Origin of the sequence: Olleya aquimaris, from assembly GCF_003259525.1 — a bacterium.
GTDB classification, from domain to species: domain Bacteria; phylum Bacteroidota; class Bacteroidia; order Flavobacteriales; family Flavobacteriaceae; genus Olleya; species Olleya aquimaris.
The window spans coordinates 1-57,671 of record NZ_QLLO01000011.1 but is presented as its reverse complement, the minus strand read 5'-3'; the positions used below and the strand labels follow the sequence as shown (position 1 = coordinate 57,671).

Annotated in this window: 51 protein-coding genes (1 of these 51 running past the window's edge); 21 read left to right on the top strand and 30 right to left on the bottom strand. The window is 32.4% G+C overall.

What is annotated here, in order from left to right:
• Together LY08_RS12875 and LY08_RS12870 are read left to right on the top strand one after the other, a co-directional pair.
• Positions 1–907 carry the end of a TonB-dependent receptor plug domain-containing protein gene (locus LY08_RS12875; RefSeq protein ID WP_111660861.1) on the top strand. The gene continues 1,325 nt to the left of window position 1, outside the view, so only the last 907 of its 2,232 coding nucleotides appear in the window; its start codon lies off the left edge, out of view; its stop codon occupies positions 905–907.
• Positions 908–918: 11 nt separating this feature from the next.
• Positions 919–1,275, top strand: a complete 357-nt coding sequence (locus LY08_RS12870) for a heavy-metal-associated domain-containing protein (RefSeq protein WP_111660860.1) — start codon at positions 919–921, stop codon at positions 1,273–1,275.
• 69 nt (positions 1,276–1,344) lie between these two features.
• Here the strand turns inward: LY08_RS12870 and LY08_RS12865 are convergent, their stop codons facing one another.
• Positions 1,345–2,772 carry a hypothetical protein gene (locus tag LY08_RS12865; protein WP_111660859.1) on the bottom strand — a complete coding sequence of 476 codons (1,428 nt, stop codon included), beginning with the start codon at positions 2,770–2,772 and terminating at the stop codon, positions 1,345–1,347.
• Positions 2,773–2,925: 153 nt separating this feature from the next.
• On the opposite strand from LY08_RS12865, the gene LY08_RS12860 reads away from it, so the two are divergent.
• Positions 2,926–4,548: an ABC-F family ATP-binding cassette domain-containing protein gene (locus LY08_RS12860; RefSeq protein WP_111660858.1), complete on the top strand. Its 1,623-nt coding sequence runs from the start codon at positions 2,926–2,928 to the stop codon at positions 4,546–4,548.
• A gap of 122 nt (positions 4,549–4,670) precedes the next feature.
• On the opposite strand, the gene LY08_RS12855 is transcribed toward LY08_RS12860, so the two are convergent.
• From LY08_RS12855 to pheT, 4 genes are all read right to left on the bottom strand, one after another.
• Positions 4,671–4,904, bottom strand: coding sequence for a putative signal transducing protein (locus tag LY08_RS12855; protein WP_111660857.1), 234 nt, complete (start codon positions 4,902–4,904; stop codon positions 4,671–4,673).
• Between the two features lie 50 nt (positions 4,905–4,954).
• Positions 4,955–5,671, bottom strand: a complete 717-nt coding sequence (locus LY08_RS12850; protein ID WP_111660856.1) for a hypothetical protein — start codon at positions 5,669–5,671, stop codon at positions 4,955–4,957.
• Between the two features lie 215 nt (positions 5,672–5,886).
• Positions 5,887–6,084: a hypothetical protein gene (locus LY08_RS12845; protein WP_111660855.1), complete on the bottom strand. Its 198-nt coding sequence runs from the start codon at positions 6,082–6,084 to the stop codon at positions 5,887–5,889.
• 2 nt (positions 6,085–6,086) lie between these two features.
• Entirely contained in the window at positions 6,087–8,516 is a 2,430-nt protein-coding gene (gene pheT, locus LY08_RS12840) for a phenylalanine--tRNA ligase subunit beta (protein WP_111660854.1), read from the bottom strand.
• Between the two features lie 117 nt (positions 8,517–8,633).
• On the opposite strand from pheT, the gene LY08_RS12835 reads away from it, so the two are divergent.
• Positions 8,634–9,839 (top strand): peroxiredoxin family protein, encoded by a 1,206-nt coding sequence (locus LY08_RS12835; protein WP_111660853.1) that lies wholly within the window; start codon positions 8,634–8,636, stop codon positions 9,837–9,839.
• A 41-nt stretch (positions 9,840–9,880) separates the two neighbouring features.
• Here the strand turns inward: LY08_RS12835 and LY08_RS12830 are convergent, their stop codons facing one another.
• The 5 genes from LY08_RS12830 to recG all read right to left on the bottom strand — a co-directional run bounded on the left by LY08_RS12830 (position 9,881) and on the right by recG (position 15,795).
• Entirely contained in the window at positions 9,881–10,291 is a 411-nt protein-coding gene (locus tag LY08_RS12830) for a hypothetical protein (protein ID WP_111660852.1), read from the bottom strand.
• Positions 10,292–10,524: 233 nt separating this feature from the next.
• On the bottom strand, positions 10,525–11,223 hold the full coding sequence (locus LY08_RS12825) for a M50 family metallopeptidase (RefSeq protein WP_111660851.1): 699 nt from the start codon (positions 11,221–11,223) through the stop codon (positions 10,525–10,527).
• A 24-nt stretch (positions 11,224–11,247) separates the two neighbouring features.
• Complete coding sequence (locus LY08_RS12820) at positions 11,248–12,993, bottom strand: FAD/NAD(P)-binding protein (protein ID WP_111660850.1); 1,746 nt, start codon at positions 12,991–12,993, stop codon at positions 11,248–11,250.
• Positions 12,994–13,019: 26 nt separating this feature from the next.
• Entirely contained in the window at positions 13,020–13,601 is a 582-nt protein-coding gene (miaE, locus tag LY08_RS12815; protein WP_111660849.1) for a tRNA-(ms[2]io[6]A)-hydroxylase, read from the bottom strand.
• Between the two features lie 91 nt (positions 13,602–13,692).
• Positions 13,693–15,795 (bottom strand): ATP-dependent DNA helicase RecG, encoded by a 2,103-nt coding sequence (recG, locus tag LY08_RS12810; protein WP_111660848.1) that lies wholly within the window; start codon positions 15,793–15,795, stop codon positions 13,693–13,695.
• Between the two features lie 83 nt (positions 15,796–15,878).
• Here recG and LY08_RS12805 point away from each other — a divergent pair, with 83 nt between their 5' ends.
• The 3 genes from LY08_RS12805 (at position 15,879) to LY08_RS12795 (ending at position 19,411) form a co-directional block, all read left to right on the top strand.
• Positions 15,879–17,927 (top strand): M1 family metallopeptidase, encoded by a 2,049-nt coding sequence (locus LY08_RS12805; protein WP_111660847.1) that lies wholly within the window; start codon positions 15,879–15,881, stop codon positions 17,925–17,927.
• A 35-nt stretch (positions 17,928–17,962) separates the two neighbouring features.
• Complete coding sequence (locus tag LY08_RS12800; protein ID WP_111660846.1) at positions 17,963–18,880, top strand: patatin-like phospholipase family protein; 918 nt, start codon at positions 17,963–17,965, stop codon at positions 18,878–18,880.
• 99 nt (positions 18,881–18,979) lie between these two features.
• Positions 18,980–19,411: a hypothetical protein gene (locus LY08_RS12795; RefSeq protein ID WP_111660845.1), complete on the top strand. Its 432-nt coding sequence runs from the start codon at positions 18,980–18,982 to the stop codon at positions 19,409–19,411.
• A 68-nt stretch (positions 19,412–19,479) separates the two neighbouring features.
• Here the strand turns inward: LY08_RS12795 and LY08_RS12790 are convergent, their stop codons facing one another.
• Entirely contained in the window at positions 19,480–19,998 is a 519-nt protein-coding gene (locus tag LY08_RS12790) for a DUF7935 family protein (protein ID WP_111660844.1), read from the bottom strand.
• Positions 19,999–20,051: 53 nt separating this feature from the next.
• Complete coding sequence (locus LY08_RS12785) at positions 20,052–21,605, bottom strand: FMN-binding glutamate synthase family protein (RefSeq protein ID WP_111660843.1); 1,554 nt, start codon at positions 21,603–21,605, stop codon at positions 20,052–20,054.
• Positions 21,606–21,793: 188 nt separating this feature from the next.
• On the opposite strand from LY08_RS12785, the gene LY08_RS12780 reads away from it, so the two are divergent.
• Genes LY08_RS12780 through LY08_RS12770 form a run of 3 tightly spaced genes read left to right on the top strand, consistent with a single transcriptional unit; the run spans position 21,794 to position 25,168 of the window.
• Positions 21,794–24,127, top strand: a complete 2,334-nt coding sequence (locus LY08_RS12780) for an ATP-dependent helicase (RefSeq protein WP_111660882.1) — start codon at positions 21,794–21,796, stop codon at positions 24,125–24,127.
• A 21-nt stretch (positions 24,128–24,148) separates the two neighbouring features.
• Positions 24,149–24,769: an L-threonylcarbamoyladenylate synthase gene (locus tag LY08_RS12775; protein ID WP_111660842.1), complete on the top strand. Its 621-nt coding sequence runs from the start codon at positions 24,149–24,151 to the stop codon at positions 24,767–24,769.
• Between the two features lie 48 nt (positions 24,770–24,817).
• Entirely contained in the window at positions 24,818–25,168 is a 351-nt protein-coding gene (locus LY08_RS12770; protein ID WP_111660841.1) for a VOC family protein, read from the top strand.
• Between the two features lie 198 nt (positions 25,169–25,366).
• Here the strand turns inward: LY08_RS12770 and LY08_RS12760 are convergent, their stop codons facing one another.
• The 3 genes from LY08_RS12760 to LY08_RS12750 form a co-directional block, all read right to left on the bottom strand.
• Complete coding sequence (locus LY08_RS12760; RefSeq protein ID WP_111660839.1) at positions 25,367–26,224, bottom strand: OmpA/MotB family protein; 858 nt, start codon at positions 26,222–26,224, stop codon at positions 25,367–25,369.
• Between the two features lie 93 nt (positions 26,225–26,317).
• Positions 26,318–27,304 carry a glycosyltransferase family 2 protein gene (locus tag LY08_RS12755; RefSeq protein WP_111660838.1) on the bottom strand — a complete coding sequence of 329 codons (987 nt, stop codon included), beginning with the start codon at positions 27,302–27,304 and terminating at the stop codon, positions 26,318–26,320.
• Positions 27,305–27,382: 78 nt separating this feature from the next.
• Complete coding sequence (locus LY08_RS12750) at positions 27,383–27,826, bottom strand: type I restriction enzyme HsdR N-terminal domain-containing protein (protein WP_111660837.1); 444 nt, start codon at positions 27,824–27,826, stop codon at positions 27,383–27,385.
• A gap of 133 nt (positions 27,827–27,959) precedes the next feature.
• Here LY08_RS12750 and holA point away from each other — a divergent pair, with 133 nt between their 5' ends.
• From holA to LY08_RS12730, 4 genes are all read left to right on the top strand, one after another.
• On the top strand, positions 27,960–28,964 hold the full coding sequence (holA, locus tag LY08_RS12745) for a DNA polymerase III subunit delta (RefSeq protein ID WP_111660836.1): 1,005 nt from the start codon (positions 27,960–27,962) through the stop codon (positions 28,962–28,964).
• Positions 28,965–28,976: 12 nt separating this feature from the next.
• The gene (locus LY08_RS12740; protein ID WP_111660835.1) at positions 28,977–29,438 is read left to right on the top strand and encodes a DinB family protein; all 462 of its coding nucleotides are present in this window, start codon (positions 28,977–28,979) and stop codon (positions 29,436–29,438) included.
• Between the two features lie 6 nt (positions 29,439–29,444).
• The gene (locus LY08_RS12735) at positions 29,445–29,816 is read left to right on the top strand and encodes a cupin domain-containing protein (RefSeq protein ID WP_111660834.1); all 372 of its coding nucleotides are present in this window, start codon (positions 29,445–29,447) and stop codon (positions 29,814–29,816) included.
• Between the two features lie 164 nt (positions 29,817–29,980).
• Positions 29,981–30,541, top strand: coding sequence for a type 1 glutamine amidotransferase domain-containing protein (locus LY08_RS12730; protein WP_111660833.1), 561 nt, complete (start codon positions 29,981–29,983; stop codon positions 30,539–30,541).
• Between the two features lie 174 nt (positions 30,542–30,715).
• Here LY08_RS12730 and LY08_RS12725 read toward each other — a convergent pair whose 3' ends face one another.
• The 3 genes from LY08_RS12725 to LY08_RS12715 form a co-directional block, all read right to left on the bottom strand.
• Positions 30,716–31,189: a hypothetical protein gene (locus LY08_RS12725; RefSeq protein WP_111660832.1), complete on the bottom strand. Its 474-nt coding sequence runs from the start codon at positions 31,187–31,189 to the stop codon at positions 30,716–30,718.
• A 108-nt stretch (positions 31,190–31,297) separates the two neighbouring features.
• Positions 31,298–31,558 (bottom strand): DUF202 domain-containing protein, encoded by a 261-nt coding sequence (locus LY08_RS12720; RefSeq protein WP_111660831.1) that lies wholly within the window; start codon positions 31,556–31,558, stop codon positions 31,298–31,300.
• Positions 31,558–34,257, bottom strand: a complete 2,700-nt coding sequence (locus LY08_RS12715; protein ID WP_146603228.1) for a T9SS type B sorting domain-containing protein — start codon at positions 34,255–34,257, stop codon at positions 31,558–31,560. Before LY08_RS12715 ends, LY08_RS12720 begins: the two co-directional genes overlap by 1 nt.
• A gap of 267 nt (positions 34,258–34,524) precedes the next feature.
• Between LY08_RS12715 and LY08_RS12710 the strand changes: the two genes are divergently transcribed.
• Positions 34,525–35,355 (top strand): alpha/beta fold hydrolase, encoded by an 831-nt coding sequence (locus LY08_RS12710; RefSeq protein ID WP_111660829.1) that lies wholly within the window; start codon positions 34,525–34,527, stop codon positions 35,353–35,355.
• Positions 35,356–35,427: 72 nt separating this feature from the next.
• Here LY08_RS12710 and LY08_RS12705 read toward each other — a convergent pair whose 3' ends face one another.
• The 6 genes from LY08_RS12705 to uvrA form a co-directional block, all read right to left on the bottom strand.
• Positions 35,428–37,839 (bottom strand): alpha-ketoacid dehydrogenase subunit alpha/beta, encoded by a 2,412-nt coding sequence (locus LY08_RS12705; RefSeq protein WP_111660828.1) that lies wholly within the window; start codon positions 37,837–37,839, stop codon positions 35,428–35,430.
• Positions 37,840–37,992: 153 nt separating this feature from the next.
• Positions 37,993–40,824, bottom strand: coding sequence for a gluzincin family metallopeptidase (locus LY08_RS12700; RefSeq protein WP_111660827.1), 2,832 nt, complete (start codon positions 40,822–40,824; stop codon positions 37,993–37,995).
• Complete coding sequence (locus LY08_RS12695; protein ID WP_111660826.1) at positions 40,821–42,086, bottom strand: T9SS type A sorting domain-containing protein; 1,266 nt, start codon at positions 42,084–42,086, stop codon at positions 40,821–40,823. Before LY08_RS12695 ends, LY08_RS12700 begins: the two co-directional genes overlap by 4 nt.
• A gap of 8 nt (positions 42,087–42,094) precedes the next feature.
• Positions 42,095–42,784, bottom strand: coding sequence for an LOG family protein (locus tag LY08_RS12690; protein ID WP_111660825.1), 690 nt, complete (start codon positions 42,782–42,784; stop codon positions 42,095–42,097).
• A 146-nt stretch (positions 42,785–42,930) separates the two neighbouring features.
• A complete protein-coding gene (locus LY08_RS12685) occupies positions 42,931–43,098 on the bottom strand; it encodes a lmo0937 family membrane protein (RefSeq protein ID WP_111660824.1) in 168 nt (55 codons plus the stop codon).
• A gap of 68 nt (positions 43,099–43,166) precedes the next feature.
• Positions 43,167–46,013 (bottom strand): excinuclease ABC subunit UvrA, encoded by a 2,847-nt coding sequence (gene uvrA / locus LY08_RS12680; protein ID WP_111660823.1) that lies wholly within the window; start codon positions 46,011–46,013, stop codon positions 43,167–43,169.
• 131 nt (positions 46,014–46,144) lie between these two features.
• On the opposite strand from uvrA, the gene LY08_RS12675 reads away from it, so the two are divergent.
• The gene (locus tag LY08_RS12675) at positions 46,145–46,669 is read left to right on the top strand and encodes a hypothetical protein (protein WP_111660822.1); all 525 of its coding nucleotides are present in this window, start codon (positions 46,145–46,147) and stop codon (positions 46,667–46,669) included.
• 38 nt (positions 46,670–46,707) lie between these two features.
• On the opposite strand, the gene LY08_RS12670 is transcribed toward LY08_RS12675, so the two are convergent.
• The 3 genes from LY08_RS12670 to LY08_RS12660 are packed head-to-tail and all read right to left on the bottom strand — an operon-like array spanning position 46,708 to position 49,745.
• A complete protein-coding gene (locus LY08_RS12670) occupies positions 46,708–47,421 on the bottom strand; it encodes a hypothetical protein (protein WP_111660821.1) in 714 nt (237 codons plus the stop codon).
• 51 nt (positions 47,422–47,472) lie between these two features.
• Positions 47,473–49,152 carry a gamma-glutamyltransferase gene (ggt, locus tag LY08_RS12665; RefSeq protein WP_111660820.1) on the bottom strand — a complete coding sequence of 560 codons (1,680 nt, stop codon included), beginning with the start codon at positions 49,150–49,152 and terminating at the stop codon, positions 47,473–47,475.
• The gene (locus tag LY08_RS12660; protein ID WP_111660819.1) at positions 49,149–49,745 is read right to left on the bottom strand and encodes an acyl carrier protein phosphodiesterase; all 597 of its coding nucleotides are present in this window, start codon (positions 49,743–49,745) and stop codon (positions 49,149–49,151) included. Before LY08_RS12660 ends, ggt begins: the two co-directional genes overlap by 4 nt.
• 40 nt (positions 49,746–49,785) lie before the next feature.
• Between LY08_RS12660 and LY08_RS12655 the strand changes: the two genes are divergently transcribed.
• Genes LY08_RS12655 through LY08_RS12645 form a run of 3 tightly spaced genes read left to right on the top strand, consistent with a single transcriptional unit; the run spans position 49,786 to position 53,768 of the window.
• On the top strand, positions 49,786–50,856 hold the full coding sequence (locus LY08_RS12655; RefSeq protein ID WP_158526741.1) for an acyltransferase family protein: 1,071 nt from the start codon (positions 49,786–49,788) through the stop codon (positions 50,854–50,856).
• The gene (glmM, locus tag LY08_RS12650; protein ID WP_111660817.1) at positions 50,853–52,241 is read left to right on the top strand and encodes a phosphoglucosamine mutase; all 1,389 of its coding nucleotides are present in this window, start codon (positions 50,853–50,855) and stop codon (positions 52,239–52,241) included. Before LY08_RS12655 ends, glmM begins: the two co-directional genes overlap by 4 nt.
• 27 nt (positions 52,242–52,268) lie before the next feature.
• Positions 52,269–53,768, top strand: a complete 1,500-nt coding sequence (locus LY08_RS12645) for an aminotransferase class V-fold PLP-dependent enzyme (RefSeq protein WP_111660816.1) — start codon at positions 52,269–52,271, stop codon at positions 53,766–53,768.
• A 7-nt stretch (positions 53,769–53,775) separates the two neighbouring features.
• On the opposite strand, the gene LY08_RS12640 is transcribed toward LY08_RS12645, so the two are convergent.
• Complete coding sequence (locus LY08_RS12640) at positions 53,776–54,666, bottom strand: lysophospholipid acyltransferase family protein (RefSeq protein WP_111660815.1); 891 nt, start codon at positions 54,664–54,666, stop codon at positions 53,776–53,778.
• A gap of 63 nt (positions 54,667–54,729) precedes the next feature.
• Between LY08_RS12640 and LY08_RS12635 the strand changes: the two genes are divergently transcribed.
• A complete protein-coding gene (locus LY08_RS12635; protein WP_111660814.1) occupies positions 54,730–55,365 on the top strand; it encodes a rhomboid family intramembrane serine protease in 636 nt (211 codons plus the stop codon).
• On the opposite strand, the gene LY08_RS12630 is transcribed toward LY08_RS12635, so the two are convergent.
• On the bottom strand, positions 55,362–55,874 hold the full coding sequence (locus LY08_RS12630; RefSeq protein ID WP_111660813.1) for a peroxiredoxin family protein: 513 nt from the start codon (positions 55,872–55,874) through the stop codon (positions 55,362–55,364). The genes LY08_RS12635 and LY08_RS12630 overlap by 4 nt on opposite strands.
• A 65-nt stretch (positions 55,875–55,939) precedes the next feature.
• Here LY08_RS12630 and mnmE point away from each other — a divergent pair, with 65 nt between their 5' ends.
• Positions 55,940–57,331, top strand: coding sequence for a tRNA uridine-5-carboxymethylaminomethyl(34) synthesis GTPase MnmE (gene mnmE, locus LY08_RS12625; protein WP_111660812.1), 1,392 nt, complete (start codon positions 55,940–55,942; stop codon positions 57,329–57,331).
• A gap of 90 nt (positions 57,332–57,421) precedes the next feature.
• Here the strand turns inward: mnmE and LY08_RS13525 are convergent.
• The coding region (locus LY08_RS13525; RefSeq protein ID WP_158526740.1) for a hypothetical protein at positions 57,422–57,671 on the bottom strand (250 nt) is incomplete at its 5' end.

Here is a 57,671-nt window from a genome sequence, read left to right as displayed (position 1 = left end):
TTCTTTTGATAATCTTGAAGCTTTAACATTAACTGCAGGTTTACGTGCAGATATTCATAATTTGTTAGGCGAGTTTATTACACCACGATTACATGTACGCTATTCTCCTTGGGGAAAATCTGCGTTAAGAGCCTCTATTGGACGTGGAAAACGTAGTGCTAATATTTTTGCTGAAAATCAGAATTTATTTGCATCCTCTAGAGACTTTTCCATTTTAAACACCAATGGTAATATTTATGGTTTAGACCCAGAAATTGCATGGAATTATGGTGTGTCTTATTTACAAGGGTTTAACCTTTTTGGAAGAGGTGCAGATATTACATTAGATTTTTATCGTACCGATTTTCAGAATCAAGTGGTCGTAGATTTAGAAAATGCTCAAGAAGTCAATTTTTATAATTTAGAAGGAGATAGTTATGCTAATAGCTTTCAGGCAGAATTTAATTATAATCCCTTTAATAATTTTGATATTCGTACAGCTTACAAATATTATGATATTAAAACGCAATATAAGTCTGGTAAATTAATAAAACCATTAACACCTAAACACCGTTTATTTGCTAATGTGGCTTATGAGACAGAAGTTAAAAATAATAGCAATTGGAAGTTTGATGTAACTTATAATTGGCTAAGTGAACAACGTTTTGCGTCAACATTAAATAATCCTATTCAATATAGATTAAGTGACTATTCACAATCTGTTGGCACATTAAACGCACAAGTCACTAAAGTGTTTTCTCCAAAATTTGAAGTATATTTAGGTGGAGAAAATGTTACCGATGTTAAACAAAATAATCCAATAGTTAGTGCAGACAACCCGTTTGGCTCAAGTTTTGATACTAACTTTGTGTATGGTCCAATTTTTGGAAGCATGTACTATGCAGGATTAAGATATAAATTAAATTAAAACCTTATAAAATGAAAAAATTAGTATTAGTATTATTAATGATGGCAACTACAATAACCTTTGCTCAAGATAAAAACAAAAGAGCAAGTATAGAGGTTGACGGAGTTTGTATGATGTGTAAATCAAGAATAGAAAAAGCTTGTTTTAAAACCAAAGGTGTTAAAAGCGCAGTTTGGGATGTAGAAACACACGAATTAAAATTAATCTTTGACGAAAATAAAACCGACTTAAAAACAATTGAAGCTAATATAGCAGCAGTTGGACATGATACCAAAGATTTAAAAGCTCCAGATGAAGCTTATGATAGTATTCATGCTTGTTGTAAATACAGAGACGAAGACGTTAAAGAAGACCACAAAAAAGAATAATATTTTAAAAAGTATTGTATCAAAAAAAGCCTGCAAATTGCAGGCTTTTTTAATTTATAATGTATTGTGTTATTGATTTATTAGTGCTAGCAATTCATGCTCTATAGTAATGTCAAACATATTAGCTTTAGGGTTTACTATTCTTGCCTTTTTATCTAATATAAATACTTTGTTTACAGGTTTTATAGATAACAATTCTATTGCTTTATCCACGTTTTCAAATCGATACTCGTTATTAAGGTTTAAGTTGTTACGTTGTAAAATATCTGCTTGCTCTCGACTACTAATAGCATTTATGTTAATAGCCATAATATCAAACTCTGGATACTTTTTTTGTAGCTCCTTAGCACGATCATGAGATACTTTTAAATGATATCTGTCTTTAACATCCCAAAAGTACACTATGGTAGGTCTTTTTATAAGTTGTCTTAGTGACGATATTTTCTCATTCTTATCAACCACTTTTAAATCCGGAATGACTTGACCTGGTTTTAATCGTTTGTAAGAGTTTACTAATTTACTGGCTTTATTTTTATGTTCGGTATTGGTGCTTTTTTCATTAAAAGAAGTTAAAAGCGTATCGTAATCATCAACACTTTTAGAAGCATTTATAAACTTAATCATGTTATAATATAACAGTCTGTTTTTTATAAATGTATCAGTTACTTTTTGGTCTATTAACGTTAATTTATCTAAGTTATAGTCTAACGATTGGTTATTGTAAATACTATCTTTAGAGTGTTTAAAGTGCTCTTGCAAAGCAATGTTATTAAAATGAAATCTTAAAAAAGAGACATAAGGTCTGTAGTCTTTTAAGGTTTCGTTATTGTAATCAATTTCTTTTCTAAAGTCAAAAAAGTCTTCTGGTAAACCATTAAAAATTTCATGTTCACTTTTACTGTAGTTTATAAAGGGATAAGCTTCCTTACTATAATAGTAATTGTAGTCTATATTAGCTTTAGCAAAGGTTGTAAATAGCTCTGAAGCTTTATGTTTAGAAGTAAATTGTTTTAATTTTTTTAATTTTTGTTGCCTTATATTGGATAGTTGTTCTTCAAAAGCTTCAGGTTCTAATTGGCTAATTTTTAAAACTTCTTGTTCTTGTCTTTCGGTTTCAAGAAAAAGATCAATAAGGTAAGTGTTTTCTTTTTCTCCAATACCGTTAAAGGTTAACGACTCATCAAATTCAACCGTATTAACACGTATCATGATACTATCATTAGGATGAATTAAAAACGATTGCGATTCTTTTCCGTCATAAAAATGATATAAACCAGAGTCAAAATCTTTAAAAGTGTATTTAAATCGGTTATTGGCATCTAGATATACGGTGTCAATAATATCTGAAGATTTATAAATAATAATATAGTTGCTACTAGGGTTGATAATTTCTCCACCAAAAAAAGCAGAAACCTCTTCTGGTGCACTTGTATCCTTCTTACAAGACAAAAAAGCACTACATAAAATAACTATATATAAAAAGGGTCTTAAAGACATATATTAGTGTGTAAGGGCAATCATATTATAAACAAAAATATGTTTTGCATTATTGTTCTCGTGTTAAGGCGTTGTTAAAACTTATTAAAGACCAATGTATAGTTTCTGTTTCGGCTTAATTTTCTACTTTTGCACAAAATTAAAATATAAGATATGTTATCAGTATCAAATTTATCAGTTCAATTCGGTAAGCGTGTGCTTTTTGATGAGGTAAGTACCACATTTAATAACGGAAATTGTTATGGGATTATTGGAGCCAATGGAGCTGGAAAATCAACGTTTTTAAAAATAATATCAGGTCAAATAGAGCCTACATCTGGACATGTACATTTAGAGCCAGGTAAACGTATGTCGGTTTTAACTCAAGACCACAACAAACATGATGCAGATACCGTTTTAGAAACGGTGTTAAAAGGTAATAAACCACTATACGATATCAAGTCAGAAATAGATGCATTATACGCCGATTATACAGATGAAAATGCTGAAAAAATTGGCGAACTCCAAGTGCAGTTTGAAGAAATGAATGGTTGGAATGCAGATAGCGATGCTGCTGCGATGCTGTCTAATTTAGGTATTAAAGAAGATTTGCATTATACCTTAATGGGCGATTTAGATGGTAAGCAAAAAGTACGTGTGCTTTTAGCACAAGCACTTTTTGGAAATCCAGATGTACTAATCATGGATGAGCCTACCAACGACTTGGATTACGAAACCATTTCTTGGTTAGAAAATTTTTTAGCTAACTATGATAATTGTGTTATAGTTGTTTCTCACGATAGACACTTTTTAGATGCAGTGTGTACGCATATTAGCGATATTGACTTTGGAAAAATCAACCATTATTCTGGTAATTATACCTTTTGGTACGAGTCGTCGCAATTAGCAGCAAGACAACATGCACAACAAAACAAAAAAGCTGAAGAGAAAAAGAAAGAATTAGAAGAATTTATTCGTCGTTTTTCTGCTAACGTCGCAAAAAGTAAACAAGCTACCAGTAGAAAAAAGATGATTGATAAACTTAATATCGAAGATATTAGACGTACTAGTCGTCGTTATCCTGCTATTATTTTTGAACGCGATAGAGAAGCAGGTGACCAAATTTTAAATGTTGAAGGTCTTTCTGCTAGTTTAGATGGAGAGGTGTTGTTTAAAGATATAGATTTAAACCTTCAAAAAGGGGATAAAGTTGTCTTGTTTTCTAGAGACTCAAGAGCGACAACTGCTTTTTACGAAATTTTAAATAACAACCTAAAAGCAGATTCTGGAACTTTTTCTTGGGGAGTAACAACCACACAATCTTACTTACCTTTAGATAATAGTAAGTTTTTTGAAAGTAACGACATGACTTTAGTGGATTGGTTACGTCAATGGGCTAAAACAGAAGAAGAAAGAGAAGAAGTGCATATTAGAGGCTTTTTAGGGAAAATGATTTTTAGTGGTGAAGAAGCACTTAAAAAATGTAATGTTTTATCTGGAGGAGAAAAAGTACGTTGTATGTTATCTAGAATGATGATGACTAGAGCAAACGTTTTACAATTAGACGAACCAACAAACCATTTAGACTTAGAGAGTATCACAGCGTTTAATAATTCGCTTAAAAACTTTAAAGGTACCGTATTGTTTACAACACATGACCACGAGTTTGCACAAACTGTGGCTAATAGAGTAGTAGAGTTAACTCCTAATGGAGTAATTGACAGATACACTACGTTTGACGAGTATATGCAAGATCCTAAAATTAAAGAATTACGTGAAAAGATGTATGCTAATTAGTATAGTGTCTAGCATAAAATAATAGGTATAAAAAACTCTAAATTTAATTTAGAGTTTTTTTTATTTTCACTAATTACTAATTACTAATTACTAATCACTAATCACTAATTACTTAATACTAATCAAGCTTCGGTCTCTGCTTTAACTTGATTAACAATAGTCATTGCTTTTTTTAGTTCTGATTCATGTACAAAAACTTCTGGGACTCTTGGTGTGTCATATACAAAGCCACCTAATCGTCCAGATTCGTTACCATCTTTAATTACTGGGTTAATACCAATCTCTTCAAGACGTGTTTTTACAAGTTGAACTATAATAAAGTTACCTTGAAATATTTTAATATATTCTGATTCCATATTATATCTGTTTAGGGTTTACTTAAAGATACAAAATAGTTTTTAAATAATTACTTACTATACTTACTGTTCCAAATAGCTGTATTTACATTTTTACCTTGCGAAATAGCATAAAAAATAACAATACCTACCACAGATTTAAACATAAACAAAAACAGTAGAAGCATTTTACCAATATAATGTTGGTCTTGTGTTAGATTGAAGTTAAATAATACTGTAATAATAACACTTGTTAATAAGGCGAAAATCAGCAGGTTTTCAAAATTTTTAAAGGGTAATACTAACCATTTTCTAAACGGATTTAAATCGTTTCCCCATTTATGGATTAAGTAATAATAACCGTTTCCGATTGGTGCAAATAATAATGGATCATCTGGATTTTCTAATTTGAAGAGCTTAGAAGGTGCCATTATTTTAAACCCTTTTAAGGATGTATTATGTGTTTTTTCTAAATGTTTAATTCTAGAAATCGCCTCTCGAGGAAACTGGTTTTTAAAATATTTAGTATCTAAAAAACGTAATCGGTAATCGATGCATGTTTTTTTAATGCTATCAATATGAAAAATACGGTCGGCTTCTAGCTTATCAATATCAAATAAATTGGAATTACCTTGTTGTCCAGATTGCAATGTGTTTACTATTCTGTTTTCAAGGTCGTCATTAGCTTTTAAAATTGAATAGACTTGATCTAAAATGGTATGGCTATCTAAATCACGTAATTGTTGTTTTCGTAATTTACTTTCAATGTTGGTAGGATTAAATATCATTATTTTTCTTTTTCTTCAACATAAAAATACAATATAGTATGCTTAAAAACAAAGCTTTAACAGTCTTGATCTGAAATTTGAATATTTTGTTTAAGGTAAAAAAAAGAGGTGAAAATCCTAATCCTATTGAAATAAAAAGGCTTTCATTTTTTTTTGATAAAAAAAACAAATTTAAGGTTAAACAAAAGCCTTCAATAATTTGAAGGCTTTGTAAGTTATTTGTTATTCTTTATTTGAAAGTATTGGTATAAGCTAAAGATACCGTAACCCACAAAAGCAAAAGATAATATCAACCTTAGGTTGCTATAAGTTGTCATTCCAGAAAAATGCTGATACAGTCTAAAGCTACCAAATAGGGTTAAGATTAATCCTGTAAATAAATTCCAGTTATTATTTTTTCTTAATGGTTCCATAATTATCTTAATTCTGCTCCAAGTTCGCGTTCAAAATTGTTTTGAAGCTTGTTCATTATTTTGTCCACCACTTTATCTGTAAGGGTTTGACGATCGTCTAAAAACGTAAAGCTTACCGCATAACTTTTTTTACCATTAGGTAAGTTTTTACCTTGATAGACATCAAAAAGATTAACGTTTTTAAGTAGTTGTTTTTCTGTTTTTTTAGCAATACTTTGAATAGAATCAAAAGTTACAGCATCATCTAATAATAACGCAAAATCACGTCTTACCTCTGGGTATTTTGGGATTGCACTAAACTTTATTTTGTTGCGTTTAGCGACCTCTAAAATAGTATCCCAATTAAAATCTGCATAAAACACCTCTTGACTAATGTCAAAATGCTTGGTGATTTTAGATTTTATAATTCCAAAATCAACTAAAACATCACGTCCAATACTTAGTTGTAAGCCTTCAGTAAACACATCGTTTTTAGTCGTGTTTTCTTGGTAGCGGTTTATACCTAAACGGTTTAAGATACTAGCAATACTTCCTTTTAAAAAGAAAAAATCTGTTTTAGGTTGAGGCGACTGTGACCAGCTTTCTTCAGTTTTATGACCTGTAACAAATAAAGACAAACGTTTAAACTCCTCACGTTTATTTCCAAAATCGTGATAAGTTTTACCAAATTCAAAAAACTTTAAATTGTGTTGTCTTCTGTTAATATTATGACTTACAGCTTCTAAGCCAGAAAACAGTAAACTTTGACGCATCACACCTAAATCCTGACTTAACGGATTTAGCATTTCTACATTATGTTCTGCTTTTAATTGCTCGGATAAAGCTATGTAATTTGCGCTAGTTAACGAGTTAGCCATAATCTCAAACCACCCTTGAGCAGCTAATTGATTACCTACCACATTTTGTAGTTTGTAATCTTCAAATTTTGAAGCGTTAGAGATGGACGCATTTAATTTAGAGCTAGTGTGTACATTGTTATAACCATAAACACGTAATATTTCTTCAATAACATCTGCTTCTCTGGTAACATCATTTCTAAACGCAGGAATAGTCAATCCTAAACCTGTTTCGGTTACACTATTAACTTTAATATCCAAAGAGGTTAATATAGATTTAATCGTTTCTCTAGGTATGTCTTGACCAATTAATTTGGTCACCTTTTCAAAACTTAAACGTACTTGAAAATCTTCAATTTTGTTAGGATAAATATCTACAATTTCGCTTGTAATTTCTCCTCCAGCAATATCCTGAATCATTAAAGCAGCTCGCTTTAAAGCATATTCTGTGATGTTTGGATCGATACCTCGTTCAAATCTAAAAGACGCATCTGTATTTAAACCATGACGTTTAGCGGTTTTACGCACGCTAACCGGATTAAAGTAGGCGCTTTCTAAGAAAATACTTGTGGTACTTTCTGTTACGCCACTATCTATACCACCAAAAACTCCAGCTATACACATTGGTTTTTCAGCGTTGCAAATCATTAAATCATCCTCATGTAATTCGCGCTCTATACCATCTAATGTGGTAAATTTTGTTCCAGCAGGAAGTGTTTTAACTAATACTTTGTTGCCTGTAATTTTATTAGCATCAAACGCATGAAGCGGTTGTCCCAAATCATGTAACACATAGTTTGTTACATCTACAATATTATTTATTGGTGATAAGCCAATTGCTTTTAATCTGTTTTGTAACCATTCTGGCGAGTCTTGGACTTTTAAACCACTAATGGTTACACCACAATATCTTGGTGCTAAGTCTTTATTAATGACGTCAACATCCATTTTAAGCGTTCTGTTTTCTACATGAAAAGCACTTACACTTGGTGTAATTAACTCAACATTAATACCTTTTTGTAGTAATCCAGCTTTTAGATCTCTTGCAGTTCCAAAATGGCTCATAGCATCAGCACGATTTGGAGTTAAACCAATTTCAAACACCAGATCATTTTCTACATCAAACAACTCTGCACAAGGTGTGCCAACAACAGTATCTTCTGGAAGAACTAAAATACCATCATGAGATTTACCTAAGCCTAACTCGTCTTCTGCACATATCATTCCGTGACTTTCTTCACCTCTAATTTTTCCTTTTTTAATGGTCCAAGCATCACCAGTGTCTGTGTATAATGTTGTGCCAATTGTAGCAACAGGTACTTTTTGTCCTGCAGCAACATTTGGTGCTCCACAAACAATTTGTAGTGGCTCACCAGAACCAATAGTAACGGTTGTTACTTTTAGTTTATCGGCATTACTGTGTTGCTCACACGTTAAAACTTCACCTACAACAACACCTTCTAATCCACCTTTTACACTTTGGAATTTTTCTAATCCTTCAACTTCAAGTCCTAAATCAGTTAATAATTCACTGGTTTGTTCTGCAGACCAATCTGTGTTTATAAATTGTTTTATCCAGTTATAAGAAATCTTCATGTATAGAATAATTAAGGGGACAAATATAATAATAGTTAAGGGTTGATAAAATTGAAAGTTCTTTTATTTGTAAGTATTTTGTTGTTATTTCGAATAAATTTAGAAAACCTTTAAATTATGCGTTATTTTCTCTTTTTACTAGTAGCAATTACAATGTTGTCATGTGACAAAAATGAAACCGAATTTTTGACTGCAGGAACCTATCGTGCAGAATTACAAGTAAATGACTCGTTGCAGCTTCCTTTTGTTTTTAAAGTGAAAGATGCAAATGCATTAGAAATATATAATGCAGAAGAAGTGATTGAGGTAGATGAAATTGAATATAAAAACGATTCGGTTTATATCAAACTCCCAGTTTTTGAAGGTCTAATCATCGCTAAAATCCAAGATGAAACTCTAAATGGACGATTTGTAATAGAAGAAAAAAACAGACAGCAAATTTTTAAAGCCTCTAAAAATGACTCAAGATTTGCTGTAAATGAAAAAACAGAGATAGATATTTCTGGAGATTGGGAAACTGTTTTTAGTCCTAATACAAATGATAGTTATGTTGCTAAAGGCGTATTTAAACAGACTAATAATACAGTAACTGGTACTTTTTTAACAGAAACTGGAGATTACCGTTTTCTTGAAGGCGTAATAAATGGTAACCAATTGCAATTGTCAACCTTTGATGGTGCACATGCCTTTTTATTTACAGGAATGGTTACCGATTCTACCATAAACGGGATGTTTTATTCTGGAAACCATTGGAAAGAGCCATTTACTGCCAAACGTAATGATAATTACCAGTTAGCTAGTGCTAACGATTTAACGGTTTTAAAAGACGGTTATGATAGCTTAGCGTTTACTTTCCCTGATGTTAACGGAAAACAAGTGTCATTGTCTGATGACAGGTTTAAAGATAAAGTTGTTATAGTTCAAGTTATGGGAACTTGGTGTCCAAATTGTCTTGATGAAAGTAAATATTATGCAGACTATTATAAAAATAACAAGGATAGAGGATTAGAAATTGTTGCTTTAGCTTTTGAATACGCTAAAACAGAAGACAAAGCCTTTAGTTTTATAAAGCGTTTACAAGATAGAATCGGGATTACTTATCCCATTTTATTAGCACAAACTGGTACAACAAGCAAATCTAAAGCAAACGAAAAACTACCAATGCTTAACCATGTGTTAAGTTATCCAACGTCTATATTTATTGATAAATCAGGTAAAGTTCGCAAAATACATACAGGGTTTAATGGTCCTGCAACAGGTGAGAAGTTTACCGAGTTTAAAGCTGAATTTACGACGTTTGTTGATGCGTTGTTAGCTGAATAATCAGGAATAAAACTACAAATTAAAAAAGTCGATAATTAAAGTTAATCATCTATTGTATTTTCTTCTACTTCTTTAGTTGGTTCAGGTTTTATATTAGCGCGAGCATTATCGGTCTTTTTGGTTATTGTCATTTCTTTAAAAACTGCTTTACCAGCACCTCCTCCAGGTGTTGTAGCGCTTTTGATTTTTTCTTCTAAAAATGTGATGTAAGCTTTGTCTATGTCATCTTGAGTTTTTAAAGAAAGTTTTTTTTGTTTTTTTCTAAATTCCTGCTGAAGTTCTGCTAGTTTTAAATCAAGATACTCTTGTTCTAAACTAGTAATTTGTGCTGTAGCTTTAGGTCCACCTTGTTCTATAGTAATATCAATACCAGGAATTGGGTCACCATCAACTTGAGAAAACCCTAAGGTAGAAACCACCATTAATGCAAATAATACAACTGTTGTTTTCATAATACATGTTTTAAATTAATAGGTATAACTAAATAAATGCTGTACTATATTAGTTTTAAAAGAAGAGTTAAGTGGTATTGAAGGCTTTGTTTTTGTTAATAGTACACTTATCTAAAATAATACATTTATAAATATAAATTGTAGGCTACAGGAAAAGTTATAAACAATTGTATTTCAGTTGTTTACTGTTTATGTTTAATTGTAAAATGCTAAAATTAATACATGCCAACACACTATCTGGAAAATGCAATTTTAGAATGCCTATAGATATATCTAAGCACAAAAAACAAAGTAATTAAAGCAATAAGCAGCCAAATAACACCAACAAAAACACTTGGTAGACCTGTGATTTCGGCAATTTTATCTGCATCACTTCCTATTTTAGAATTATCAATTAAATCACCTTTAATATCTAAAATAACATAGGCGCAGCAAATGATACCAATAAATTTTAACCATAAATCATGAAATAAAGGACCAAAAAACCTGAAAGAAATTAACATCAAAACGCCTAGTCCAGCTGTCATTAAAGTACCAAACCACACACCAGATTGTAATACAAAGTAGGAGAGGATTAATAATAAAATACCTATTACTAAAGTGATGTATTTATCTTTTACAGATTTTACTGCAAGAATTAAAATTAACGATCCCCAAAATAGGCTTCCTAAATAACCAGCACTACTAGTCATGAAACTTCCCCAAAAACTAGGTCTCATAGTATACATACAGTAACCACCAATGCGTCTATCTATATGGATTTCTATTATTTCTCCTCCAAAGAGCATAGCCATTAGACCATGACTCATTTCATGAAGCATCACTACAAATAATTTGATTGGGTATACAAGTAAAGTATTCCAAAACACAACTGTTGCAATTAATAGGATAACTAAGTAGAGTATTTGTTGTTTTCCTGCAGTTAATTTCATGAATAAACTATGTTATTAGCTTGTTTAATTTTGCTTAATTCTATTACAAACTCCATCTGACCAATCTTTAATTCTAGGTCCAAAACACTCTAATATGGCATCAACACCAACAACACTTCCTTTTGCTAATCGTCCTAATAAAGCTATATTGTTATTTTGAGTTTTGTTTTTAGAAACTACTAAACCGTTAGGTAAAGTTTCTATGCCAAGATTACCATAAACAGGTTGTATGATTTCATTTTTTAATAAGTTAGAAATTATTGGTGTGTTTACTTTTTTAATATCTGGACTGTCTAAAACAGAATTGACCATAATATCGCAAATAATGGTTGATTTGTTTTTTTCTAATAGCCAACCGTCTTTTACTAATTTAATTTTAGGGTCATTTACAAAACTTAAATCTAACGTACCTTCTTTTGCTAGTGCTAATAATTGCTGTAAGCTTTCTATTGGTGGGCCAAAAGCATAGCGTTTCATACGCTCGTCTATTGCTATAACTTCATTAATAACCTCATCTTTTAAATTGCAATGCGACATGGTTTTATAAAGAATAGGCTCGCAATGTCTCCAAACCTGACCTAAGCAATAATCTAAACTTATTGGTTTAGTTGCTGAAGCCATATGGACATACGATTGAATAATGTCTTGAGCAGGTTGAGTCGTTGGGACAATTAAGTTATGCTTAAAAGCATCCTCAGATAGGTATTTGAGTATTATGGCTTGTAATTGATTTTCAGAATAACTATGTGGATAGGCCTTATTGTTCAGTTTAATAAATTGTTTTGAAGCTATATTGCTAATAGCATCTAATACAAACTGATTTCCGTTATCATAAGATTTATCTTTACTAACTCTGGATAACACAGTTTCTAAGTGTTGTAAGTCTGCTTTTGAAGGCATAAAAAGACTGTCTACTTCAGAGTTTAAAGGTTTGCAAGCCATAGGTAATCCGTCAAGAGAGAAAGGAATTAACTTAAGTTTAGAGGGTCCACTTGTATAACTCATTTGATGAGTCATTTCGTTAATAATTTTAAAAACGCCACCATTGGCATTAACTAATGCTCTTGTCACATCCATCATGGCTAGGCCAAATCCTCTAATACCAACATGATGTGGTTTATGCTTATAATCAATTGCAAGTACGTTTTTTATAGGGTAAGTCTCTTCAAACGCAAAGCAATTAGGGTTTATTGAGGTATGTAGTTTCCAGGCTTTTAGCTGGTCTGATAGTACAGTGTCCTGATGGCCAATAGTTAACACGACTTCGTGTGCTTTGTATGTAGATTGGTTTATGGTTAAAATTTCTAATCCATCAGTAATATGTCTAACCTCAATAACTTTTTGGTTAATAATTTTTAATAGATTTTCTTGCTCTAATACTTTGGCTATAGATTGGTAACGTTCTCTTAAGTAATCCCCAAAAAAAGACCGTTTAGGAAACACTTCATGTCGGTTGTTTAATATCTCTTGTTTAGGTTTTTTTGTCCACTGGTGGTAAGAGGGAAAAGCAGCAACAGTACTATTGTTAATTTTAATTTTGGGTCTTGCTTCAATAGTTAAAGCACGTTCTGATATATTTAACCAATTACTGTCTGGTTGATTGTTTCTGTAGATGGGACCAGAGCCTAAGTGTTTTGTTTTTTCAAAAATTATAACATTTATTTTACAATTTGTTGAGGTGTTTTGTAGAGATATAAACAGGTTTTCTAAAGCCGATAAGCCTCTTGGTCCACAACCAATAACAGCAATGGTAAATGTGTTGTTTTTCATGTGATTTATGACTCTGTAATTAAAATTTATCCATGAATACTCTCGTTTTTACCATAACTTTTAATGAGTTCTCCTTCAAACTCAACAAGTTCTTTCCAACGTTGGTCAACATCTACATCTTGTCCGTATTGACGTGCAAAGGTGATAAATGTGGTGTAATGTCCAGCTTCGCTGACCATTAAATCATAATAAAATTTCGACAATTCTTTGTCTTTAATGCGCTCTGACAACAATTTAAAACGTTCACAGCTTCGGGCTTCAATCATTGCAGAAAACAGTAGTCTGTCCACCATAGATTGTACACGATTACCACCTTTATTCATAAACTTATAAAGTTGGTTGACGTAGTGGTCTTTACGCTCGCGACCCAGTGTGTAACCACGTGCTTTTATAATATTGTGTACCATTTGGAAGTGCTCTAGTTCTTCCTTAGCTAATTCTAGTAGTTCTGTTACTAAATCCTCTTTTTCAGAATTTAATGTAATTATAGTAATGGCATTTGTAGCTGCTTTTTGCTCGCACCACGCATGATCGGTTAGGATTTCTTCAAGATTAGACTCTACAATTGTAACCCAACGTGGATCGGTTTCTAGTTTAAGGTGAAGCATAATTTAGTGGCTAGTAATTAATAGTAAGTAATAAGTACTTTATAAAGGTAAAAATAAACAATGATTTAAGTGATACTTTTATGTGATTACTCTAACTAATGTAATTCCAGATATTTTTGTACTTACTCATTTGTCTGTAAGTATCTAAAATTATAGCGTTTTCTGGATGACCTAAGCTTGGGTCTTTGTCTAAAATTTGTTTTGCCCAATAGCGAGCATGTTGTAGAATGTGGTTGTCTTTAATGATGTCTGCAATGCGTAAATTTAATATTCCACTTTGCTGTGTTCCCATAATATCACCAGGACCACGAAGTTTTAAATCGACTTCTGCAATTTCAAAACCATCATTGGTTCTAACCATGGTTTCAATACGTGTTTTGCTATTTTCTGATAATTTATGACTAGTCATAAGGATACAATAACTTTGTTCTGCACCACGACCCACACGACCTCTAAGTTGGTGGAGTTGTGCTAATCCAAACCGCTCTGCGCTTTCTATAACCATGACTGAGGCGTTTGGTACATTTACACCAACTTCAATAACAGTGGTTGCAACCATAATATTAGTTTCTCCTTTAACAAATCGTTGCATTTCAAACTCTTTGTCTGCTGGTTTCATTTTACCATGAACAATAGAAATTTGATAGTTTGGCATCGGGAATTCTCTAGATAAACTTTCGTAGCCATCCATTAAATCTTTATAGTCCATTTGAGCACTTTCTTGTATCAAAGGATAGACAATATAAACTTGCCTTCCCTTAGCAATTTCGTCACGTATAAATCGAAACACTTTTAGTCGATTAGAGTCATATCTGTGGACCGTTTTTATAGCCTTTCTACCAGGTGGTAATTCGTCAATAATTGAGATGTCTAAATCACCATAAACAGACATAGCTAATGTTCTAGGAATTGGAGTTGCAGTCATCACCAAAACGTGAGGAGGAAAGGTGTTTTTCTTCCATAATTTTGCACGTTGTTTGACTCCAAATCGGTGTTGCTCGTCAATAATTGCGAGTCCCAAATTTTTAAATTTAACCTTATCTTCAAGTAACGCATGCGTACCAATTAAGAGGTTTAATTCGCCATTTTCGAGCTGTTCGTGGATTTCTTTGCGTTCTGAAGCTTTACTTGAGCCTGTTAATAGTTTAATACTGATATTCAGATTATTACATAGTTCAATTAATCTATTATAGTGTTGTACTGACAAAATTTCAGTCGGAGCCATTAAACACGCTTGAAAACCGTTGTCAAGCGCTATTAATATTGACATTAGCGCTACAATGGTTTTTCCAGAACCCACATCACCTTGCAATAATCGATTCATTTGAGCATTGCTTCCTAAATCGTGACGAATTTCTTTAATCACTCGTTTTTGAGCGTTGGTTAATTCAAACGGTAAATGGTGTTTAAAAAACTGATTGAAGTGTTCGCCAACTTTTTCAAAAGGAAATCCTTTTATCTTTGTTTTATGAATTAAATTTTTCAGAATTAATTGCAATTGTATGTAAAATAATTCTTCAAATTTTAGCCTAAATTGTGCTTTAGAAAGTGCCTCTTGATCTTTTGGAAAATGGATGTTAAAAAGGGCTTCAGATTTTGAAATTAATTTGTTTTCTGAGAGTAGTTTTTCAGACAAGGTTTCGGCAAATTTTCCTTTGGTTTCTAGAAACAAATTTTGCATGATTTTGGTCATCACCCGATTGCTAATTCCTTTGTTAGATAATTTCTCTGTGGAAGGATAAATGGCTTGCATCGCACTGCGCAAATTAGCTTGATGCTCGGTAAGTAATTCAATCTCTGGGTGAGGCATATTAAACTTACCATTAAACCAATTGGTTTTACCGAAGATGACGTAAGGCGTATTTAATTTTAAGCTTTCTCTAATCCATTTTTGACCTCTAAACCACACCAATTCCATAGTTCCGGTTTCGTCTTTAAACGTGGCAACTAGACGTTTTCCACGTTTTTGAGCAACTTCTTCAAATTTGGTAATTTTACCGATTACTTGTATTTCGGCAGCATTGCGCTGTAACTGATTGATTTTATAATACTGTGTTCGGTCTAAATAACGGTTAGGAAACAGGTTAATTAAATCTTGATAGGTATGAATACCCAACTCCTTGCGAAGCAAATCGGCACGATTTGGTCCAACACCCTTAAGATAATCTATAGGAGTTTGAAGATTAATACTCATAAACAACGAAGATAATTTATAAACTTGAAAGATGAAACTTGAAATTTTGCGTATTTTGGTCTAATCCTTGTTTATAACTACTTATGAGATACTTTTTTTTACTCTTTATTACTTTTCTAGGCTTTACTGTTAACGCACAACAGGCTGATGTTGTGGATTTTGTAAAGGCAGATGTAAGTTTAACGGTAGATATTGAAAAACAAGGTGTTTTAGGTCATGTTGAATTTGAATTCAATATTTTGAAAAACATAGATTCGATATTTATTGATGCAAAAGACTTTAAAATGATACATGTACCTGGTTGCAATTTTAACTATGATGGTTCAAAAATAACTATTAAGAAAAGCTTTTTTAAGGGTAAATCATATAAAGCTCTTGTTAGTTTTATTTCAAATCCTAAAAAGGCTCTCTACTTTTTAGATAAAGAAAATTCACATCAAATTTGGACTCAAGGTCAAGGTAAATACACCAGCAATTGGTTGCCTAGTATTGATGATATGAATGATAAAATTGAGTTTGATTTATCTGTTACTTATGATAGTGATTATACTGTTGTTGCAAATGGTAAATTAACAGATAAACAAATCAACAAATCTACAACTACTTGGCACTACAACATGCAAAAACCCATGTCTAGCTATTTAGTTGCACTTGCAATTGGAAAATATGACAAGACAGTAATTACCTCTAAAAGCGGAATCCCAATAGAGTTGTATTACTATCCAGAAGACTCAGCTAAAGTAGAGCCAACCTATCGTTACACCAAACAGATGTTTGATTATTTAGAAGAAGAGATTGGTGTAAACTATCCTTGGCAAAACTACAAACAAGTTCCAGTGCAAGATTTTTTGTATTCTGGTATGGAAAATACCAGTTGCACAATTTTTAGTGACGATTTTATAATAGACAATACTAGTTTTATAGATAAAAACTACGTTAATGTTAATGCACACGAGTTAGCACATCAATGGTTTGGAGATTTGGTTACAGAAACTTCCGGGACACATCATTGGTTACACGAAGGTTTTGCAACCTATTATGCGTTGTTAGCAGAGCGTGATATCTTTGGTGAAGATTACTATTATAACAAACTTTATGACTATTATCAAGAATTAGTAGCACAAGACGATGCAGGTCAAAGCACAGCACTTTTAAATCCTAAATCAAGCAGTACCACGTTTTATAAAAAAGGCGCTTGGGTACTGCATATGTTGCGAGAAAAAGTTGGCGACTCTGCTTTTAAAACAGCAGTTATAAACTATTTAGAGAAACATGCGTATAAAAATGTAGAAACTAACGATTTTATACGTGAAGTCGAAACAACTTCAGGTCAGGATTTGACTAATTTTGTTGATAAATGGTTAGCGTCTGATATGTTATTAGTAAACGAGATGATTGCAGCATTGGAAGACAACGAAACGACATTGTTTTTACTAACCATGAAAAATAATCCGTATTTAAGATTTAGAAAAGATAGTACAGATAATTACATACCATCAAGTTTGGTGACTCGATTTCCGAAAGGCTATTATCCAATACAAGTAGCTGTTTTAGAAGAAGCGTTTACAAAACCAGACTATCCTACGTTTAACGATTTAATTAAGGAAGCTTTTCAGTCAGATAATATTAAGCTTAAACAAGCTTTAGCTGCAAATATGGCAAAGATTCCTTCAGAATTTAAATCAGATTATGAAGCTTTATTAGACGATAATTCTTATGTCACTAAAGAGATAGCTTTATTTAATCTTTGGGCAAACGTTCCGCAACAGCGTAATCAGTATTTAGATAAAACAAAATTAATTTATGGATTTAACGATTATAATGTAAGGTTGTTATGGTTGGCTTTGGCAATAGCAACTCCAGATTATCAAGCTGATAAAACCCAAGAGTTTTATGATGAAATGGTTAGTTATACAGCATCTCACCAACCATTTCAGAGACGTCAAAATGCATTTTCTTATTTAAATGAATTAGGTTTATTTAACAAAATGGCATTAGAAAATTTGGTTCAGGCGTCGCAACACCATAATTGGCGTTTTAAAAGTTTTGCAAAAGAATTATTACAAACACTCTCTGAAAATGAAAATTATAAATCGATAATTAGTAATTTGCAGGAGAATAATAAAGAATAACAGATTCCTTTCTTCATAGGAGTTTAAAAAAGTATATGAAAGCATTAGTTATATCTGGAGGAGGAAGTAAAGGTGCATTTGCAGGAGGTGTTGCACAGTATTTAATAGAGCAAGAAGGTAAGGAGTATGATATGTTTTTAGGCACATCTACTGGTAGCTTGCTTATACCACATTTAGCTGTAGGAAATATTGAAAAATTATATCACATTTTTACGCATGTCAATCAAAATTCAATTTTTAGTATTAATCCGTTTGTGGTTAAAAAGAAAGGTGATAGAGAATATGTTTCTATAAATTATTTTAACACAGCGCTACAGTTTATAAAACGTAAACGCACGTTTGGAGAAAGTAAAAATTTAAAGCAAAATATTAGAAAAAACTTTACTAAGGAAGAGTATGATAAAATACTGGAAACTAAAGAGGATGTGGTAGTTACGGTTACAAATCTTTCTAAAAATAGAGTAGAGTACAAGTCTATAAAAGATTATAGCTACGAGGAATTTTGCGAATGGATTTGGATTTCTTGCAACTACATTCCGTTTATGTCTTTAGCAACAAAAGATGGCTTTGAATATGCAGATGGTGGATTAGGTTGTGTAATTCCTATTAGAGAAGCTATTTTAAGAGGTGCAACAGAGGTTGATGCAATTGTTTTAGAAAGCGAAAATTTAGAATACAATAAAGTACTTGGCAAAAACCCATTTTCATTAATGATTAATTTGTTTGGTCACTTATTAGATCAAGTTGAAAAAGGAGATATTGCAATTGGTAAACTTGCAGCCAAACATAGAAATGTAAAACTTAACTTGTATTACACACCAACAAAGCTTACCGAAAATTCTCTAATCTTTAATAAGAAACTGATGGAAGATTGGTGGCTTGACGGATATCTATATGCAAAAAGCAAGCATGGAAATGCAGATGAATTTAACTCTACGGTTCCAATACGATAAAAAGAATTGGTTGAATATTATAATTAAAGGGTAACAAAATTAATGTCTTGTTTATATAAAGATGTAAACAAACAATAATAACCTTTTAATTATCATATTATGAAAACTTTAAATCTTTTAAAAACAGTATTTTTTATAATAATCATCTCTTTTTTATCAAGTTGTAATAATGACGATGATGGCGTATTAACCACTTGTACCACTCAAGGATTATTCTATGATTTAGGAGTAAACCCTCAGGTTTTTATACCAGAAGCAAACTTAACGACAGATTTTTTTGTAACCTCTAGTAATGGTCCAGAGGTAGAAATTTATGGCTCAGGAATAGTGTTTGTAACTACAACAGTAAATTTAAACCAAACAGGAAACGGAACATTAATAATAGGAAATGGTCCAAATGAAACAGTAAATGTCTCTTGTGTAGCTACTGGAAGTATGGTAGGAGATACCATGAGATTTGTATTTAACGGTGTTTATAACGGAGATCCAATTACAGGAGAGTTTTGTGTAACCATAGATGTTGTACATTAAATATATAGTAAATAGCATAAAAAAAGCCTCATCAAAAAGATGAGGCTTTTTTTATATATCAGTGAGTACTACCAAATTTCTCCAACTTCTTTTTTAATAAAATGTAATCCAGCGTTACTAGGTGCTGGTTTGTCTAACATTTCGTTTAATATAGCTTCTCTTAATTTATTAGCAGAGTCTATTTTTTCGCTTACACCAACTTTACGTATTAATTGTATGGTTGCACTTTTAGACGCGTTAACCACACTCCAACAATTGTCGCTTAAATAAATTTGTTGTGCTAAATTATGCTCAAATTCTTGTTCGATATTTTTTATTAGTAAATCTTCATAAGCTTGTTTGTCCGAAGACAAAGGTGCAACACGTAACAACAATTTGTTAGGTGATATACGTTCTAAAAACAACGCTAACCTCTCATAAGCTTGAAGTCTAACTGGTAAAGACTCTTTACTTAAGGATTTCATGATATTAAACTTACGACGCTCCTCTTCATTTTGCATATGCTCTCTAAAAAATAGATAAGCAACAGATCCTGTTACTAGAGAAGGTATTGTGTACATTAAAAGGTTTAAAAGCTGTTGTTCCATATTAGTTTTAGTTTATATAACAAACTTAGTGTGTTTTAAATTATTGTACAAGTTTAATGTTTTCCGCCTAAATACTGGCAATCTTTTAAACTTTGCATTCCGTTAAAAGGTACTGGAGTTTTCTCGTAACCGTACGTTCCGCTTAGCTCTTTAGATAAGTTGTGGTCATCCACATTGACTTCTACATCACTCATTTTAAATTGGCATGGATGTTCGTATCCTGTAGCATGTGTAATTTCTAAAAATTCTTTTTTAAAGGTTTTAAAGTATTGTGCTAATCGCTCAGATTTTAAAGGCACATCTATACCACGCTGTAACCATTTACTTTGTGTTGCTACTCCACTTGGGCAACGATTAGTATGACAAACTTGTGCTTGGATGCAACCAATACTCATCATAGCTTCTCTGGCAACGTTTATAATATCAACACCCATTGAAAACGCCATAGCAGCTTTACCGGGAAACCCTAGTTTACCACTACCTATAAAAACCACTTGTTTTTCTAGTCCTTTTTTCTGAAATAATTTATAAAGGTCACCAAATCCATATACCCAAGGTAAAGATACATGATCTGCAAAGCTTGGTGGTGCTGCTCCTGTACCACCTTCGCCACCATCAACAGATATAAAATCAGGACCTTTACCAGTGTTTTTCATAATATCTGTTAATTCTTCCCATTGATCTAATTTCCCAATTGCTGCTTTAATACCAACAGGTAATCCTGTTTCTTCTGCAATAGCTTCAATAAAATCAACCATTTCTGGTATTGTCTTAAAGGCTTTATGTGTAGGAGGTGATAATACATCTACACCTACTTTTACTCCACGTATTTCAGCAATTTCTTTACTAATTTTAGAACCTGGTAATACACCACCTTTTCCAGGTTTAGCGCCTTGAGATAGTTTTAATTCTATTGCACGAATAAAGGGGTTGTCTGCTACTAGTTTTTTCATTTTCTCCATAGAAAAGTTTCCGTCTTCAGATCTTACTCCAAAATACCCAGTTCCAAAATGAAAGACCACATCACTACCATTACTATGATATGGCGACAAACCACCTTCTCCGGTATTATGATAGGCTCCAGCGATTTTACAACCTTTGTTTAACGAGTCTATTGCACGTGCAGATAATGAACCATAACTCATAGCAGATACATTAATTATGGACGCAGGACGATACGGTCTGCGACGCTTGTTATGGGCTCCTATAACTTTTGCACAAGGTAAAAAGTATTTATCTTTTGCATTAACATGATTGTCCTCAACCCGATACGGAATCATAGCATTATTGATAAATATATGTTGATGAGTGTAAATGTCTCGATCGGTACCAAAACCCTCGTAATTGTTTTCGTTTTTTGAAGACGCATAAACCCAACCTCTCTCAATACGATTAAAAGGAAGTTCTTCTCTGTTGTTTGCTACTAAATATTGGCGTAATTCTGGTCCTATACTTTCCAATATGTATCTAAAATGACCCACTATTGGAAAATTTCTACTAATAGTGTGTTTGCGTTGAATAATATCTCTAATTGCTATAATAACTAAAGCAACAATAATCCACATCCACCAAGTGATTGAAGATAAAAAGTTTAGAAAGGAGTCCATAATATTAGTAAATGTGTTTTTTTCAAAAATAAAAATTAAAAATAAGCACAGCTTGATTTAATTTAAAAACAACAATTAATTTCTTTGATAATATAATGTAAACCTTAATTGTTTATAATTATTAATAAAACCAAAGCTTTAAAAGTATTACAATAGTTATTTTTACTGCTCTTAAAATTGAAATGACATTGGAGAAATATTTAAGTCAATTAAACGACGCACAACTAGAGCCCACAATACAAAAAGATGGACCAATGATTATTATTGCTGGTGCAGGTTCTGGTAAAACAAGAGTGCTTACTTATCGTATAGCTTATTTAATGAGTCAAGGTGTTGATGCATTTAGCATTTTAGCCTTAACCTTTACTAATAAAGCTGCACGCGAAATGAAAGAACGTATTGCACAAATTGTTGGTGCTAGTGAAGCTAAAAACTTATGGATGGGAACCTTTCACTCGGTTTTTGCTAAAATCCTACGTTTTGAAGGTCACCACTTAGGGTTTCCTAGTAATTTTACTATTTACGATACTCAAGATTCTCAAAAATTATTAGGCGCTATAATTAAAGAAATGGGGCTAGATAAAGACTTATATAAAACCAAACAAGTCTATAGTAGGATATCGTCTTATAAAAACAGCTTAATTACAGTTAAAGCCTATTTTAACAATCCAGAGTTAATGGAAGCAGATGCTATGGCTAGACGACCTAGAATGGGTGAAATCTATCAAGCATACGTAGACCGTTGTTTTAAAGCTGGAGCAATGGATTTTGATGATTTATTATTGCGTACTAACGAGCTATTAACGCGTTTTCCATCGGTTTTAGCTAAATATCAAGATAAATTTAGATACATTTTGGTGGACGAGTACCAAGATACTAACCACAGTCAATACTTAATTGTTCGTGCATTGGCAGACCGTTTTCAAAATATTTGTGTGGTAGGTGATGATGCACAAAGTATTTATGCATTTAGAGGTGCTAACATTAATAACATTTTAAATTTTCAAAAAGATTATGATAATGTAAAGCTCTACCGTTTAGAGCAAAATTATCGTTCTACAAAAAATATTGTTGGTGCAGCAAACTCGGTTATCGAACATAATAAAACCAAGCTAGAAAAAGTGGTTTGGACAGCAAATGAAGAAGGTCCAAAAGTAAAAGTACATCGTAGTTTAACAGATGGTGACGAAGGACGTTATGTAGCAAGTACCATTTGGGAAACCAAAATGAACGAGCATCTACCAAATAGCGATTTTGCTATATTGTATCGTACCAACGCACAGTCACGTGCAATGGAAGACGCCCTAAGAAAACGTGATATTCCATACCGAATTTATGGAGGATTATCCTTTTATCAACGTAAAGAAATTAAAGACGTTACTGCTTATTTACGTCTGGTTTTAAACACAGCAGACGAAGAAGCTTTAAAACGTGTTATAAACTATCCAGCTAGAGGTATAGGTCAAACCACTATAGACCGATTAGTGGTTGCAGCCAATAACTTAAACAAAACTATTTTTCAGGTGTTGAAAGATATTGATACTGTTGATATTAATATTAATAACGGAACCAAAAATAAACTCCGCGATTTTGTGACCCTTATTGAAAGCTATCAGGTAATGAATCAAACCGCTAATGCATTTGATTTAGCTGAGCATATTGTAAAATCAAGTGGGTTAATGAAAGAGTTTAATAAAGATGGTACACCAGAGGGTGTCACCAGATTAGAAAACGTTGAAGAACTCTTAAATGGTATCAAGGATTTTGTTGAAGGACAACTAGAAATAGCCGATTCTAAAGGTGATTTAGCAGAATTTTTAGAAGATATTGCTTTAGCAACAGATTTAGATGGTGATAAAGGAGACCCAAATCATGTTGCATTAATGACCATTCACTTAGCCAAAGGATTAGAGTTTAATCATGTATTTGTGGTTGGTTTAGAAGAAGATTTATTTCCAAGTGCCATGAGTATGAATACGCGTGCAGAACTTGAAGAAGAACGTCGTTTATTTTACGTTGCCTTAACCAGAGCCGAAAAACAAGCCTATCTTACTTATGCATTATCTCGTTACCGTTGGGGAAAATTAGTAGATTCTGAGCCTAGTCGTTTTATTGAAGAAATAGACGAGCAATTTATAGAAAACATTACGCCAAAAGAAGAACGACGTATCAACCCAATGCTATCTGCTGATATTTTTGGAGATGTAGAGCCAAATAAAATAAGATTTAAAAAACCAGTGCAACCTAAATTTAAAAAGAAAGAAAAAACAAAACCTGCTAATTTTGAAATTAGTGCACCAAAAAAATTAAAAAAAGCATCAGAGATACAAGCGCCAATGGATGCGAGTTTGTTTGGAGCAGATTTGGTAGTGGGTAACCGAGTAAAACATTTAAAATTTGGTAGAGGTGAAGTCCTAAAAATAGAAGGTAAAGGCACAGATATTAAAGCCGAAATTAATTTTGAATTTGGTGGTAAAAAGAAATTGTTACTGCGTTTTGCTAAGCTTGAAATTATTGGTTAGAATTTAATACCTTTAACTATTATGGCAGAATTTATTAAAATTTACGAAGAAAATCCTAACCCAAAAGCCATTAAAAAGGTTGTTGAGGTTTTAAAAAAAGGAGGACTTATTATTTACCCAACAGATACAGTTTATGGATTGGGTTGTGATATTACTAATACCAAAGCATTAGAACGTGTTGCACGTATTAAGGGTGTAAAGCTAGATAAAGCTAATTTTTCTTTTATCTGTCATGATTTAAGTAATCTTTCAGATTACGTTAAGCAAATAGATAGTACCACATTTAAAATCTTAAAACGTGCCTTACCTGGTGCTTACACTTTTATTTTACCAGGTTCTAAAACATTACCCGCTGCTTTTAAAAAGAAAAAAGAAGTAGGTATACGTGTGCCTAATAATAACATTGCTTTAGAGATTGTAAAAGCATTAGGTAACCCAATAGTATCTACATCTATAAGAGATGAAGATACCATCTTAGAGTATACTACAGATCCCGAATTAATACTTGAAAAATGGGATAAATTAGTGGATTTAGTCATAGATGGTGGTTATGGAGATAACCAAGCATCAACTATTATAGATTTATCGGGTGATGAGCCTTTAATAGTAAGAGAAGGTAAGGGGAGCTTGGAGATTTTCTAGTTGCGTAAATGGTGAAAAGTAACTCGACATTTTTTATAATAGAAAACAATGAAACCAACCAACAACCACATTAATTACATCGAGTTTAAAGCTACAGATTTAGAAACTGCTAAAACCTTTTACAATAAAGTTTTTGGTTGGCAATTTACAGACTATGGTGATAGGTATGTTGCTTTTGAGGCTAGTGGTGTTGCTGGAGGTTTTGAAAAAACAGACCAGCCTATTACTAATGGAGCCTTAGTTGTTATCTATCATGAAGATTTAAATCAAGCAAAACAACAGGTTGAAATTGCTGGCGGAACAATTTGTGTAGATATTTTTTCATTTCCTGGTGGTAGTCGTTTTCAATTTTTAGATCCTTCAGGTAACGAGCTATCAGTTTGGAGTTATGATTCTTAATTTTTTTATATCTTTGGGATGTGTTGCTCTGTAATGGTAAGACACGACCCAAGAGGCTGGCTTTTTTGCTGGTCTTTTGGCTTTTATAAAAACTATATTCTTTTTTTTAGACTTTTTATTCAGTTTAATAGTGTGAATTAACGTATAAAAAAAGCCCAATCTTTCGATTAGGCTTTTAAATATGTTTGTTAAACTATCTTATTCTTCTTCAGATAAATTCTTCATTTCCGTTTCAATCATTTCATAAAACTGATCGATTTTTGGAAGAATATAAATCTTAGTTCTTCTGTTAATGGCTCTGTTAGTAGGAGAATCATTAGCAACTAAAGGAACGTAATCTGCACGTCCAGCTGCAATTAATTGCTCAGGTTTAACACCTAAGTTTTGTAATGCTCTTACAATAGCTGTACTACGCTTTACACTTAAATCCCAGTTGTCTAATAACAATCCGTTTTTGTAAGGTACGTTGTCTGTGTGTCCTTCAACTAAAGCTTCAAAATTAGGTTTACCGTTAATTACTGTAGCAACTTTAGCTAAAATTTCGTTAGCTCTAGAGGTAATGTTGTAGCTTCCGCTTTGGAATAGTAATTTATCTGATAATGAGATGAATACAACACTTTTCTCTACATTAATTTCGATGTCTGGATCGTTTAATCCAACTTCTTTCTTTAAACTAGTTACTAAAGCTAACGTTACACTGTCTTTTTTAGTTAACGCATCTTGTAATCTAGAAATTTTTAATTCTTTTTCTCTAATACTTTCTAATGACTTCTCAAGGTTTTTAGCACCTTGTGTTGTTAAAACAGTCATGTCCTTTGTACTTTCAATTAAAGCTTGGTTATTAGCTTTCATATCAGCTATACGTTCTTGTAACTCTTTGATACGTGCTGTTGCAGCTGCTTCATCTGCTAAACAAGAATTTAATTTTACTGTTGCTGTATTTAATAAATCTTGTGTTTCCTGTTGTTTTGCTTCTAGCGCAGCAAACTCTTTTTTAGATACACATGAGCTTAATAATAAAAGTGCACTTGCACTTAATAAAAAGATTTTTTTCATAATAGTTAGAATGATAAATTTAATTTATTCATATCAAAAGTATAAATAATTAAAATGTTAAAATACGCTTTAACAAAACTTTTGCTAAAAGATTTATAATTGACTGAATTTACGTTTTTTTTCAATAAAATAAGACCAAACTACTGATGTTTTGTTATAATATCCAGTTTTTTGGATACTGTGTTTACGTGCTTTTAAAAGCGAAGGTAAATGCCTGTAATACGATAGATGTGCTTTAAGAATTGCAACCAGGTGTGTAAACTTTAATTGAAGTAAAAATTGTAATCCAGCGACACCATCCAATACTAGTCTTGCAAAAACTAAAACCAACAAATTGCCCTTTGCATTTTTGGTTAACGTGAATAAGCTATTCCTAAAATTTAAAAACGTTTTTCTTGGGTGACTCGCATCAAGTGTAGCGCCTCCAACATGATACACCGTAGAGTTACTAATGTATTTGGTTTTAAAATTGGTATTAAATGCACGCCAACATAAATCTATTTCTTCCATATGTGCAAAAAAACTTTCATCAAATCCGTTTAGTGCATGAAATGTTTCTTTTCTTATAAAGAAACAAGCACCCGAAGCCCAAAAAATGGAAGCGTCTTGATATTGGTTGGTATCTGCTTCAATGGTATTAAAAATACGACCTCTACAATATGGATAACCAAATTTATCAATAAAACCACCTGCAGCACCTGCATATTCAAAAGAAGTTTTGTTGTTGTAGTCTAATATTTTAGGCTGAATGATTGCAGTATCAGGTTCTGTTTTAAAAGTCTCTAATATTGGAAGTAACCAATTAGGAGTCACTTCTATATCACTATTTAATAAGCAGTAAATATCTTCTTCTACGTGTTTTAAAGCATCATTATACCCTTTAGCGTATCCACCATTATCCGAATTCTGTATAATTTTAATCTCTGGATAATTAGCTTTTACAAAAGCAACAGAATTGTCTGTTGAGGCATTATCAGCCACATAAATGGTTGCCTCTTTAGAATAAGAAGTCACAGAGGGTAAAAATTGCTCAAGCAATGCTTTTCCGTTCCAGTTTAATATGACGACTGCTATGTTCAAATGGGTTTATTTGTTGATTGGATTTTTGTTTTATTAGTTTATTTGAGTGAGTACTGCTTACTTATTACTGAACACTGATTACTTATAATCAGGAATATCTTTTAAAAACTGATAGCGTTCAGCTTCAAAATCCATACTACAATAATAATGATTAATTCCGTTAGTCACCATTAAATAGGTAGCGTTTAATGCTAAGTTATATCGTGCAATTTGGTCAAAGGTATTTTGTTTAATGTCTATGTTAGGTGCTTTACATTCTACAATTAAATGGATACTTCCGTCAGAATTGAAAATAACAATATCATAGCGTTTTTTTAAATCGTTAATTGTTAGTTCTTTTTCAACATTAATTAAGGATAAGGGGTAATTTTTAACTTCAATTAAATATTGGACACAATGTTGTCTTACCCATTCTTCAGGTTGTAAAATCACAAATTTTTTACGAACAACATCAAAAATAGATACTTTATTTTCGCTATTTTTGAATCGAAACGAATATGTAGGAAAATTTAATTTTTGCACTACACAAATTTATAAATATAACGTCACTTCGAGTGATTTTTGATAATAAATTGTATCGAGAAGTTTTAAGGGTTCTCGATTCAATTCCGAAGGTGTTCGGAATCACTCAAACTGACAAAACCATTTTTTAAACGTGGACGAAGTCAAACAGTTAGTAACTGACATAAAAAACAAACAACTAAAACCTATTTACCTGTTAATGGGTGAAGAGGCGTATTATATTGATAAGATTTCAGATTTTATTGAAGATACTGTGTTGACCGAAGAAGAGCGTGGTTTTAACCAAATGGTATTGTATGGTCGTGATGTATCAATAGAAGATATTGTAAGTAACGCCAAGCGTTTCCCGATGATGGCAGAACGACAAGTGGTGATTGTTAAAGAAGCACAGGATCTAGCCAGAACCATAGACCAGTTGGCAGATTATGCTAAAAATCCGCAACCATCGACAGTTTTGGTGTTATGTTACAAATACAAGTCTATAGACAAGCGTAAAGCAGTTTACAAAACTATTAAAAAAACAGGTTATGTTTATGAAAGTAAAAAATTGTATGATAACCAAGTACCAGATTGGATAAGACGTGTCTTGTCGCCCAAAGGTTATTCTATTACTCCTAAAGCAGCACAAATGTTAGTCGAGTTTTTAGGGACAGACCTAAGCAAGATTAGCAACGAGCTAGAAAAGCTACAAATAGTTTTACCTAAAGACACGCAAATTACTCCAGACCACATCGAAGAAAATATAGGAATTAGTAAGGACTACAACAACTTTGAGTTACGTAAAGCTATAGGGACTAAAAACACTGCTCAAGCTTTTAAAATTGTACATTATTTTGCAGATAATCCAAAAGACAACCCAATGGTTGTTACGGTGTCGTTATTGTTTAATTTTTTCTCACAGTTATTGCACTTACATGGTATGTCAGATAAAAATCCTAGAAACGTTGCGTCTGCTTTACGTGTCAACCCTTATTTTGTTAACGAATATTTGGATGCAGCACGCAACTATCCCATGCGAAAAGTTAGTCAGGTCATTGCAACCTTACGCGAGTTTGATGTAAAAAGTAAAGGCGTTAATAGTAACGCTGTACCACAAGGTGATTTATTGAAAGAGTTACTGGTTAAGATTATGAATTAAATTGGTGTTGATATGAAAAATAGAATGCTAGTTGCCTTACTTATTGAATACAGAAGAGCAATGTTACCTTTAAAAAGTATTCTATCTAATTTATCTGAAAGCCAATTTTTAGAAGTCAGAGATTTTAACTCATCAGATCCAGATTGTAAATCAATTGCAACAGTTATAAACCATTGTGTGCATTCTGGATATTTATATGCTAGTTATCTGGATACAATTACTAAAGATAGTACTTGGATAGAATATGAAATGACTATTAATAATCCAATTGAAGCCATAAAAGAGCTTGATAAAATGGTTGATTATACTGAAGCTATTCTAAAAAAGATAAGTCATTTAACAGATAAGGAATTAAATATGCATCAATTAAAAGCAAGATGGGGAGTTACTTTTGATGTTGAACAATTATTAGAGCATGCAATTGTACACATTTTAAGACATCGTTTACAAATAGAGAATTTTCTTAAAGCTTAAATACTAATGATGAAAAACTCCTTTTTAATTTTAGTTTTAATATTGGTTTTAGTATCATGTAAACCCACACAAACCCTTCCAGATCCTTTAGAAGCAGGATGGAACGGAAAAAAAGTGTGTGAAGTTCTATCCGAAACCAAACAGCAACGCATTTTAAAATGCACCTTTCCACCTAATGTAGGTCACCAAAAACACTACCACAAACCTCATTTTGGGTACACCTTAGCTGGAAGTACTTTTAGGATTACTGATTATAAAGGTACTAGAGATGTACCAGTCGCTACAGGTGTCAATTGGTCTAATACCGAGTTGAGTGAGCATGAAGTCTTAAATGTTGGAGATAGTACTGCAGTCTTTTTAATAATCGAACCCAAATAGTTAATTTTTTTAACGTTAATTCTCACTTTTAACATTACAACTACATTCTTTAACACATCCTATTAAATCCAAGTTAAACCTGGTTTAAAATTCGTGAAACGCTAGTATTTACAGTATCTTAGTGATGAATCGGATTATTAACAATTAAAACCAAAATAAAAACTATGAAAGATTTAAACGGAAAAAAAGTTGCCATTTTAGCAACCAATGGATTTGAAGAAAGTGAATTAAAAGAACCAATGAATGCGTTAAAAAACGCAGGTGCAGAAGTGCATATTGTTTCTGAAAATTCTGGAACCATTAAAGGATGGAAAGACGGAAATTGGAGCAACGAGTATTCTGTAGATAAAACTTTAAACGATGTATCGGAAACGGATTATAACGCACTAGTATTACCAGGTGGAGTCATTAATCCAGATACCTTAAGACGTAATGACGATGCAGTACGATTTGTAAAGTCGTTTTTTACTAGTAAAAAACCAGTTGCAGCTATTTGCCACGCACCATGGTTATTAGCAGAAGCAGATGTCTTGCAAGGTCGTAAAGTAACCTCTTACAACTCAATTAAAAAAGACTTAGTAAATGCAGGCGCACAATGGGAAGATAGCGAAGTTGTGGTAGACGAAGGTTTAGTAACTAGTCGTAATCCAAACGATTTACCAGCTTTTAATGCCAAGTTAATAGAAGAGGTTTACGAAGGTAAACACGAGATGCAAACTGCATAATTAATTTATAGATTGAATCTTAAAAAAGTCAACCATTTGGTTGGCTTTTTTTTGTTTATAAATACTGACAAGTCATTGTCGCAGACTATTGATATTGTTAAAATAAAAATCTAACTTAGCTTAACATTCGATATAGCGAATTGAAAACTCGCCATATCTATACGTTAAGATAACCTAATCCATCTCCTCCAACGCTAAAGTATAATCATACTGTAAATCTTCATGCAATGCCAAAATCTTTTTAGTAATGGCTTCAATGTTTCTGTCGTATAAATTGGTTAGTGTCGTGTTTCTAGAAATAGAAGGTTTCATAGCTTTTAACTTCTTACAAAAGTAGAGAAGCAGTTCGACTTCAGTTTCTTTGTTAAGCGAGTATCTAATGTACTTTTTAGTGTTTCGTAATATCTTACGCACACTTTTTTTAATGTAAAAAAAGCTGTCTGTGTTAATCTGTTCAAACTGTTCGTCAATTTCTGCTTTAACGGTTTCGATATAACCAGCTTCGCTGTCTGCTTCAAACAATAAATAGGTGAGTAGCTCTTTGTTTTCTTTTTTAAATCTAGCCAAACGTAAGCACAATTGTGCCAACTCCTCGTTAGACCTGTGTTTTAACTCTTTACGTATGGTGACTACAGATACTGCTTTCATTGAAAAACTCTTTTTTCATTTCCGCGTAGGCGGAAATCTTTTTGTTTGACTTTCCTGCGAAAGCAGGAATCTATTTTACTTATTAGTGGATTCCTGCTTACTCAGTAATTAGTAATGCTTTTTTATAGTACGTTTTACTATAAACAACCTAATAATACCAATAATTAAAATAATAGGTGCAATTATAATTAATACAATACCAAAGGTTTTTAGGTCTTCAAAAAGTTCTATTTTTAAAATGGTTATTCCTGTGCCTAGTATGACTAAAAAGGTTCTAAAATAAGCTAAAAAGGTGCGCTCGTTTGCTAGTTTAGTACGCTCTATAGCTAGCCAATCTCTGGTGGTTAAATCGATTTGTTCTTCTTTCATTATAATCTTAACGTAAAATGTCCTTTATACTCTGTGCCATCTGTTAATTGTAAGGTGTACCAATAGTCATCTTGAGATAATAATTGGTTGTTATGTGTACCATCCCAACCAACAGAGGTGGAAGGATTAAAACTATTTAATAGTTTTCCGTATCTGTCAAAGATAAACACTTTTAAATTTGGATATCTATTTGGGTCTAAGCCTAAGACATTCCAATAGTCATTAACTGTATCGTTATTTGGTGTAAAATATTTAGGAAATCCTAATACTTTTATGGTCCTTGATATTTCCTGACATTGGTAAATATCTCTAATATATACTGTGTGGTCACCAGGAGTTACATTGTAAAACACATTGGAGGTTTGATAACTTCCAAAGGTGTTATCTAAAGCAAATTCAAAATAATTTGAATCACCAGTTACATGTATTGTTGCGGTATAATCTTCAACAGTTATTGATGAAATATCTGGCGTAGGAACCTGATTTACAACAATATTAATGGTTTTATTACAATTTAAAATAGGATCTGTTATGGTTACGCTATAAGTGCCTTCTGTATTAATAAGTATGCTATTTGAGTGTTGATTAGTGCTCCAAGTATAATTATAATTAGAAGCTATCGATGTGTCTAGTCCAGCGTCTATAGTTACTGGAAAATCCGATTGACAAACTTCTATATGTTGATGGTCTATTATAGGGAAGCTACCAACAATAAGCTCTAACAGTCCAAAACCATAACAAACATTATTGTTAGATATGCCAACATAAAGCGTTGTGTTAGTAGAAGTATATTGGTCTGGTAAACTGTTTAAATTATTAGCTGCGTCTTGTTGTGATAGATAAAAATTGACAGTGATGGTTCCGTTTATAGATAAGCTATTAATAATAGTGTTTCTAATACTATTTAAATCAAATAGCGCTTCGCCAGTGTTTTCGCTATCACAAGTTTCTAATTGATAGGTGCCTACATCTACAGATTGAGAGGTGTTTAGTCTAACATAAGCAATGTTATAGCAATTGGTGTTGGGCTTAGTGACTTTAGCTACTACTAGTTCTTGATTGGTTTGATTGGTATAAATTGGATCAATAGAGGAGCTGTTATTATAGTCGTTTTCTGCATCTGTTAAAGTGTGATAATAGTATACTTGAAAATTATCAGAATTATTTATAACTAATGCATCATCTGCATCGTGTAAATTAAAAGTGGTTATACCATCTGTTGCATTAGCGTCAAAAGAGTCGCACGCATATAAATCGTAAGTGTTTTGAATAACTTGAGGTGGCTCAGAGATAAGTACTTGTTTTATTAAAGGATCATAATCTATTCCGTTAATAGACATTGTTAAACTCACAATATATGTACCTGGTTGCGAATAGGTATGGTAAGGCTCTGCGATGGTAGAAGTGCTACCATCACCAAAATCCCACAATACACTATCATAAGGATCTTCTGAGGTAATATAAAAATGGGTGCTATCGTTTAAACAAATATCCTCGTAATTAAATGAAAACTTAAAAATAGACTGTACAAAAGGAGGTAAGCCTATTTGTGCAGTTCGGTTTTGTAAAAAAAAGGAATTATGAGAGTAACCACAATTGGTTCCTAAATTATTTGGATTATTAATAACAGACAGGTGTGTGCCTTCACCAAATAACACATAACCTGCACGATAGATTTTTCCGTCTATAGCTAATTGTAAAGCACCAGCCACATTTTGCGAAGTGTTTATTACTGTTTGTGATGCTGCTACGTTAGGACTTTCTGTGTTGTATTGCAACAAGCTACTATTAACAAATAAATCGTCTATGCTAAACTGTGAAGCTGTCACGTATAGTAATTTTGAATTTGGCGAAAACTCCACACCATAAGGATAAGAGTTGTCTAGTAGTAAACGTTGGTTAGTGACACTTCCGGTAGAGTTATTAAAATTGTAAAGTAATACTTTTCCAGATTTACGTAATCCAGTTGTTGGACTACCTAAAGATGTAGAGCTATGTGCAATTGCTATTTGTTTACCGTCTGGCGAAACCTTTAAATATCCAATAGCAGTAATATTAGAACCGGCTTCGTTAATTCTAGGAAAAACGGTTTGAGGGACAGTAGATACAACAGGTGTTTCGTTTACACCAACTGCAGTAACCAGAAACGCAAAAAACTTATTCATAAATTGAGTTATCACCCAAACATCACTACCATTTCCATGGGTAACTGCTGTTAGTTTTTCAGAGTTTTTATATTCATTTTCAATAGCATCAGTTGCATCATACGTAATTAAGTGTACATTTTTGTTGGTTGCAACAATGTCTCCCAATCCATTGTTTAGTTGCATATTGACTTCAGAATAATTAAGTCCGTCAATTGGGTCTGTTTCAGATAAAAAGTAACTGGGTTTATCTGTAGTAAAAATATAATACGATGAGGTTGTACCTGGTTTAGGAATAATTATAGCAGATTCTGTACTAGAACTATCACCCATTAACCCTGTTCCGTTAGGCATAATGTTGTGGGTCTTGTCATAGACTGTTTTCCCGTCTGTATAGAATAATAAATTTCCATTTGGGTCAGAAATTGTCGCACAACCTTCTTTGGTCATTAAAGCACCATTGGTTAGTGCTACTGGACTACCAGTATTAAAACTAACACCTGCAAAATCTCCAAAATACCAATTAGCAGATTCTCTTTGGGCGTGTAAAGTCACGCTTAACAAAAACACTAGGATAAATACTAGCTTGGATATGTAAAATTGAGGTTTCAAAAAATTAAATAGCAATATTTAAATAAAGGTATAAAAAGCACCTATATTATTCAATGCTAATTTGTAATAATTTTTTTTGAAGGTATGCTATTAAATCAAATTAAGAAGTTTTGATATTTTAACTAAGTCTTAGTATTACTTTAAGTGTCATTTAACAAGACATTGGATTTTGAATTTGTAATTTGTTAAAACAACCAAAACACTCAATTTATGCCTTTTATTACAAACAAAAACAAAAAAATATCTGTGGATATTTTTTATGAAGATTATGGACAGGGACAACCTGTAATTTTAATTCACGGATGGCCCTTAAGTAGAAAATCTTGGGAGCACCAAGTTTGGAAAATAGTAGAATCTGGTTACAGATGCATTTCTTATGACAGACGCGGATTTGGAATTAGCTCTGCACCTTGGGATGGATACGATTATTCCTCGTTAGCTAGTGATTTACACGAACTCATTTTACACTTAAAATTAGAAGATGTTATCATCGTCGGATTCTCGATGGGTGGAGGAGAAGTGGTGCGTTATTGTACCGATTACGGAACAGATAACGTTGCTAAAGTTGCTTTAATAAGTAGTATTATTCCTTTAGTGAAACAAAAAGATGACAATCCTTCAGGTGTTCCAGAAAGCGCCTTAAACGATATTAAAGATGCGTTAGAAAATGATCGTGTTGGTTTTTTAAAAGAATTTTCTAAAGGGTTTTATAATTTTGAAGACAATAAAGACAAGGTCAGTCAAGCACAATTAGATTACGATTTTATTGTGGCCTCTCATGCTTCACCAAGAGGGACTATTGAAGCTGCTAAAGCATGGATGCACACAGATTTTAGAGACGAATTACAATATGTGAATGTGCCTACTTTAATTGTTCATGGAGATGCAGATGGAACAGTCCCAATCGAAACCTCTGCTAATCAAGCAGCAAAAGGCATAAAAAATAATACCTTTAAAGTAATTAAAGGTGCACCACATGGTTTAAACATCACACACAAAGAAGAGTTGAACAAAATATTGATTGATTTTTTAAACGAATAATGACATTTTAAACAACAAAAAAAGCGCATCTTATAATTAATAAAATGCGCTTTCTTTTTTTTGTATAATATCTTAACGAAGCTTTGGATAATGACTTGGATTAGCTTCATGCATAACAGCATAAACCGCTTCAAAAACGTCTTCTACAGACGGTTTTGAAAAATAATCACCATCTGTACCATAAGCTGGTCTGTGTGGTTTTGCTGCTAACGTTTTTGGCTGACTATCTAAATACTGAAACGCATTTTGTTTGTTTAAAATTTCATCTAAAATATAAGCTGAAGCACCACCTGGAACATCTTCATCAATAACCATTAATCGGTTAGTTTTGGCTATACTTTTTACAATATCGTGGTTTAAATCAAACGGTAATAACGATTGTACATCAATAACTTCAGCATCAATACCAACTTCTATTAATTCTTTTACAGCTTGCTCTACAATTCTTAAAGTAGAACCATAAGAGACTAAGGTGATATCTGTACCTTCTTTAACCGTTTCAACCACACCAATAGGTGTTTTAAATTCACCAATATTAGTTGGTAAATTTTCTTTTAATCGGTAACCATTTAAACATTCTACGATTAAAGCAGGCTCATCACTTTCTAATAATGTATTATAAAAACCGGCAGCTTTAGTCATGTTTCTTGGCACTAAAACATGTATTCCTCTTACTAGATTTAGCACACCACCCATTTGTGATCCAGAGTGCCAAATACCTTCTAATCTATGTCCACGTGTACGTACAATTAAAGGTGCTTTTTGTCGCCCTTTGGTTCTGTAACGTAAAGTAGCTAAATCATCACTTATTATTTGTAAGGCGTACATGATGTAATCTAGATATTGGATTTCTGCAATAGGACGTAATCCTCGCATAGCCATACCTATACCTTGACCTAAAATAGTTGCTTCTCTAATTCCTGCATCAGCCACACGTAGCTCGCCATACTTTTCTTGTAAGCCTTCTAGTCCTTGGTTTACATCACCAATATTTCCTGCATCTTCACCAAAAACTAATGCTTCAGGATATTTATTAAAAATATAATCAAAGTTTTCTCTTAATACCACACGACCATCTACCTGTTCTACATTAGCATCATAAGTTGGTTTCACCTCCTTAATATTGATGGCTGCAGAGTCGTTTTCGCTGTATAAATCAGAGCTGTATAACGGTTGTACTTTTTCAAAAAAGGATTCAATCCAATCTAAAAGTTGTTGTTTAGCAGGTGATTGATCAGAAATAACATAACGTAATACTTTTCTAGCGCTAGAAATAGCATCTTTACGGTTAGGTTCTTTTATGTCTGATAAATCGTTTATTATTTTTTCAATAAATACCTTGTTTGGGCTAGATTGTGCGACTTGCTTTAAAAGTGTAATTAATTCTTGTTTTTCTGTTAAAGATGGCTTTAAAAAATTAGTCCAAGCTGCTTTTTTAGCTTCTCTTACTTGCTTTTTAATGTCCTTTTCTACAGTTTGTAATTCTTCATCTGTAGCAATGCCATTATCTATTAACCAATGACGCATTTTTAGGTTACAGTCGTTTTCTGCTTCCCAATTTAAACGGTCTTTATCTTTGTAACGCTCGTGTGATCCAGAAGTAGAATGACCTTGAGGTTGTGTTAACTCGTTAACATGAATTAAAACAGGAACGTGTTCTTCTCTAGCTATTTTTGAAGCTTCTTCATACGTGGCAATTAGGTTAGCATAATCCCAACCTTTGACGCGTAATATCTCGTATCCTTTATTATTTTTATCACGTTGAAACCCTTTTAGGATTTCAGAAATATTTTCTTTAGTAGTTTGATGTTTAGCGTGTACAGAAATCCCATATTCGTCATCCCAAATGCTAATTACCATTGGGACTTGTAATACACCTGCTGCATTTATAGTTTCAAAAAACAAGCCTTCGCTAGTACTAGCGTTTCCTATAGTTCCCCAAGCGACTTCATTTCCGTTTACGGAAAAATTAGTAGTATCAATACCTTTAACATTTCTGTATATTTTAGAAGCTTGTGCTAAACCTAATAATCTTGGCATTTGGCCAGCAGTAGGAGAGATGTCAGAGCTTGAGTTTTTTTGTTTGGTTAGGTTTTTCCATTGCCCATTTTCATCTAAACTGTGTGTGGCAAAGTGACCACCCATTTGTCGTCCTGCAGACATGGGTTCTTGTGCTAAATCTGTATTAGCATACAATCCAGCAAAAAACTGCTCGATAGTCAACTCGCCAATAGCCATCATAAATGTTTGATCTCTGTAATATCCAGATCTAAAATCACCATTTTTAAAGGCTTTAGCCATAGCTAATTGAGGCACTTCTTTACCATCACCAAAAATTCCAAATTTTGCTTTACCAGTTAACACTTCTCGACGACCTAATAAACTGCACTCACGACTTGTAACTGCTATTTTATAATCGTTAAGGACTTCCGTTTTAAAATCTTCAAAAGACAAGTCTTCTTTAGTGTTAGCTTTTGTTTGCATATTTAAGGAATTTATTCACGCAAATTTACATATAAATTGTTGATTCTACAAGACCAAAAATTCCTAAAAAATTATGAAAATCTCATAAAAAAGTGAGTTTCATTATAAAATAAATAAATAAGTGGAATATTTTTAAATTCTGTTAAGAATTTATTAATACCAACGTCTTGTAAATAAGCCCAATAATGTTTTAGGAGAAAGCGTTACTATAAACCTAATTTTTTCGTCGTAGTTAGGTTGTCCAATTTCCCAACCTAAATTAGAATATAATGGGAAGTATAATTCAAAATAGTCTTCGACTAAATTAAGTCGTATTCCAGCATCATAAACAAACTCTGGTTTAAAATTTTGGTTTTTTATAACTCCAGCATCACCATATAGCATGATGTATCTCCATAAGGTTGCACTAGTGTTAACAGTTGTCATCCATTGGTTAGCAAAAGGTTGTGTTAATTTAGATTTAAAGCCACCTTCTGCAATGATAATTTGCTGGCTTAACAAGCCTGTTTGCTCACTACGACCCAAGTAATTATAATCAAATAAATAATCTGTAGGTCTATCTAAAGCAAAACTAAAAAAGTTTGAATCTTGATAGGTGTCGTTATAAAGGAATAATCCTGAAAACACTCTTAAATTAAATTGTTTGTTGCGTTCGTTTAAATTCCTAAACTCAAGCGTGGCAGATACTTTACCAAAGTTTTTAGCCAATTGTACATCTGTAAATAAAGATGAGAATTCTTTTAAATTATTATCTACTATACCAAACTTTGCATTAAAAACAGAGTATTTGGGCTCGCCTTCGGTTTCAAACTCTCCGGTTGGATCAACTTCTCTGTTGATATTGATGTATCTAAATGATAAAAATTTACGTTTGTTATCTCTTAAATCTTTATGATCTCTAAAATTAATATCTATAAATGGAGTAAAAGACGAATACGTTAAATTTGGTGCATAGTTATAGTAATTTCCAGACAATCCATATCGTGTTCTGTAATTATCAGAATTTTCTGGTCTAGCATTGTAAACTAATGACGCACTACCAACAACTTGTTTGCTTTTAAATCCAAATTTTGGACTTAGTTTGTATAAAAAACGTTTGCTTAATAAGGTTTTGTTGTACAACTTTAAGCCAGGAGATAATCCATCATAAAAATTATATTCAAATTCTGGCATAAAAAAGACCTGGTTATAATTTGGGTCTTCAATATCTTTAAAAAGCCTGAATTGTAATGGTTTGTTGGTAAGGAAAAATCCGTTTAATTTTTTGTAGTTATTACGCTGATTAAATTCTGGAACTACATAATCGTAATTTAATGCTAATTGATCGACCTCTTTGTTTGCAATGGTGACTGTTTTTGTACCTTCAAATCCATCTATCCATTGTTTAGAGGTGATGCTGTCATTTTCTAACGTAAATAATGATATTGGCATTTTGGTCTCTCTTAAGTTTTTAAGAGTTACCAATATAGAGTCTTCTGTTTTTTTGATTTTTTTAATTTTAAAATCAATTTTTTTACTGGTCTTTACATAATCATTAAAAAACCAAGACAAGTCTTTATTAGTTTTAGATTGTACTAAATATTTAAAATCCTCTGGTGTACTTCTTTTTAATTTGGTTTGCTTAACATAGTCTTCAATAGTTTTATTTACTATTGAATCGCCTACATAGTCATTTAAATAATTTAACCCTACAGCAGCTTTATATTTGCTAGAAATGTTTTTATTGAATTTTAACAACGAATCTTTAGGCATAGCTAACGGTTGATCGATGTTAGTTCTAGCCATGTGCATGTATAAAAATGGATACTGATCGTTAAAATTTAAATCTGCAGCATGAAAGGCTCTTACACCCCAAACATCTGCTAATTTTCCTAATATTTTTTGGTTTGGATAAAACTCGTCTACATATTTTATTAGATAGTAAATCTGGATGCCATCTAATAACCATTGTTCTTCTCTAGGATGTATTAAAAGGGTGTTTTCTAAATAGGCTTTTAAGGTGGTTTTTAGAAGCTTTAATTCATACTGAAAAGTATCCTCGAAGGGTCTAATAAAATCAGGTAATAAGTTTAACCCATAAATAGGGTCTTTTCTATAGTCTATCCAAGTTAAAAGTATTTTTTTATGCGGATAATCACCTAAGTGATTGGTTATAAATTGCGCAACTCTATCTGTAGAAATAGCAATTTCTGTTGGTGGCAAATCTTCGGTATCGATATTAGATTGGATGCTAAAAAAATCGGTTTCAACAGTATTGTAATCGTTGTTTTTAACCAAAGAGAATTTGGTGTTAATTCTATCTTTTCCGCTAAATTTAGTTGTTGTTTTGTTTTCTATGGTATTATTAGAAACTAAGTCTAATTCAGAAATTGGTGTAAACCCATTTGGATAGCTTACTTCCAGATGGATATCTGTAGGTTCTACAAACAAATCTTCTAAATCTTTATTACTGTAATAGTGCCAAGATCCATCAAAAACAGCAGGAGTAATGTACCAGAAACGCAGATTGTATTCGCCATCATCCGTAACACCATACCTAGTAAATTTATTATTAGGTATTTGTACAATATACGTTAAGGTTAAATTGTAAAAACTGTTAGGTGCTAATGGTGTATTAAGTGCGACTTTTATTACATCTGGATGGTTTTCTAAACGTTCAAAAAATGTATTTTTATTGGATTGCTTTATGCTAGTTATGGCAGTAAACCCTCTGTCTTCATTTTTTGCAAAATGAAAAGTTGTTTTAAACTCTTCTGCAAAACGCTCGGCTAATGGTGTTGTTTTTGAAGAGTAACTATGACTCCAATCATGTAAATAAATAGTATCTAACGTTTTGTTAGTTTTATTTTGATACTGGATGGTTTGCGTGATGTCTATACTATGTTTATCTGTATTAAATACAGCAGAAATATCTAAACTATTTTGGCTTAAAGCCGAAATACTTAAAAGTAAAGCACATAATAAAATAGTATAGTTTAGTTTCAATGGACTTTTACAAACTTTAAAGGTTGAACGTTAACATTAGGTAGCGAAATGTAATATATTCCCTCTGATAAATACGAAATATCTACAGTTATAGTTTTATCGTTTATAGGAATACTTGTTACCATTTGTCCTAATGTGTTGTAAATGTTTATGTTGGTTGCAAAAGTTGGTTGCTTATTAATTTTTATGTCTATAGTAGTACTAACCATATTTGTACCTACAATTTCAAAAGTAGGTTGAATAAATGTCACCTCAGGTGTACTTAAAAAACTTTGATTAGTCTCAATAGTTAATGTAACGGGAAGATGATCGCTAAAATTGTGTAGCGATTCTCTTATGGTTTGTGAAAATAAAGCACCAGAACAATCTGTGCTATTTATAGCACTGTTCCAACAATTAGAATTGTTATTATTTCCAAATACTTGATAACTGTTTGGTACAAACTTAAGCTCTGTATTATTATCAAGAGAGGTACTTGTCATTATAAAATCAAAACGGTCATCAAAACCTCCACTAGAACCACCTAAAGAAGTTGTAGTTCTTGTAGATTGTGTAAACACATCTACAAAACTGACATTATTATGCCAATTTCCTATTCTGTTTGCAGGATCTACAAACGTAATATTGTTGTTAGTATCTATAAACTCCTGAAAAGCAGGCTCAGAATTGGAATACACGTTAAAATCTCCAGCTAATAAAAAATATTCAGAGCTTGAAAAGCCATTTAAGTAACTGGTTAAATCTTGAGCCATTTGCAAACGTAATTGTTCGTTGTCAGAACCACTAGATGCTTTTAAGTGGCAAACAATAACATTAAGTATAATTGGATTGCTAGTTTGGTTAACTGTATTTAGTTTTAATACATAATGATTAAAATCTCTAAAAAGGGTACCAATTTCGGTTTGGCTTTCTAAAGTAAATTTTGAACTATCATAATAAATGAGGTTTTGTAAATCGTTTTGGTCACCAATGTTATCATCACTAGTATTTGAAACAAAATTCGCCATTTGATAATTAGTATTAATGCTTTGTTGCATCATACTTAAAATAGTATTGGCACCAGAACTATTATTGAGTTCGCAAACCATAAATAAATCTGGTTGATAGTCTGTTAGGATAATTTCTAACTCGTTTAATCGTGCGTTAGCAGGTTCTTGAAGCGGAAAATTTAATAAGTTATAAAACATAGTTTTAAAGGTGTCTTGAGCCAAGACACCTGAAAAATTAAGTAAAATTACAAGGTATAAAACAGTCTTTTTCATGAGTGATTTTAGAAGTTTGGACTTAATCCATAATCTTTATAGAAACTATCTAAAATATCAACAACTTCGTCTGCGGTATCTACTAAATGAATAAGGTCCAAATCTCCTGCACTGATGTTGGCAAAACTGTCTAAAAGCGTAGTTCTAACCCATTCCATTAAACCTTCCCAGAAGTCTGTACCCACTAAAATAATTGGGAATTTTTCTATTTTATTAGTTTGAATTAGAGTGATTGCTTCAAACAATTCATCTAAAGTACCAAAACCTCCAGGCATAACAACAAAACCTTGAGAATACTTAACAAACATCACTTTTCTAACAAAAAAGTAATCAAAATCTAAACTTTTATCAGAGTCTATATATGGGTTGTCATGTTGTTCAAATGGTAAATCGATGTTTAACCCAACTGATGTTCCACCAGCTAAATGTGCTCCTTTATTACCAGCTTCCATAATACCTGGTCCACCACCTGTAATAACTCCGTAACCGGATTCTACAATTTTTTCTGCAACCTCTACAGCTAGTTTATAATATTTATGGTCAGGTTTTGTACGTGCAGATCCAAATATAGAAACCGACGGTCCAATTGCACTCATTTTCTCAAAGCCATTAACAAACTCTCCCATGATTTTAAAAATCGCCCAAGAATCGTTTGTTTTTTTCTCATTCCAACCTTTTGGATGTTGTTCTTTTCTCATATAATAATTTTAATAATTTTTAAACAAACAAATTTAATGGTTTAAAAAGATTTATTTGTTTTATTACCAAAATTTAAACAAAAAAAAAGACCAACATTTTAGTGGTCTTTTGTTTTTTTGATAAGAGGTTTAATGTTTTACTACATTTAGAGTGGTTTTCTGCCAGAAATAATATTATACAAAATTACAATTACTGCAATTACTAATAATACATGAATCAATTTATTAGTTCCAATACCTTCAATAATATTAAAGAATCCTAGAACCCATAAAATAATACATATGACAGCGACTAGCCAAAGAATACCTTTCATAATATTTAATTTAATGGTTAGATACTAAAGTTAAACAATAAATTTTAAATAATAAGTTTTGGTCTATATTATTTACTTTTTCTAGGGTGTAATTCTTTCTTTAAAAATTTTGCAGTATAGCTTTTTTTGTGTTTTGCCACCTCTTCTGGAGTACCTTCAACAACAACCTGTCCGCCACCTTTACCGCCTTCATATCCAATATCAATAATATGATCTACAGTTTTAATTACATCTAGATTGTGTTCTATAATTAAAACAGTATTTCCTTTATTGGCTAATTTGTTTAACACAATCATTAACACTCTAATGTCTTCAAAATGAAGTCCAGTTGTGGGTTCGTCTAATATATAAAAGGTATTACCTGTATCGCGTTTACTAAGCTCGGTTGCTAATTTAATACGCTGTGCTTCTCCACCAGAAAGTGTAGTACTTTGTTGTCCTAAGGTGATATAACCTAAACCAACATCTTTAATGGTTTTTAGTTTTTTATGAATTTTAGGAATGTTTTCAAAAAACTCTACAGCATCATTAATAGTCATGTTTAGCACATCACTAATGCTTTTTCCTTTATAACGAATTTCTAAAGTTTCACGATTAAATCGTTTACCTTGACAGGTTTCACACTCGACGTAAACATCTGGAAGAAAATTCATTTCTATAACACGTAAACCACCACCTTTACAGGTTTCGCATCGTCCTCCAGCCACATTAAAGCTAAATCGTCCAGGTTTATAACCACGTATCATAGCTTCTGGTATTTTAGCAAACAGACTTCTAATCTCATCAAAGGTTTTAGTGTAAGTTGCAGGATTACTGCGTGGAGTACGACCAATTGGTGATTGGTTTATATCTATAACTTTATCGATATGCTCTAAACCTTTAATACTTTTATAAGGCATTGGTTTTTTTACACCATTAAAATAATGAGCGTTTAAAATAGGGTAGAGGGTTTCGTTAATTAACGTAGATTTTCCACTACCAGAAACACCAGTAACACCAATCATTTTACCTAACGGAAATTTAACAGAGACATTTTTTAAATTATTTCCTGTACACCCCTTAAGTTCTAAAAAGTGTCCATTACCTTCACGACGCTTTTTGGGGATTTCAATTTCTTTTGTTCCGTTTAAGTAAGCTGCAGTTAATGTGTTTTCTTTTAATAATTGCTTTGGTGTCCCTTGACTAATAATTTCTCCACCATGTTTACCTGCTAAAGGACCAATATCTATAACGTGGTCTGCACGCTCTATCATATCTTTATCATGCTCTACAACTATTACAGAGTTGCCAATATCACGAAGCGATATTAAACTATTAATCAATTTTTCATTATCACGTTGGTGTAAACCTATGCTTGGCTCGTCCAAAATATACAGTACGCCAACCAGCTGAGATCCAATTTGAGTGGCTAATCTAATACGTTGTGCTTCACCACCTGACAAGGATTTAGAACTGCGATTTATTGATAAATAATCTAAACCAACGTCTAATAAAAACTGAAGTCTGGCGTTAATTTCTTTAATAATTTCTTCAGCAATTTTTAGTTGCGTTTTAGATAATTGTTTGGGAGCATTTTTAAACCAATCTGCTAACTCGCTAATGTCCATATTAGCTAATTCGGCAATATTTTTTTGGTTTACTTTAAAGTATAAAGACTCTTTTCTTAATCTAGAACCCTCACATTCTGGACATTTAATTTTGTCCATGTAGTCTTTAGCCCAACGTTTTAAAGACGTAGAATCAGCAGTTTTATATTGGTTTTCAATAAAATTGGCAACACCTTCAAAATCTATTATATAATCTCTAGTAATGCCTAAGGTTTTACTTTCTACAGAAAACTTCTCATTTCCACCATACAAAATGACTTGTTTAGCTTCTGCAGGTATAGATTTAAAAGGATCACTTAATTTAAATTTATAGCGTTCTGCAATCGTTTCAAACTGTTTAAATATCCAACTCTTTTTTTCTGGACCATGAGGCGCTAAAGCTCCAGATTTTATCGATAATGAATCATCTGGTATAATTTTTTTCTCGTTAACCTGATATAAGGTACCAATCCCATTACAATTTGGACAAGCCCCTTTAGGTGAGTTGAAAGAAAAATTATTGGGTTCTGGATTTGGGTAAGAAATTCCAGAGCTAGGACACATTAAGCTGCGACTAAAATAACGGACTTCTTGTGTGTCTTGGTCTATAACCATTAACACATCATCACCATGATACATGGCAGTATTAATCGTTTCGGTAAGTCGCTTGTCATTGTCTACACCATCATCAATTTTTAATCTATCAATAACAATTTCTATATCATGCGTTTTATAACGATCTAGTTTCATGCCTTTCACTAAATCTTTGATTTCGCCATCTGTGCGGACCTTAACAAAACCTTGTTTAGCTATTTGTTCAAACAATTCTCTGTAGTGACCTTTTCTAGAACGTATAACAGGTGCCAACACATTAATGCGTTTTCCTTTGTAACTTTCTGTAATTAATTGTTTGATTTGCTCGTCGCTATAACTTACCATTTTTTCGCCAGTATTATAGCTGTAAGCATCACTAGCTCTAGCAAATAATAGACGTAAAAAATCATAAATTTCGGTAATTGTACCAACTGTAGAGCGTGGCGATTTGCTAGTAGTTTTTTGCTCGATAGCAATTACGGGAGATAAACCATCAATTTTATCTACGTCAGGACGCTCTAAACCACCAAGAAATTGCCTGGCATAAGCAGAAAAAGTTTCGATGTAACGACGTTGTCCTTCGGCATAAATAGTATCAAATGCTAATGACGATTTTCCACTACCAGACAAACCAGTAATAACCACTAGTTTTTCTCGTGGGATAGTGACATCAATATTTTTTAGGTTATGTGCTCTAGCACCTTTAACCTCTATGTTTTCTTCAAAATTAGTCATAGCATTTTTACACTTAATTGTCCTGAAACTGACAAAGTTGCAAAGATACGCATTTTGTATGTCTTTTAGAAGTTGAGTTGGTTATGGTTTTCTTAATAATTACTATTTTTGATACACTAAAAAAGTAATACATGAAATTATTAGGAATTGGATCAAGAATTAATCATCCTGAATACGGAAAAGGAGTAGTCACTAACGTAGATAACCAACACTATTGGGTAACTTTTATAGACAACGGATTGGAAACCATACCATTAAATGGTGATTTTGAAACTATTGAAGCTTCAGAAAACGAGGTCGATACAGTTAGTTTTTTTGATATTGAAAGTAGTTTAGTCCAAATCTTAAAAAAGTATAGCGATGTGTCGGAAATTGTGCCAATTGGCGACAAATGGAAAGGTGGTACTTTAGAGCTTAAACCAGCTGATGAAAATTTAAAAAGTAAAGAAATAAAAATTGAAGATTTTTTTCATAAAATAACCATGGTTCGTGACCGTTTACGTGTTATGGAACAAAAAATAAACTCTAGCAATCTTGAAGAACAAGACAAGATAGATTTACAACAATACATTACACGTATTTATGGAAGCTTAACCACATTTAATGTACTGTTTAAAATAAAAGAACAACAGTTTGTAGGACAAAAAGGGAAGTGATTTTTAGTTAAAAGTTAAAATAACTATTTACTTATTACTTATTTAGTTCCTTTAACATCACCCATATGTAAGCCAAAAAACAATAATTTATGATGGGTTGGGAGTTGTGCACCACTTTGGGTGGTTTTCCAATCGGTCCAAGTTGCTTCTAAACCTCCAATTGGTAAAATGTCTGCCCACATTTTAAATTTTGTAGGCTTGTAGTTTTCATCTAAAATCCATAAATAAGAATCGCCAGGAGTAGTGCCTCCTTTGGTATAAGTAACTAACAAGGCATCTTTATTATCTTGTTTGACTATACGTCTTATGGTGCCTTTATCAAATACTTTGTAGGGTGCAACTAGCCAAAATGAATCGTTGTTAAAATATTTAGTTGCAGTATCAATTAACTCGATACTTTTTTCATTATCAATTCTAAAATTATGGATGTAAGCCACACTTTTTGATGGGTTATTCAAGTCTAAATCAACTTTGTATTCTCTCCAATTTACTTCACAAACACTATCTTTTTTATTCCATTTAAAATGGTGTTTTCGCTTAAAAGTCCATTCTATATAATTTGTAGCATCGTAGGCATCAGCATTTAAGGCAATTAGCATTTTATGGGCTAATATATCTGCTTTTTCTGGTTGACTACCAATAGGTAAGTCTTCGTTATATTTTAAATACACAAAACCAAAAAACAATAGGCTAGGTAATGTCAAAAAAATAACAACACCAGCTATAATTTTTATGATTTTTTTAGATTTCATTGTATAAAGTTATAACAATTAAACGGATTAGTTATCTCTAAATTGTTTAGTTTAAAATCCTACAGCAGTATCATCACCTCTTGGATCTGCTCCACCTTCCAATTGTCCGTTTTCTAAAATTAATATTCCGTCCACTTTTCCTAAAACAGGAGCATTTTCTTGATTGATTTTATAACCTTTTGCTTCTAATTGATTAATAAGCTCTGAGGAGAACGAATTTGGTTCCATTCTAATCTCGTCAGGTAACCACTGATGATGAAATCTTGGCGCATTTACCGCTTCTTGCATACTCATCTTATATTCATGCACATTTAGTATAGTTTGTAAAACAGAAGTGATAATTGTAGAACCACCAGGTGTCCCTAGTGTCATGTAAAGCTTGTCGTTTTTCTCAATAATTGTTGGCGTCATAGAGCTAAGCATTCGTTTTTCTGGCAAAATCGCATTAGCTTCTGCACCAATTAATCCATACACATTAGGTGCTCCTGGTTTACTAGAAAAATCGTCCATTTCGTTATTAAGAAAAAAACCTAATTCTTGACTGTATAACTTAGAGCCAAATCCAGAATTCAAAGTTGTAGTTACAGCAATAGCATTGCCAAAATGGTCTACAATAGAGTAGTGGGTGGTTTCATTACTCTCAATAATTTCTACTTTTCCGTGTGAAATTTCGGTGGAAGGTGTTGCTTTATAAAAAGAAAAATCAGCCATTCTGTTACTTAAATAATCAATACTGATTAATTCTTCTTGCGGAATACTAACAAAATCAGGATCACCCAAATAGAAACTTCTATCCGCATACGCACGACGTTCTGCTTCGGTTATGACTTGAACCGATTTTAACGAGTTGTGTCCAAATTCATCCAATTGAAACGGTTCTATTTGTTTCATAATTTGAGCTAGGCAAATACCACCACTGGAAGGAGGAGACATGGATATGATATTTAAATCGTCATATTTAAATGTAATGGGTGTGCGCCAAACAGCTTCATAATTTGCTAAATCTTCAACCGTAATAATACCACCATTTGCTTGAATAAATGTTGCTAAAGTTTCAGCTATTTCTCCTTTGTAGAAGGCGTCCCGACCATCTTTCATTATCGCCTTTAAAGTATTGGCTAAGTTGGGTTGTTTAATGGTATCTTTTGCTTTCCAATCTTTGCTAAATAAAATTGGGCTTGTATTCACCTCTAAAAAATCCTGACGTTTTTCGTCTAATACGTCTTGGTCTTTTTTTGTAACCACATAACCACGACTAGCTAAGTCTATAACAGGCTCCATAATCATTTCTATAGGTAAGCTTCCAAATTTTTTGTGTACTTCAAACAATCCAGCTATAGTACCTGGTACACCAACCGCTAATCCACCTTTGGTGCTTAAATCTGGAATAACATTACCTAAACTATCTAAATACATGTCTTTGGTTGCTAATTTTGGGGCTTTTTCGCGGTAATCTAATGCACCAATGCTTCCATCTTTTAGCCTGTAAACCATAAAGCCACCACCACCAATATTACCAGCATAAGGGTAGCAGACTGCTAAAGCTAAATCTGTTGCAATCATGGCGTCAAAAACGTTACCGCCTTGTTTTAATATATCTGTACCAATTTTAGAGGCTTCCTCACGTGCAGATACGACCATTGCATTATCGGTAATTAGTCCAACTACCTTTGACTTTTTACAGCTGTAAAAAGTCATAGAGATTAATAAAAGGAATACTATTTGTTTCATTGTTTAGATTGTATTTCGGCTAGTTTAGTTTTAGAAAAAGTAATTAGTTCATCAAAAAAACTGGTGAATTCTGCTTCAAATTCTTTATAAAATGCTTCCAATTCGTTGACAGCTAAATTCATTTGAGAACGGTTTTTAGTCCGTCTATTCATACCTTCCAACACTTTTGTTATGCCTTCAATGGAAGCATAGCTTAACAACCAATTATCTGCTAACATATGTGGTAGCATTTTTTGAATGCGTGGTGGCAAAATTTCAAAATGTTTTTCTAAGGTATCATAAAAATCATCGATATATTCAGCAAAAGGAATATTAGAATACTGTTCCCAGTTTTTAGCTAAAAAATGGTCGTATAAAATATCTACAATTACTCCTGCATAATGACCATAATTTTTGTGTAATCGTTTAGTGCTTTTTCTAACGGTTGGATGCGCATCGGTAAAGGTATCTATCTGACGATGTAGTAAAATACCCGTTTGTATATCTTTTGGGTATTCTTTATATTTTTTACCTCTAATCCCATCAGCTATAAAGTTACCTATAGTTACCATTTTATTATTATTAGAAAGATAAATGTGCGCTAGAAAATTCATCTCATAAATATATGTATTTTTAACCTGTAAATTTTATAATTTGAATAGATTACCCAACTTAGATGTTTTACGGTTTTTGCTAGCCAGTTTAGTAGTGTTTTTTCACTTACCTCAATTATGTCGTAATCAAGGACTTCCGTATTTTTTGGAGGCGCCAATTTTTAATCGTGGGATAGAAGCTGTTTACATGTTTTTTGTGCTAAGTGGATTTTTAATTATAAAAATTATTTACAGCGATAAGCAGAGGGATGCTTTTTCAATTAAAAAATTTTATATCAGACGTGTGTTACGCATATTTCCTTTATACTATTTAATTGTCGTTTTTGGCTTTTTGTTTTATTGGGTAATACTTCCAAAAATAGGGATTCCTTTTGATAATAATTATAATCTTATAGATGGTGTTTTGTTGTCGGTTTTCTTTTTGCCAAATGTATTATCAGAGTTATTTAAACCTGGAGGAATTCTAGAAGTACTATGGTCTATAGGTATTGAAGAACAATTTTATATAATAGTGGCTCCATTACTATTTCTAATGCCTAAACGTAGCATATTACAATTTTTAGTATTGATTACTGCAACCTATTTTATAATATATCACCTAGAACCCTTTGACAATTTAAGACGTTTTATTATGGTGTTTTTCTTTTTGTTTTTTGGCGGAATTATAGCAGTTTTAGAAGAAAAAAAGAAGTTAGAATTTTTAAAACGGTCAAAACTAGTACCATTAGTAATAGTTCTGTCAACAGTGCTATATTTTACAACCTCAATTTTTGAGTTTGAAACTTTAGCCTTTTTTAATCTATTTACCATGGTTTTGTTTGGGTTGTTTATTCATACCATAGCTCACAATAATTTTGGAGTCGAAATTAGAAGCAAAGCACTAAATTATTTAGGACAAATCTCCTACGGAATTTATATGTTTCATGTTATCGCATTAAACGCGGTAGTTTTCTTATTTTTGAAACTTCAAAAGCAGGAATTATTTAACGATATTATAACTATCATTTTAATTTACTTATTAACTTTTGCGATTACTATTATAATGGCACATGTGTCTTTTAAATATTACGAAACCTATTTTTTAAAATTAAAAAACAAATTTAGAGAATGACATTAATAAAATCTATATCTGGAATTAGAGGAACTATTGGCGGAACTGTTGGTGATAATCTAACACCAATTGACGCAGTTAAATTTGCATCTGCTTATGGAACCTGGTTAAAGCAACAACGTAACAAAACAGATTATAAAGTAGTTGTTGGTCGTGATGCACGCTTATCTGGAGATATGATACAAAACTTAGTTATGAATACGTTGGTAGGCTTAGGTATTCATGTTGTAGATTTAGGATTATCAACGACACCTACTGTAGAAATTGCTGTACCAATGGAGCACGCAGATGGAGGAATTATCCTAACTGCTAGTCACAATCCAAAACAATGGAATGCTTTAAAACTTTTAAATGCTAAAGGCGAATTTTTAGATGGTGCTGAAGGACAAAAAATATTAGAAATAGCAGAATCTGATGCAATGACTTTTGCAGAGGTTGATGATTTAGGAAAAATTACTAAAAATGAAGCCTATATCGATTTGCATATTGATGAAGTTTTAGCATTAGAGTATGTTAATACCAAAGCAATTGAAGCTGCTAATTTTAAAGTGGTTGTTGATGGTGTAAATAGTACTGGTGGAATTGCAATTCCGTTATTACTAGAACGCTTAGGTGTTGAAGCTGTAAAATTGTATTGTGACCCAACGGGTCATTTTCCGCATAATCCCGAGCCTTTAAAAGAGCATTTAGGAGATTTATCTAACGAAGTAAAAAAACACAACGCAGACTTTGGAATTGTTGTCGATCCAGATGTAGATAGACTAGCATTTATGGACGAAAATGGAGAAATGTTTGGAGAAGAATACACATTAGTAGCTTGTGCAGATTGGGTATTGAGTCAAAATCCTGGAAACACAGTTAGTAACATGAGCTCAACTAGAGCACTTAGAGATGTCACCGAAAAACATGGAGGAACTTATGAAGCGTCTGCTGTAGGTGAAGTTAATGTGGTGACTTTAATGAAAAAAAATAATGCAGTGATTGGAGGTGAAGGTAATGGCGGAATTATTTATCCAGCTTCTCATTACGGTCGTGATGCTTTAGTAGGTGTGGCTTTATTTTTAAGCTTATTAGCAGATAAAAAAATAAGTGTAAGTGAGCTACGTAAAACCTACACAAGCTATTTTATGAGCAAAAAGAAAATCCAATTAACTCCAACGTTAGATGTGGATGCTATTTTAAAAGCAATGGAAGCAAAATATAGCAATGAAAATTTAACCACCATCGATGGTGTAAAAATAGATTTTGCAGAAAGCTGGGTGCATTTACGTAAAAGTAATACAGAACCAATTATTAGAATTTATACCGAAGCCAAAAGCCAATACGAAGCAGATACTTTAGCAGATAAAATTATTTCAGAAATCAAAGAAATAGCTAATATTTAGTATTTTTAATCTGTAAACCAACTAGTTATGTACATTACAAAAGCACAACGAACCAATAAATCTGAATTAGAAACTTATTTTTCTAAGTTTAGACAGCACATTGTGGGTATAGACCAAGCGTTTGAATCGCCTTATGGGATTCAGAAAATGGTGTATACAGATTGGACAGCTTCTGGACGATTGTATAGACCAATTGAGGATAAATTACTGAATCAATTTGGACCTTTTGTTGCCAATACACATACCGAAACTACTGTGTCTGGTACAGCAATGACAAATGCCTACCATAATGCAAGGCGTATAATTAAAGGACATGTTAATAGTAATGCAGATGATGTATTGATTGTTGCAGGTAACGGTATGACTAGTGTGGTTAATAAGTTTCAGCGTATTTTAGGATTAAAAGTACCCGAAAACTTACGAAAATTTACAAATATTCCAGACGAAGTCCGTCCTGTGGTTTTTGTTACTCATATGGAACACCATTCTAATCATACCTCTTGGTTAGAAACTATGGCAAAGGTAGAAGTAATTCCAGCTGGTGAGGATGGTTTATTTAGTCTTGAAAATTTAGAAATTCTTTTAGAAAAATATAAAGATTGCCCTTTAAAAATAGCGTCTGTTATTGGAGGAAGTAATGTTACAGGTATCCAAACACCTTATCATCAAATTGCAAAAACAATGCATCAACATGGTGGTGTTTGTTTTGTAGATTTTGCTTGTTCTGCACCTTATGTAGATATCAATATGCATCCAGAAAATGAAGACGAAGCTTTAGATGCCATATTCTTTTCGCCACACAAATTTTTAGGAGGACCAGGAACTTCTGGTGTTTTGGTGTTTAATAAAAAATTATACAAAAACATGATACCTGATTGTCCAGGTGGTGGTACTGTAAGTTGGACCAATCCTTGGGGAGAACATAAGTACATCGATAATATTGAAGATAGAGAAGATGGTGGTACACCTGGTTTTTTGCAAACCATTAAAACTGCTTTGGCTATTAAGCTGAAAGACCAAATGGGAGTAAAAAACATTTTAGATAGAGAACATGAATTAATCCACCAGATATTTGCAAATCTTGAAGATGTTGAAGGAATAAATATTTTAGCGCCTACGCATAAAGATCGTTTAGGAGTGATATCTTTTTATATAGACGATTTACATTTTAATTTAGGTGTCAAGCTATTAAATGATAAATTTGGTATTCAAACTCGTGGTGGTTGTAGTTGTGCTGGTACTTATGGGCATTATTTGTTGCATGTAGATTATGAAAAATCGCACTCGTTAACTTGCGAGATTTCAGCAGGAGATTTATCGCATAAACCAGGTTGGATTCGTATGTCTATACATCCAACAACGACTTGTAATGAGATTGATTATGTCTGTGAGAGTATTCAGGCTTTAGCAAAACATCATAAAGAATGGGCTAAGGATTATGAATATAATAAAGCTAATAACGAGTTTATCCACAAAACCTTTATGCCTACTCAAGACGTAAGAGTTTCTGATTGGTTTGAGTTATAATATTGAGCTATTTAAAATCCTCTGCAGTTTTACCACGATGCTTCCAACGTTTATGCGTCCAAAGGTAGTATTCTGGCGCTTCATAGATTTGTTGTTCTACTAACTTGAAAAAAGCATCAGTAATTTCGTAGTCTTTAAACTCATTTGGGTTTTCAGCTAGAGTTGTAAAAGTTGTCTGGTAGTACCCTCTTTTAATGCGTTTAACAGCAAAAAACACAACAGCCATATCTAATTTTTTTGCTAATAATTCTGCTCCAGTATGTGCAGGTACATGTATTCCCATAAAATCCAGCCAATGGTGTGCTTTCCATGGTTTTGGACTTTGGTCTGATACAAACCCATTAATGGTTAATTCGCCTTTATTTTTTGCTTTTTGCAACGTTTCAAACGTGTCTTTGGTAGTGATTAAGTAGGAGTTGTATTTGGCTCTAATTCGTTTTACTAATTTATCAAAATATTTATTACCAAGTTGCTTATACACAGCATAACCTTTGCTTTTTACATGATTTTGAAGAATAAAAATCCATTCCCAACTACCATAATGTGCGCACATTAAAACAATACTTTTGTTATTGTTTTCATGTTGATGTATTTCTTCAATATTAGAAAACGTCATTCGTTTCATCATTTGCGATTCAGAAATCGTTAATGATTTAATAGCTTCAACAACCATATCACATAAATGATGATAAAAACGTTTGGTAAGACGTTTGATTTCTGCATCAGATTTTTCTGGAAAAACTAAGTTTAGATTTTCAACAACGGTTTTCTTTCTATAACCTATAACATAATAGATTAAAAAATAGAGTCCATCAGAAAATACATATAATAACCTAAATGGAAGTATAGAAACTAACCATAAAAAGGGATAAATTAAAATATAGGCTAAAAATTGCATTAATACTTATTAATTTTGCGAGGACAAATATATGTTATATTTGATTGAAACTTAAACTTGAAAATGGGTAATTTAGATATCATCACCATAATAATTATAGCAGCTAATGTTATTATTTCCTATAAAGGATTTGAAGATTATGATTTTTTTGATAAATACAAATTTAATGTTGGTGCAATAAAACGTGGAGAGCAATTCAGGGTTTTTAGCTCTGGGTTTTTACATGTAAACCCACAACATTTGTTGTTTAACATGATAACCTTGTACTTTTTTGCTTGGATGGTAATAAGGCAAGTGGGCGAAACTAAATTTGTAATTATTTATGTGGTTAGTTTATTAGCAGGTAGTTTACTGTCTTTAGTATTTAATAAAGATAATTATCATTACAGTGCAGTAGGAGCAAGTGGAGCAGTAATGGGTATTATTTATTCTGCTATTTTGTTTGATCCATGGATGGAAATAAATTTTATCATTCCTGGTTGGCTTTTTGGAATTGGGTATTTACTATACTCTATTTACGGAATGAAAAAACAAATAGGCAATATTGGTCACGATGCCCATTTTGGAGGTGCAGTAGGTGGTTATGCAACTACTTTGATATTAGCACCTTATTTGTTGGAATATGATTTAAAAATGGTACTTATATTAGCTATTCCAATAGTAGTTTTATTTGTAATGCAAAAATTAGGTAAAATCTAGTTGTCTAAAATTTCAGCCACTTTATTTTCTAATGCTTGACCACGAAGGTTTTTAGCAATAATTTTTCCGTCTCCATCTAAAATATAGGTTGCAGGAATAGAACGTACGCCATAAGTTTGTGCAATTGGCTCATCCCATCCTTTTAAGTTAGATAAGTGTTTCCAAGTTAATTTATCTTGCTCTATCGCTTTAATCCAACGATCTTTTTGACCTGCTTTGTCTAAAGAGATTCCAACAATTTCTAACCCCTTGTCATGATATTTATCATACATTTTTACCACATTAGGGTTTTCTCTTCTACAAGGTCCACACCAGCTTGCCCAAAAGTCTAAAATAACAAGTTTAGCTTTTATATCTCCTAAAGATAAGTCTGTACCTTCTGGTGTTTTAGCTGTAAATGTAGGTGCGTAATCTCCTATATTAGTCCCAAAAACTAAAGGTTTTTGTGGTTCTTGTTTACAAGAACTACCTAATAAAGCGATTAAAAAAAGAAATATGTATGGTCTCATTGTCGTTATTATTTATCACAAATATAAAATATAAAAATTGAATATTTTATGACTATTTTTGCAACATGATTTATAACGATACTATTGTAGCATTAGCAACCGCTTCCGGAGCAGGAGCAGTTGCAATTATAAGATTATCTGGAAAGGATGCTATTGCAATTGCAGATGGTTGTTTTGTGTCTGTAAAAAACAATAAATCGCTTGTAAAACAAAACACGCATACCATACATTTAGGTCATATTATTGATGATAAAAGAACCATAGACCAAGTGTTGGTATCTGTATTTAAAAATCCTAATTCTTATACAGGTGAAGACGTTGTAGAGGTTTCCTGTCATGGATCAATTTACATACAACAAGAAATTATACAGTTATTTCTTCGTAAAGGTTGCCGAATGGCTAATGCAGGAGAATTTACACTTCGTGCGTTTTTAAATGGAAAGTTAGATCTAAGCCAAGCGGAAGCTGTAGCAGATTTAATTGCTAGCGATAATGAAGCGTCACACCAAATTGCGATGCAGCAAATGCGTGGTGGTTTTTCTAGCGAAATTGCAAAACTACGTGAAGAATTGATGAATTTTGCCAGTTTAATCGAGTTAGAATTAGACTTTGCAGAGGAGGATGTAGAATTTGCAGATAGAAGCCAATTTAAGACCTTGGTAGAACGTATTTCGTTTGTATTAAAACGATTAATAGATAGTTTTGCAGTAGGTAACGTTATTAAAAACGGAATTCCTGTAGCAATCGTTGGAGAGCCTAATGTTGGAAAATCTACTTTACTTAATGCGTTATTAAATGAAGAGCGAGCTATTGTTAGTGATATTGCTGGAACCACTAGAGATACCATTGAAGACGAATTAGTTATTGAAGGGATTGGTTTTAGATTTATTGATACAGCTGGAATTAGAGACACTAAAGATGTTGTTGAAAGTATTGGTATAAAAAAGACATTCGAAAAAATTGAACAAGCACAAGTAGTTGTTTTGCTTTTTTCTGCTGAAGAATTTAAAGCAGAAGGTCCTAGATTAAAAGTAGAAATAGAAAAAATAAAAAATCGTTTTCCGCTTAAACCTATGCTTATCATTGCTAATAAAATTGATAAGTTAAATGATGCAGATAAAGTAGCGCTTACCTCTCAATTTGAAACCATTCATTTATTATCTGCTAAAACTGGTGTTGGTGTCGACTCTTTAAAAGAAAAATTAATTGGTTTTGTCAATACTGGAGCATTACGTAATAACGAAACTATTGTTACTAACACACGTCATTATGACTCGCTACTAAAAGCTTCAGAAGAGATAGAAAAAGTAAAACATGGTTTAGAAACCGGTTTATCGGGAGATTTATTAGCAATAGACATCAGACAAGCTCTGTATCATTTTGGTGAGATTACTGGAGAGATTACAAGTGATGATTTATTAGGTAATATTTTTGCCAATTTCTGTATTGGGAAGTAACTTACTTTCTTTTATTTGTTAATCACTTGTTATTGTTGTTTTTATAGGTTTTTATCTTCTTTTATTTGTTGCTTTATTGCTCTTTTTTGATTAAATTTGTTGTATATCTGTTGCCTTAAATACGGATTTGTTGCCCAAATCTGTTGGCGAAAATAAAGGCGAAATGATGCACCATAACGCACCACGCTGCACCATTACGCTACATAAAGCACCATTTATGAGCAGTAATTTATTCATTCCTAAAACTTGTAAGCATTGCGGTAATGCGTTTACAGCACGCACAACAGTTACTAAATACTGTGGTGATACTTGTGCAAAAAGGGCATATAAGGCTCGCAAG

What these genes read in the sequence shown, in the direction of transcription:
- LY08_RS12870 (WP_111660860.1), top strand. Translation starts at nt 919, where the DNA reads ATGAAAAAATTAGTATTAGTATTATTAATGATGGCAACTACAATAACC.
- LY08_RS12865 (WP_111660859.1), bottom strand. Translation starts at nt 2,772, where the DNA reads ATGTCTTTAAGACCCTTTTTATATATAGTTATTTTATGTAGTGCTTTT.
- LY08_RS12860 (WP_111660858.1), top strand. Translation starts at nt 2,926, where the DNA reads ATGTTATCAGTATCAAATTTATCAGTTCAATTCGGTAAGCGTGTGCTT.
- LY08_RS12855 (WP_111660857.1), bottom strand. Translation starts at nt 4,904, where the DNA reads ATGGAATCAGAATATATTAAAATATTTCAAGGTAACTTTATTATAGTT.
- LY08_RS12850 (WP_111660856.1), bottom strand. Translation starts at nt 5,671, where the DNA reads ATGATATTTAATCCTACCAACATTGAAAGTAAATTACGAAAACAACAA.
- LY08_RS12845 (WP_111660855.1), bottom strand. Translation starts at nt 6,084, where the DNA reads ATGGAACCATTAAGAAAAAATAATAACTGGAATTTATTTACAGGATTA.
- pheT (WP_111660854.1), bottom strand. Translation starts at nt 8,516, where the DNA reads ATGAAGATTTCTTATAACTGGATAAAACAATTTATAAACACAGATTGG.
- LY08_RS12835 (WP_111660853.1), top strand. Translation starts at nt 8,634, where the DNA reads ATGCGTTATTTTCTCTTTTTACTAGTAGCAATTACAATGTTGTCATGT.
- LY08_RS12830 (WP_111660852.1), bottom strand. Translation starts at nt 10,291, where the DNA reads ATGAAAACAACAGTTGTATTATTTGCATTAATGGTGGTTTCTACCTTA.
- LY08_RS12825 (WP_111660851.1), bottom strand. Translation starts at nt 11,223, where the DNA reads ATGAAATTAACTGCAGGAAAACAACAAATACTCTACTTAGTTATCCTA.
- LY08_RS12820 (WP_111660850.1), bottom strand. Translation starts at nt 12,993, where the DNA reads ATGAAAAACAACACATTTACCATTGCTGTTATTGGTTGTGGACCAAGA.
- miaE (WP_111660849.1), bottom strand. Translation starts at nt 13,601, where the DNA reads ATGCTTCACCTTAAACTAGAAACCGATCCACGTTGGGTTACAATTGTA.
- recG (WP_111660848.1), bottom strand. Translation starts at nt 15,795, where the DNA reads ATGAGTATTAATCTTCAAACTCCTATAGATTATCTTAAGGGTGTTGGA.
- LY08_RS12805 (WP_111660847.1), top strand. Translation starts at nt 15,879, where the DNA reads ATGAGATACTTTTTTTTACTCTTTATTACTTTTCTAGGCTTTACTGTT.
- LY08_RS12800 (WP_111660846.1), top strand. Translation starts at nt 17,963, where the DNA reads ATGAAAGCATTAGTTATATCTGGAGGAGGAAGTAAAGGTGCATTTGCA.
- LY08_RS12795 (WP_111660845.1), top strand. Translation starts at nt 18,980, where the DNA reads ATGAAAACTTTAAATCTTTTAAAAACAGTATTTTTTATAATAATCATC.
- LY08_RS12790 (WP_111660844.1), bottom strand. Translation starts at nt 19,998, where the DNA reads ATGGAACAACAGCTTTTAAACCTTTTAATGTACACAATACCTTCTCTA.
- LY08_RS12785 (WP_111660843.1), bottom strand. Translation starts at nt 21,605, where the DNA reads ATGGACTCCTTTCTAAACTTTTTATCTTCAATCACTTGGTGGATGTGG.
- LY08_RS12775 (WP_111660842.1), top strand. Translation starts at nt 24,149, where the DNA reads ATGGCAGAATTTATTAAAATTTACGAAGAAAATCCTAACCCAAAAGCC.
- LY08_RS12770 (WP_111660841.1), top strand. Translation starts at nt 24,818, where the DNA reads ATGAAACCAACCAACAACCACATTAATTACATCGAGTTTAAAGCTACA.
- LY08_RS12760 (WP_111660839.1), bottom strand. Translation starts at nt 26,224, where the DNA reads ATGAAAAAAATCTTTTTATTAAGTGCAAGTGCACTTTTATTATTAAGC.
- LY08_RS12740 (WP_111660835.1), top strand. Translation starts at nt 28,977, where the DNA reads ATGAAAAATAGAATGCTAGTTGCCTTACTTATTGAATACAGAAGAGCA.
- LY08_RS12735 (WP_111660834.1), top strand. Translation starts at nt 29,445, where the DNA reads ATGATGAAAAACTCCTTTTTAATTTTAGTTTTAATATTGGTTTTAGTA.
- LY08_RS12730 (WP_111660833.1), top strand. Translation starts at nt 29,981, where the DNA reads ATGAAAGATTTAAACGGAAAAAAAGTTGCCATTTTAGCAACCAATGGA.
- LY08_RS12725 (WP_111660832.1), bottom strand. Translation starts at nt 31,189, where the DNA reads ATGAAAGCAGTATCTGTAGTCACCATACGTAAAGAGTTAAAACACAGG.
- LY08_RS12720 (WP_111660831.1), bottom strand. Translation starts at nt 31,558, where the DNA reads ATGAAAGAAGAACAAATCGATTTAACCACCAGAGATTGGCTAGCTATA.
- LY08_RS12710 (WP_111660829.1), top strand. Translation starts at nt 34,525, where the DNA reads ATGCCTTTTATTACAAACAAAAACAAAAAAATATCTGTGGATATTTTT.
- LY08_RS12705 (WP_111660828.1), bottom strand. Translation starts at nt 37,839, where the DNA reads ATGCAAACAAAAGCTAACACTAAAGAAGACTTGTCTTTTGAAGATTTT.
- LY08_RS12695 (WP_111660826.1), bottom strand. Translation starts at nt 42,086, where the DNA reads ATGAAAAAGACTGTTTTATACCTTGTAATTTTACTTAATTTTTCAGGT.
- LY08_RS12690 (WP_111660825.1), bottom strand. Translation starts at nt 42,784, where the DNA reads ATGAGAAAAGAACAACATCCAAAAGGTTGGAATGAGAAAAAAACAAAC.
- LY08_RS12685 (WP_111660824.1), bottom strand. Translation starts at nt 43,098, where the DNA reads ATGAAAGGTATTCTTTGGCTAGTCGCTGTCATATGTATTATTTTATGG.
- uvrA (WP_111660823.1), bottom strand. Translation starts at nt 46,013, where the DNA reads ATGACTAATTTTGAAGAAAACATAGAGGTTAAAGGTGCTAGAGCACAT.
- LY08_RS12675 (WP_111660822.1), top strand. Translation starts at nt 46,145, where the DNA reads ATGAAATTATTAGGAATTGGATCAAGAATTAATCATCCTGAATACGGA.
- LY08_RS12670 (WP_111660821.1), bottom strand. Translation starts at nt 47,421, where the DNA reads ATGAAATCTAAAAAAATCATAAAAATTATAGCTGGTGTTGTTATTTTT.
- ggt (WP_111660820.1), bottom strand. Translation starts at nt 49,152, where the DNA reads ATGAAACAAATAGTATTCCTTTTATTAATCTCTATGACTTTTTACAGC.
- LY08_RS12660 (WP_111660819.1), bottom strand. Translation starts at nt 49,745, where the DNA reads ATGAATTTTCTAGCGCACATTTATCTTTCTAATAATAATAAAATGGTA.
- glmM (WP_111660817.1), top strand. Translation starts at nt 50,853, where the DNA reads ATGACATTAATAAAATCTATATCTGGAATTAGAGGAACTATTGGCGGA.
- LY08_RS12645 (WP_111660816.1), top strand. Translation starts at nt 52,269, where the DNA reads ATGTACATTACAAAAGCACAACGAACCAATAAATCTGAATTAGAAACT.
- LY08_RS12640 (WP_111660815.1), bottom strand. Translation starts at nt 54,666, where the DNA reads ATGCAATTTTTAGCCTATATTTTAATTTATCCCTTTTTATGGTTAGTT.
- LY08_RS12635 (WP_111660814.1), top strand. Translation starts at nt 54,730, where the DNA reads ATGGGTAATTTAGATATCATCACCATAATAATTATAGCAGCTAATGTT.
- LY08_RS12630 (WP_111660813.1), bottom strand. Translation starts at nt 55,874, where the DNA reads ATGAGACCATACATATTTCTTTTTTTAATCGCTTTATTAGGTAGTTCT.
- mnmE (WP_111660812.1), top strand. Translation starts at nt 55,940, where the DNA reads ATGATTTATAACGATACTATTGTAGCATTAGCAACCGCTTCCGGAGCA.